Origin of the sequence: Flavobacterium sp. N502540 (assembly GCF_025947365.1) — a bacterium.
GTDB lineage: Bacteria > Bacteroidota > Bacteroidia > Flavobacteriales > Flavobacteriaceae > Flavobacterium.
On the sequence record NZ_CP110012.1, the window covers coordinates 2,018,502 to 2,076,172 of the forward strand.

Genomic DNA, 57,671 nt, shown 5'->3' on the forward strand with positions numbered 1-57,671 from the left:
TTATGGCTTGTCTTTTGAAATTCCGGAGAAAAAAGCGCAATCAATTAATGCCGAATTGGTGTTGGATCTTGTTCTTGCTGACGGGAGTGAGCCTTTGTATCTCGATTTTAAAGAGAAGACTCAAAATATTAAATCAGTTACAGCAAACGGGAAAAATATCCCAATTGTGCATCAAAAAGGGCATATTATAATTCCTGCAGAAGGTTTACTAAAAGGAAAAAATACGATTGTAATTTCTTTTATTGCGGGTGACTTGTCTTTAAACCGAAACGATGATTTCTTGTATACCTTATTGGTTCCCGATCGGGCAAGTACTTTATTCCCGTGTTTGGATCAGCCGGATATTAAAGCGACTTATAAATTGAAGCTAACGGTTCCAAAAGACTGGTCGGTTCTGGCTGGGGCGCATGTAGAGGAGAAGCTTGAAAAAGGTGATTTTACAAGTTATACTTTTGGAGAGTCTGATAAAATGAGTACCTATTTATTTTCTTTTGTAGCTGGAAAATTCAAAAGTGTGACGAAGAAACCGGGTAATCTGGAAATGACGATGCTGTATCGCGAAAATAATGCAGAGAAACTAAAAAGCAGTACTGATACCATCTTTAATCTACACCAGCAATCCTTAGATTTTCTGGAGAAATACACCGGTTACAAATTTCCGTTTCAGAAGCTGGATTTTGCTTCGATTCCGGTTTTTCAGTATGGCGGAATGGAACATGTTGGAGCGATACAATATAAAGAATCAACTTTGTTTCTGGATAATAGTGCCACAGACAGTGAGAAACTCGATCGTGCCAAATTAATTGCACATGAAACTTCACATATGTGGTTTGGAGATTTGGTTACCATGAAATGGTTTGACGATGTCTGGATGAAAGAGGTTTTTGCAAATTTCATGGCCGACAAAATCATGAATCCGATTTTTCCGAAAGTCAACCATAATTTACAGTTTCTAACCGCACACTATCCTAATGCGTATGGAGAAGATCGTTCGTTGGGCACGCATCCAATCAAACAAAACCTTGCCAATCTTAAAAATGCGGGTTCATTGTACGGAACCATTATTTACAACAAAGCACCTATTATGATGCGTCAGTTAGAAGCTTCGATGGGAAAAACAGCTTTTCAGAAAGGGATCGAAAAGTATATTAAAAAGTACGCCAACGACAATGCCGACTGGAACAATTTGGTAGAAATTCTGGATGCCGAAACATCTTTGGATATGAAAAAATGGAGCGAAGTCTGGGTAAATAAATCAGGAAGAGCCATTTTTACAGATAAGATTGCCTACGATGCTCAAAACCGAATTTCGAGCTTTGAAATTACACAGCAGGCAGAAGATCGTTCGGCTAACGTATGGTCTCAGATTTTTGATGTTGGTTTGGTATATCCTAACAGCGTAAAAGTGATCAGTGCTACTATAAAAGATAAAAGTCTGTCACTGAAAGAAGCAATTGGACTCGAAAAACCAATAGCTGTTATTTACAATTATAATGGTTTTGGGTATGGTGTTTTTCCGCTTGACGGGAATAATTTAGATTCTGTTTTAAGTCTAAAGGATGAGGTGGCAAGAGCTTCGACTTACATTAATATTTATGAAAATACCTTAACGGGAAATGTTGCTCCAACAAAAGCTTTCGATTGTTTTGTAAAAGGAATTCAGCAGGAGCAAAACGAATTGGTGCTGAAGATCATTACGAATCAAACCAGTGCTGTTTTTTGGAAATATCTCACGGAAAAACAGCAAAATATAGCACAAAAGCAGCTTGAAGAAGTAGTTTTCGATCGTTTGAAGACCAATTTGCCTAGCAATATCAAGAAAACATTGTTTAATCTGTTCAGTTCGATTGCTTATTCAGATTCAGGAAAAGTAAAGCTATATGCGATTTGGAGTAAAGAAACGGTAATTTCAGGTTTGAAATTAAACGAAGACGATTATACGAACATGGCAATGAATCTGGCAATTTTTAAGCATGAAAAAGCAGATGAGATCTTAAATAAGGCCAAAACTTCGATTAGTAATCCCGACAAGCAAAAACGATTTGAATTTCTGCTTCCTTCATTATCTAAAGACGAAGGGGTGCGCGATGCTTTTGTACAATCTTTAAAAGACGATGCCAACAGAGAAAAAGAAGCATGGGTTTCTGTTGGTTTAGCGAATATAAATCATCCATTACGTCAGGAAAGTGCTCAGAAGTATATTAGATTTTCACTAGATTTGGTTGATGAAATTCAAAGAACGGGAGATATCTTCTTTCCAAAAGACTGGCTGAACAATACCATTGGGAAATATTCGTCGAAATATGCTTTTGATGAGGTACAGCGATTTTTAAAAGAGAATCCTAATTTTAGTCCAATTCTGAAAAGAAAATTAATGCAGGCAACCGACGGTTTGTATCGTGCACAAAATATTAAAAAAGAAACCGAATGAAAATTGAATCGGAAATAGAAAAGGTCTCCAGTTTTCAGCATCTCGAAATGCTGGCGAATCAGGTGGTAGAAGGGTTTATTTCGGGGATGCACAAAAGTCCGTTTCATGGATTTTCGGCCGAATTTGCTGAGCATAAAGTGTATAATGCCGGAGAAAGTACCAAACATATAGACTGGAAGCTATTTGCTAAAACAGATCGTTTATACACCAAACGTTTTGAAGAAGAGACCAATTTGAGGTGTCATATTATTGTCGATAATTCATCGTCTATGCATTATCCGGAACTAAAGTCAAATCAGCCCTTTTACGAAAAGAAAATTGGGTTTTCTGTTCTGGCGTCTGCTGTGTTGATGAATATCCTTAAAAAACAGCGCGATGCCGTTGGTTTGAGCGTGTTCTCGGACAGTTATGAATATTATGCTCCCGAGAAAGGAAGTGATCGCCATCACAGAATGCTGCTCAATAAATTAGAACAGTTACTGGAACAGCCAAAAGGTAAAAAAAGTACCGATACGATTACGTATCTGCATCAGATTGCGGAGAAAATGCATCGTCGTTCGATGATTATTCTTTTTACAGATATGTTTCAGGCCGAAGAGGATGAGAAGCTTTTTAACGCCTTACAGCATCTGAAACACAACAAACATAAAGTAGTACTGTTTCATGTAGTTGACGATCAAACCGAACTAAAGTTTGACTTTGATAACACGCCACGTAAGTTTATTGACCTGGAATCAGGTGAAGAAGTATCGATTTTTGCTGATAACGTAAAAGCAGAATATGAAAAAAGGGTAGAAGGATATTTTAAAAATCTGGCTTTAACCTGTGCAAAGAACCATATTAAGTACGTTCCGGTAAATGTAGGCGACAATTTTGAAAAAATATTGACAACATATTTAGTTGAAAAACAAAACTTTGGGTAGGTAAATTAAAATTTATTTAATTTTTTTTCAAAAAACACTTGCAGAAACGAAATTCTGTACTATCTTTGCAACCGCAATAACGCAGAGGTTTGGTAGTTCAGTTGGTTAGAATACATGCCTGTCACGCATGGGGTCGCGGGTTCGAGTCCCGTCCAGACCGCAATATTGGGAAGAGCCTTTCTTAACGGAAAGGCTTTTTTGCCCAAATACGGTATCTAAGATTAGTTGTGTTGTTTTGCTACGACTTTGTAACTCGTAGCTGGTTTAGTAGTTAGACCAATGAAAAGCTTTCCACTTTTGTGGATGGCTTTTTTGATTTAAGGCTATTCTGATTTTAACCGCAAGGTTCGCTAAGATTTACGCAAAGTCCGCAAAGTTTTTTTTAAGCTTTGTGGATTTTTTGTTTTTATTTGTTTGGTTTAACCGCAAAGGGCGCAAAGTTTTTAAACTTTGCGCCCTTTGTTTTTTTATGAAGAAATTAAATATTGCTATTATACATTAGGAGTTTTCGGTACGCATGTTGGGTAGCCGTAACTTGGGCAATGAGATGGTCCGCTAAAGCAACCTGCACTTGTGTCTGGTGGTGGGCATGTGGGGTCTCCACCATTGATGGATTTTAATTCACTAGCAGTTAATGCTACGGCGCCATTTAGGTTTAATCTTTTTAACATAATTCGTGGTTTTTTGTTTAATTAATTCCCAATCATTTTAAGACACTTGAGATTTGTGTCTGTAATATTGTAGTAAAAGCTTATTCTTACAAATATTGAAAATTTATTTTGATATAAAAATTTTATTTCATGTTATTTTGGTTATAATGTAAAGAAATTGCTAAATTATTGATGAAATAGAATAATTGGGTGAATTAAGCGCTAAGATTGCGTTTCGGATTTGAAACCTATCGAGTTTTAAATTTAATCGCAAAATTTCGTAAGATTAGCGCCCTTTGTGTTTTAACTTTGCACTCTTTTCGGTTTGAAAAAGAAGGAAAGTTCTTCTTTTTGGTTTTATGGGTAAATTTTAAGATATTGGAATTTAATCAATTAAAAATTTCTTGAAATTTATTTGCAAAAAAAGCTTGTAGAATCAAAGATCTGTTGTATTTTTGCACTCGCAATAACGCACGGTTTGGTAGTTCAGTTGGTTAGAATACATGCCTGTCACGCATGGGGTCGCGGGTTCGAGTCCCGTCCAGACCGCTCAAATTTAAAATGCCTTTCTTAACGGAAAGGCATTTTTTTATAACTAAGGACTCATTTATGTTTTACGTTTATATTATTTATTCTAAAACTTTTGATGTGTACTACAAAGGTTTTAGTGAGAATATTTTTCAAAGATTATCGTATCATAATGATAATAAAAGTAAATATACTTCGGGTAAAGGACCATGGGAGTTAGTTTATTCGAATGTGTTTGAAACAAAGAAAGAAGCTTTAGTTGAAGAATTAAGATTGAAAAAGTTAAATAGAAAATCACTTGAAGTTTTAATTAACGAGCAAAAATAAGAAAGGTAAAGTTGGTTGGAACACATGCCTGTCATCTCGTCTAGGGACGAGACGGGTTCGAGTCCCGTCCAGACCGCAATATTGGAAGAAGCCTTTCTTAACGGAAAGGCTTTTTTGTTTTTTGTATTTAACCGCAAAGAGCGCTAAGATTTACGCAAGGTTCGCAAAGTTTTTTTTTAGTCACAGCTTATAAAGATTCTCCTTTGATTTAAATCCTGAGTAATATGTGGATAAATTTAACTATAAAGCTTTGCAAACTTTGTGTTTTTTCCTTTGTGGGCTTTGCGGTTAAACTTTCATGGTTCAGCTTTGGAATTTGATGTTTCAAACAATTGGAATTTAATTTTCTTATATTTAAAGTTCCAAAAACATTGTATAAACTCCAATGGAATATTCCGGTCAGAAATTAGATAAGTATTACATCAAAAAAGTAGATGCCGATAAAAAAAGCATTTACTGTCACCACGATTTGATGGGGGAGTTGTTTGTGCCTACACATAAACACGACAAAGCACAGTTGTTGTATGCTGAAGGAGATGTTGTTTTTGTAACGACCGAAACCAAAACCTATTTTTTACCGGCACGTCATTTTATCTGGATTCCGAGCGGGGTGGAACATAGCATTGAACCGAAGTCGGAAAATGTTACGATGCGAAACCTGTATTTTCCGGTTGAAAAAGACGAAAATGAATTTTACAAGAACGAGGGAATTTATCCGGTCAATAATTTACTCCTTCAAATGATGCTTTTCACGAATCGATGGAATGGCGATCTTGAGAAAGGAACGCCAAACTTTACCATCGCCAAAGCTATAAAAGCGATTCTTCCTCAAATATGTACTACGAATTTGCCTTTGGAATTACCGCAGCCAAAAGACAAGCGACTTGGAAAGATTTTACGTCATATCGAGAATCATCTGGGAGAGACTATTCTGTTTGCCGATGTAGCGCATGAATTCGGATATAGCGAACGCTCTTTGTATCGCTTGTTTCAAAAAGATCTTGGAATGTCCTTCATTCAATATTATACTATTCGAAGAATTTTAAAGGCAATCGAATTGTTATTAGAAAGAAAGCTTTCGGTGAAAGAGGTAGCCGAAGAAGTTGGATATAATAGTGTTCCAACCTTCAGTAACACATTTTTCAAGATTTTAGGACAAAGACCTTCCGATTACTTAAACGGTGAGGAGATTTTGGAGCAAAAGTAAAAATTTTGTTTCACGCCGATTTGACAGATCCCGCAGATTTTTTTTAACTCTTTAATAATCTACTCAATCTGCGGAATCTGCAAGAGGGAAAGATAAAAATCAGCTTCATCGGCTTAAATCCTTTAAAATCTGCGTGAAAAATCACAATCCAAATCTATTTTGTAATAAATTGTTTTCCAGTGTTTTAATATAACGTTTTCGAAAAATCCGATTTTAACATTTGTCCGAAATGAATATGTTTTTGACTTTTTAGAATTATCAGTCAATGAAAAAAATGAAGGAACTTTGCAGTTTAAATTATTTATGTATTCATGTTCCTTAAAACAACAAATTCTACGAACGATTGTTTTCCTAAAATCCTGCTCTTATTTTTACTTGTATTAGCATTTAACGGCATAAAAGCGCAGGAAGTTCATTCGGTTTCACTGAAAGAAGCTTTGAAGCTGGCCAAAGAAAACAACAAAAAAATCCTCAGATCCCAACTTGAGGTTACGCTCTCAGAGCAAAACATCAAAGAAAGAAAAGAACTCCGATTGCCGGATGTACAACTAAGCGGTATGTATTCCAGAATCACTAATATTACCGAATTCAAAGGAAACGGGTTTTTAAACGGAAAAGAAGTTACAAAGGCGATTCCGGAACTCTATGAGGTGAATTCGGCTTTTAAAATGCCAATCTACGCCGGAAATAAAATAAATAACGCCATCAAAATTGCCAATCAGGAGAGTGAAATTGCTAAAATAAAAACAGAAAAGGTCGAAAATGATGTCGAACTCGAAGTGGTGGCAAACTATCTGGCGATTTATAAGATGATGGAGCTGCAAAAGATTTTTGAAGAAAACATCAAAGAAGAGAAAAGCCGATTGAGAGAAGTGCAATCACTTCGAAAACATGGGGCAGTGACTAAAAATGAAGTTATCAGAGCTGAATTACAGCTTTCGGATCGTGAATTAAATGCGCTTACAAATTCCAAAAACATAAAAATTGCGCTTCACGATCTGAAAACTCTAATTCAACTTCCGGAAAACGAAGAAATAGCCATCGATACGGCGGCCAATTTGGATGAAATGAACGGTTTAGATCCGTATGATTTTTATCTGAATAAGGCTTTGAATAATGAGGAGATGCGAATTGCCAGTCAGGAGCTGAATATTAGCAAAACAGAACTGAAGCTGGTTAAAGGAAATTATCTGCCAACGGTTCATTTTTTTGGGAACTATGGTTTTTATTATCCGAACTACAAATTCTTTCCGCCTAATCCATATTTGTACACACTGGGGCAAGTAGGTGTTGAAGCTGCTTTCGATCTTTCTTCTTTGTATAAAAACAAGACCAAAATGGATCAGGCAAATACCAAAATCAAATGGCAGGAAATGCAATCTGAGATTCTGAAAGACGAAATTCAGGATAGGCTTTTTAAAGAGCATACACAGTATCAGGAAATTCTTGAAAAGTTTGTTGTAGTAGATAAAGCTTTGGATTTGGCCGATGAAAATTACCGTATTGTAAAATTGAAATATATGAACCAACTGGTTTTAATAACCGAAATGGTTGATGCCGACAATGCTTTGCTTCAGGCAAAATACAATAAAGTTGCCACACGATTGGATGCGATTTTAAAGCATTACGAACTCTTGCGTACGGCGGGAATGCTTCCGCAGAGTTAGATGTTAGATGTGAAGAGTATAGAGTATAGAGTATAGAGTATAGAGTTTGAGGTTTTAGTTCCGAAGGAACGATTTATATTGTAGCGCCGGATTTCAATCCGGGGAGAATTAAGTTAAAAGAAATAGATTTTATGGTTAAGATTAAAAATGAAACTAGAAGAAACAGAACGTTTCATATTATAATAACAATTATTGCGTGTGTGCTTGTAATTAGCGGTGTTATTTTGGGAATTTGGTTTTATGTTTTCAATAGGAATCATGAGGAAACTAATGACGCTCAGGTCGAGCAATATGTAACGCCAATTATGTCGAGAATTACGGGTTATGTGCAGGAAGTTCGTTTTAATGAGAATCAGTTTGTGCACAAGGGAGATACTTTGGTTGTTATTGATAACAGAGAATATCAATCGAAATTGAATGTGGCTCTTGCCGATGTTCAGAGCGCAAGGCAAAACAGTCTGGTTGCCGAGAAAAATGCGGTAAACACGGCAAGTGCGACAGCTATTAATGAAGCACAATTAGAGGCTGCAAAATCGAATCTTTGGAAAACAAAATTAGAGTACGAAAGGTACAAAGCTTTGGTAAGTGAAGAAGCAGCGACTTCTCAGCAATTAGAAAAAGTGAAGGCAGATTACGAGTCGGCACAAGCACATTTTCAGGAGATGAAAAACAGAATCCATACTTCGGCTTTAAGTACTTCGGTGGCTGAAGCAAATGTGCCAACCACACAAACCAATATCGCTTCGAGACAAGCCACGGCAGATAATGCGGCTTTATTTCTTTCGTATACCATAATTACAGCGCCTTACGATGGCTGGATTGGGAAACGAACTTTACAGCCCGGACAATTGGTAAAAGAAGGTCAGTCCTTGCTTTCGATTGTAAGTAAGGAAAAATGGATTACGGCCAATTTTAAAGAAACGCAATTGCAATATCTAACCGTTGGGCAGAATGTCGAAATCAAAGCCGATGCGGTAAGTGATAAAACATTTATAGGAACAATTGCGTCATTATCGCCCGCGAGCGGGGCAAGATTTTCATTGCTTCCTCCGGATAATGCAACCGGAAACTTCGTGAAAATCGAACAAAGAATTCCGGTTCGAATTCAGTTAAAGGATAACGACAAACAAACCGATTTTTTAAGAGCGGGAATGAATATTACTGTGATTGCAGCACACTAAAATGGAAGATAAAAGTATTTTTAAATCCTGGGTTCCAAAGTGGGCAATCATTATTATTTTGTTTGTCTGCCTTCTGCATTCTATGATTTTATTGGGGGTTTATACGTCAAATGTGACCTATGCGGCAAGTTTTCTCGATATTGAACCCGAAGATCTGCAATTCGCCATGTGTGTTACTTACGGAACGCTGCTCGCGACCATTTTAATCGAAGCGAGGTTTTCGAGCTTTTTCCCTGCCAAAAATTACCTCATGGCGGTCTATTCTTTAATCGGAATTACGATTGTTTCTTCGGCCTATATTACCAATTTTTCGCTCTTTTTAATCCTGCGAATTGCCGAAGGAATCCTGATGGCGCTTCCGGTAATAACGATTCGACAATTGTTGATTGAGCAGTTCAATTCTAAAAGTGCTATCATCATTGGTTTTTCGTTTTATTATGGAGCGTTGTTGTTGTCGACACCTTTTATAATGAATATTGCGGTTTGGTTTCTGGATCATTACGACTGGAAATACATGCTGTATGTCTCGGGCGGATTGCAGGTTTTGAACGTTTTTTTAATCTTAGTTACTTTTCGTGGGCACCGAATCACAAAGAAAATTCCGTTGTATCAAATCGACTGGATGAGTTATTTTTTGGTTTTAACTGCAATTCTTTGCGGTGCTTATTTTTTTGTCTATGCCGAGAAAAAATATTGGTTCGATTCTTCTCAAATGGTGCTAACGCTTATCGTTGCACTGATCTCGGGAGGGCTGTTTATCTTTAAGGAGCTTTTGGTAAAAAGACCCACTTTTAATTTTGAAGTCTTTAAATATGCCAATCTGCGCATTGGTTTTTTATTGTTCTTCCTTTTCTACATCAGCAGGGCAACGCTGAGCCTTTGTCACTCGGCGATGTATTCAATTTGGAATTGGGATCCGTCGCGTGTGGCAGGCGTGCAATACATTAACGGACTAGGAAATGTAATCGGACTTGTTCTGGCGGCTTTTTTTCTGATGAGGTCAGTTTCGACCAAAATCATTTTTATCATTGGCTTTTCGCTTATTGCGTTGTTTCATTTTTGGTTTACGTTTCTTTTTGTGCCCGATGTGGCGTTGTCTGATATTATTATTCCGTATGTTTTACAAGGCATTGGAGTGGGATTTTTATTTGTTCCGTTAATATTGTTTACGACTTCTTCGGTTCCTTCAAAAATGGCGGCTTCTTCTGGAATTGTGGGGGTTTCGGGACGTTTTTGGGGAAGTACCATTGGCTTTTGCGTGATGCAGAATGCGACCGTATTTTTAAACAAAAAACACTTTTTAAAACTCAGTCAGTTTGTAACAGGTGATAACCCCGAAGCACAGCAAACGATTGCCGCAACAACACAAAGTTTTATAGCCAAAGGATATTCGGCAGACAATGCCAATGTTTTAGCCATGAAAAAGATCTTGGGAACCGTTACCAAACAAGCCACTTTGCTGGCCGATATGGAGATTTATACCATTATGGGCTATAGTCTTTTGGTTTTGATCTTCCTCATTGCCTGCAATCAGCATTTAAGACAAACGATGACTTTGGTGAAAAGTAAAATTTGGATTGGTTGAGGGTTTTGAGTTTTGAGTTTTGAGTTTTGAATTGTGAGATGTAAAATGTGAGATGTGAGTTGTGGGTTGTGAGTTTTTTGCGCAAAGTTTCTACGCAATCTTGTCATTTCGACGCAAGGAGAAATCCTCGCAAGGAGCTCCGCAACAGTGCGTGATTATCACGTGAAGATTTCTCGTTCCTCGAAATGACAAGCTGTACGTGAAAAATAATGAATGATACAAATAGCCTCCTGCTTTAGCTGGAGGTTTTTTTGTGAGTTGAAGGAAAAGGCTTTAGCCGAATGATTTCTATTTTAAAGGGAAATCAAGCAATTCTTTAGGTTCAATATCTAAAGCATTGGCGATTTTTACAAGAGTTCTTATGCCTGTATTTATTTCTGCTCTTTCTATTCGGCCTATTTGATTTCTTGGAATATCACAATCGTTAGCTAAATCTTCCTGTGAGATACCTTTTTTTTCACGTAGTTGCTTTATGTGAATGCCAAGATTTATTATAAAAGTTTCTTCTGAAATATCCATATTTCAAAAGTCATAAGATTTATTTTTTGTTTCGACACAAATTTGTGTCAGAATCATTATATTTGAAAAAAAAATAAGATTATGGCCACAGAAAATATTTCAAATGATGTTGAAACTAGATTAAGAGATTTTTTTAAAGATTTTATCGAGCCTAAAGATATGGCGAGAATGTTACGACAGGTAAATTATGCTCTCTCGGTATCTTCCATGCGAGGGTGCAAAACCTTAGAGTCTGAATTACCTTATATTGAGGATGATTTTTATTGGCTGAATAAATTGGCAGAGGTTTTAGATCCTTATTTGGATGTAGAGTGAAGAAAATGTTTCTATTTCGAAGAAAGGAGAGGTTAAAAGCAAATCAGCAAACAAAAAAAAATCCGGAGCGATTTCCGTGATTTTTTTTCATGTTTGCAACTGTCGCTTATTCCGAAATCTCCTTTCGTCAAGATAAATAGTTGTATAATTTGTTAATTTTCGGAATTAGTTACCTTCATGAAATTTATAGATATTAATTTCTTGTATTTTTTGTTGAAACTTTAGCTGGGCTTCATTGTTTATATCAAGTTTGAGATTAAAATTTAAATCACTAATAGGTTCTCCTAGTAATTTTTGATTTTTAGCATTTTCTATTTGATATTTAATTTCGTAGGGATAATTCCATAATTGATCTACAACATTTGTGACCATTTCGGCTAAATGAATTTTTAAATCTGAATATTCCTTTGTAAGATAAGTGCTTTTGACCTCAATCATCCAATTTAATACTTGCTCAAATATTTGGGAATATTTTATAGAAGAATAATATAAGCCTTTTAAATCAGATGATTTTCCTGGTTCGTTAATAAATTTTATTAGGATAGGGAATAGATTTTCAAGATTGTTGATAATGGTCATTATTGAGTTAAGTCGGTTTGATCCCCAAATAGCTAATTCTTCTGCATCTTTAATAAAATGTTTAGGCTCTACTAAAATTGAATATTCAATATCATTTTTTAAGAACTCTTTTTTTTCAATTTCATCAATTAATGTTTGATAAAGAAACTCAAACTCATAAAAATCATTTTTTTCGATTAAAATTTTTAAACACTTTTCGCTGACCTTAAGTTTGAAAAAATCATCAATATTTTTGTCTAAAATACTTTTAATTTTTAAGCTTTCTTTGAATAAATATGATAACTGAATTTTTAATGTTTCGATTATTTCTTTGGATTGTTCAAAAGGAAATACCCAGATGTTTTTTTTGGTTCGGATATCATCTATGAATTCAAATATTTTTGTATTATCAACAATTTTTGTAAAATTACCGTCTTTATTGTCTTTCCAGAAACTTAATGCGTTTAATGCAGTTTTGTCAATAAAGCAAAAGACAGGAATTCCTTTTTGCTTAGCAGTTAAAAATTCTGTGTTTGTGATAGATCTTCCAGAATCTATTACGCTTCCATAACGATTGCCTACAACTAACACTAAAATGTCGGCATTTTCTTTTACATTTTTTATACAATTCTCCACTGCATTTAAGTCAGGTGAAACGGGAAAGCTATTAAATTCAGATAAGATAGGATTATGTCCACTATCTACTATGAAATCATAAATATTTGTTCTTAATTGTGATAGGTCATAGCAGGTAGAGCTAACAAAAATGTTGAGTTTGTTCATTGCTTTAGGTTATTGATTAATAAAATTTTTGGTGCGTAGTCAAAAATAAAAATAGTGAAGCGAAATATTTATTTGTAGTAAATCACTTATCAACAACTTTAATAACAAAATGTAGTAAAAACAAAAAAGCTTCTGATTTCTCAGAAGCTTTTTTTCAGTGCGGATAATAGGACTCGAACCTACACGCCTTGCGGCACCAGATCCTAAGTCTGGCATGTCTACCAATTTCACCATATCCGCGGCTATTGTGGGTGCAAAGATAGACATACTTTCGAATATTCAAAGAAAAAAAATGAAAAATTTCGAAAAAAATATTAATTCTCTTTTTTGTACTTTTGGATTTCTATAAAAATAATTTAAATGGAAAATATTAAGTCCTACGTTCAACAACATAAAGATCGGTTTATCAATGAATTGATCGAATTATTAAAGATTCCGTCGGTAAGTGCCGACACTGCATACTCCCAAGATGTTATTGATACTGCCGAAGCAGTAAAAGAAAGTTTATCGAAAGCAGGCTGCGATTTTGTCGAAACTTGCGACACTCCGGGGTACCCAATTATTTATGGAGAGAAAATAATCGATCCAAATTTACCAACGGTTTTGGTTTACGGACATTATGATGTTCAGCCACCAGATCCATTAGAATTATGGACTTCGCCACCTTTTGAGCCAGTGATCAAAACGACAGAGATTCATCCTGAGGGAGCGATCTTCGCTCGTGGTGCGTGTGACGACAAAGGTCAGATGTATATGCACGTAAAAGCGTTGGAATACATGGTTCAGAACAATGTATTGCCTTGTAACGTAAAATTCATGATCGAAGGGGAAGAAGAAGTAGGTTCGGCAAGTTTAGCGTGGTTTGTAGAACGCAATCAGGAAAAACTGAAAAACGACGTGATATTAATTTCTGATACGGGAATGATTTCGAATCAACAGCCATCGATCACGACAGGTTTAAGAGGTTTGAGTTATGTTGAGGTTGAAGTTACAGGGCCAAACCGCGATTTACATTCCGGTTTATATGGTGGAGCTGTAGCGAATCCAATTAATATTCTGGCCAAAATGATTGCTGCGCTTCACGATGAAGACAATCATATTACGATTCCTGGGTTCTATGATAAAGTACAGGAATTATCTCTTGAAGAAAGAGCCGAAATGGCAAAAGCGCCTTTCAGCTTAGAAAAATATAAAAAAGCCTTAAATCTAAACGATGTTTACGGTGAAAAAGGATATGTAACGAACGAGCGCAACTCTATTCGTCCAACTTTAGATGTAAACGGAATCTGGGGCGGATATACTGGTGAAGGTGCAAAAACGGTTATCGCGAGTAAGGCTTTTGCTAAGATCTCGATGCGCTTGGTTCCGGGTCAGGACTGGGAAGAAATCACGGAGCTTTTCACGAAGCATTTTACAAACATCGCTCCGGCCGGAGTTACGGTAAAAGTAACGCCGCACCACGGAGGTCAGGGTTATGTAACGCCAATTGACAGTATTGGATATCAAGCGGCCAACAAAGCCTATACAGAGACTTTTGGAGTGCCTGCAATTCCGGTTCGTTCAGGAGGTAGTATTCCGATTGTGGCTTTGTTTGAAAAAGAATTAAAAAGTAAAACCATTTTAATGGGCTTCGGTTTAGACAGTGATGCCATTCACTCGCCAAACGAGCATTTCGGAATCTTCAATTACTTAAAAGGAATCGAAACTATTCCGTTGTTTTACAAATATTTTGTAGAGCTTTCTAAATAGTTGTCTAAAAAGGTGCAAAGGGACAAAGGTTCAGAGGCACAAAGTTTTTATATAAATCCGTTCAGAAATGAGCGGATTTTTTTATGGGTGTTTCCGCCGTGGCGGATGGGCTTTCGGTTAAATGGGGAGATATTTCCTCTATTTCTAACGCGTAAAGAGAGGTTTAGAGGTTGAAAGGTTGAAAGGTGCAGAGGTGCAAAGGTTCAGAGGAGCGGGAAAATTGAAGTTTTTTTTGAATAGCCTACAGCTTCAGATGTAGGTTTAGGTTTAGTGGGATTAGATAATTGGCTTTAGCCAAATAAATTCCGGATTTGTATTTTAAAATCTTTGTCTAAAATTCGGCTAAAGCCAATAAATGGCTGTATTTCTCTAACCTCCAGCTAAAGCTGGAGGCAATTCAAATTTTGTCTCTCTGTACCTCTGTGCCTCTGTACCTTTGAGCCTTTGAACCTCCAAAAAGAAAAACCTCAGAACCTTAGTATCTTAGAATCTCAGCACCTTTCAAAAAAAAATCTTGCATATTAAAAAAATAACTCTACATTTGTAGAACAACATCTATAATTGTAGAATAAAAATAGTCAAATGAAGCAACTGGTATTCTTGTTATTTTGTGGAGTAATGCTTTTAGGATGCAAAAGCAAACCGATCAATCAGATTGTTGATAAGAAAAGAGAAGGTACCTGGATTGATAATTACAAGCAGGACAGTACAGTTTATAAATCGTTTGAATATTACAAACACGATCAACCAGTAAAAAAGTGGAAATCATATATCAACGGAAAAATTTATAAAACAGAGAAATATAAAAACGGAATCTGCCTTGTAAAGTATTATTACGAAAACGGAAAAGTACAATCGAAAGGAAAAACAAAAATTGAAACCAATTCGGTAGAAACACACTGGTTTTATTTCGGTGATTGGAAGTTTTATTCGGATAAAGGGAAATTAGGCGAAGTTAAAAAATACGATAACGGTCAGTTGATTTCGGAACGGATGGTGGAGAATAAAGAGTAAAGAATAAAGAGAATAGAGTAAAGAAGAAAGAGTATAGAATTAGTGTAGCACGCAGGAGAAATCATTTTAATCTGTGGCGAAAAAACTCAGCAACTTAGTAACTCAGAACCTTGACACCTTAAACAAATGCAATTATCAAACTCAGAAGAACAATTAATGGAGCATCTCTGGAAGCTTGAAAAGGCTTTTATGAAAGATTTGCTCGAAGCGTATCCGGAGCCAAAACCGGCAACAACAACTGTTGCGACGCTTTTGAAACGAATGATCGACAAAAAATTCGTAGCTTATAATGAATTCGGAAATTCAAGAGAATACTATCCGTTAGTGAAAAAAACAGCTTATTTCTCTAAACATGTCAACGGGTTAATTAGTAATTTTTTTAATAATTCGGCTTCTCAATTTGCTTCGTTTTTTACAACGGAAACCGATTTGTCAACATCGGAATTAGAAGAACTCAGAAAAATAATTGATTCACAGATTCAAAAAAAGAAAAAATGATAAGCTATCTTTTAAAATCGGGAATGCTGCTTTTGATTTTTTATGCAGTATATAAAATGGTATTGGAAAACGAAAAAATGTTTCGTTTTAATCGTGCGTATTTGCTGGTGAGTTTGGTTTTTAGTTTTATAATTCCGCTGCAAATTATCTCGATTGGATCTTTTGTTACAGATAAAATTGGGTTGGTTCAATTGAATGAACTGGTACTCGAGAGAAGTACTGAACGGCTTAATACAATCTCGGCCAATGACTTTTTGTTGGTTTTGATTGTAGTGCTTTATGGTGCTGTGTTTTGTATGTTGATGGCTCGCTTTGTATGGAATCTTATTTCATTTTTTAAGAAAACACAGGGCAATGAGATACAGTTTGTAAATGGACAAAAGATTGTACTGGTTCAGGAAGCGGGCTTGCCGTACTCTTTCTGGAAATCAATTTTTGTTAATAAAACAGAATTTGAAAATGGTAAGATTCCATCAGAATTAATAGTACACGAAAATGCACATTTAAAGCAAAGGCATACCTTGGATGTTCTTTTTATTGAGCTGCTGCAGATTGTTTTTTGGTTCAATCCGTTGCTTTTTCTCTATAAAAAAGCGATTAAACTTAATCATGAATTTCTGGCTGATGAAGCTGTAAATGTGCAGTTTGGAGAGGTTAAAAGCTATCAGCATTTGTTGCTTGATTTTGCTTCCAATAAAAATACGGTTGCTCTGGCGAGCAATATCAATTATTTAATAACTAAAAAACGTTTACTTATGATGACGAAAAAAGAATCTCCAATTAAAATGGTGTTTAAGGTATTTACGGTAGGTGCGATTTATGCCTTGTTATTGTTTGTTTTTAGTACGAACGCGACAGCTCAAAAAAAGTCTGGTAAAGCAGAAGTTAGCGATAAAGATCTTTACGTGCTGGAAGATGTCGAGAAATTGCCTGAATATCCAGGGGGCATGGCAGAGTTTTATAAGTTTATAGGGAAGAATTTCAAAATGCCGGCAGCAGTTGGAAAAAATAAAATTGAAGGAAAAACGTATATGGAATTCACTATTGAAAAAGATGGTAGTCTTTCGGATATTAAAACAATTAAAGATTCAGGTTATGGGATAGGGAATGAGATTATCCGTGTCCTGAAGCTTTCACCAAAATGGACCGCTGCAACGCAAAAAGGAAAAGCGGTTAGGGTGCAGTATAGTCTGCCGATCACGGTACAGGCCGAGAAATAGTTTTTTTTAAAGGTGCAGAGGTTTAAAGGTGCAAAGGGACAAAGGTTTCTTTTGAAGATGAATAGCTTTGTTTCTTTGTCTCTTTGCTTCTTTGAACCTGTTAAGAAAAAAAAATCCGCTTCTGGATTCCAGAAGCGGATAAAATAAAAAACTAAAAAAAAAATTCTAAAAAACAAACAATCCAGATCTTAGAACAAATCTGGATTATATCCAAAATAGGGCATTTTTTGCTCGTTAAAAATAACCCCGTATTCTTCTAACTCGTTTAAAATAGGCAGGTATACTTCTTTTTTTATTGGAAGTTGTACGCCGGGAGTTGTGATTTTTCCATTTAAAATTAACAGCGTTGCCATTGCAACCGGCAACCCCACGGTTTTTGCCATGGCGGTATAAGTTTGGTCGTCGCCAATACAAACCATTTTCGAGTCAATTTGTTTTTTCTTACCATTGAGCTCATAACCAAATTTATGGTACATGACAATCATATCTTTGTCATCTGGTTCTAAAGACCAGCTGTCGGATAATATTTTTTCTAATATCTGTGCCGGAGTGGCATTAGGCAGGTTTACTTTTTTGTTTGGATTAAAAAGATCTAGTTCCAGAAGTTTGTCCCACATAATATCGTCCTGATCAATTTTTAAGATCAGACGGGTTTTGATTTCTGCCGAATCGGTTGGGTGATACGGTAAAAAAGAATTCACGAATTGACGGTAGCTCATGTTCTCGGAATCTTCCATGATATAACTGTCGTCTGTCATGCCCAATTGGACAAACATATTCCATGCTTTCGAAAAACCAACTCTTCTAATGGTTCCGCGGTACAAAGTCAAGACATTGTCTAAACCGTAAACCGATTTGTATTTAAGAGAATCGCGGTTAGAATAAGCTTCAAATTTTCCGTAGCCTTCGACTTCCAGGAATTCGGTGCGTCGAAATAAAGCGCTGTAGGGAATGTATTTATAAGTGCCTTCCTGAATGAATTTTGCAGCACCGCCCTGTCCGGCCAGAACTACATTTCGTGGAGCCCAGGTAAATTTGTAATTCCATAAATTATTGTCAGATTCGGGAGCAACTAAGCCGCCGCAGAACGATTCAAAAAGCAGCATTTTTCCACCTTTGGCTCTGATTTCATCAATGACTTTCATGGCGCTCATGTGATCGATCCCAGGATCAAGCCCGATTTCGTTCATGAAAACCAGATTGTTTTTCTTTGCCTCTTCGTCAAGTGCCTGCATGGCATCACTGATATAAGAAGCGGTAACCAGATGTTTTTTAAATTCAAGACAGTCTTTTGCGATCTCGATATGTAAATGAGCAGGCAGCATCGAGATTACGATAGAAGCTTTTTCGATGGCCGCTTTTCTTTCTTCAGTATCAAAAATGTTTAAAGCAATTGGAGTCGCATTAGGATGTTTTTGTGTCTTTTTTTCGGCTAAGGCCAAAGATAGATCTGCCACAACAAGGTGTAGATTTTCACTTTCTGATTTTGCTAGTAAATATCGTATTAAAGACGACGCAGATCTACCAGCTCCAATGATTAAAATGCTTCTCATATTTTATATTTATAACACAAATATATTAAAATGTTAAATATATAACAATTTTAATTTCAGAAAAATATTAGATGCTTTTTTTTAATGCCAAAAAAATAGAAATTCTTTTTAATGATAAATATTTTTCAAAAGTAAAATGCTTTTTATGTACGATTGAAGTATTTTTGTGTGAGAATCGAAAGTATAGAAAATATGAAAAGAAGAATTGTTTTGGCAGCTGCTTTTATGGGAATGTTAGCGATCATTTTGGGCGCTTTTGGTGCACATTTACTGAAGAAATACTTAGGTGTAGAAGAATTAAACACTTTTGAAGTTGGTGTTCGCTACCAAATGTATCATGCTTTATTTTTACTTTTTCTTTCGACTCAAAAAGATATCGCCGAGAAAACAGTTAAAACGATCTACAATTTGGTCGTTGCAGGAGTGCTGCTTTTTAGCGGATCTATCTATTTGTTAGCTACAAAAAGCCTCACGGTTTTTGATTTTAAAATTATCGTATTCGCAACTCCATTGGGTGGTTTTTTATTAATTATTGCCTGGGCGCTCTTATTTGTTACGATTTTGAGGAGAAAATCATAAAATACCGAATAAAAAATTCTATCTAAAAATTAATCTTTAATTTTGTCTCATAAATAACATATAATCTTGTTTATGTGAGTTTCTATTGTTTTTTGCTTTGATGCATAAATAATATAACAAATTCATTTATAGGGTTATAGAAAAATGAATTAGAGGCATTTATTTTTTGTTTTATTCATTTTAGGAGTTTAAATTTTAACTAATTAGCATAAATAAAAGTGAAATTTAAATTTTTTTAAAGGTTTAATAATAAATTATATAATTTTGCATTCTCTTAAACATCACACACAACTAAAAATTTATGGACAGTCACACAGTTTTCACGCAATCGATTTCGCTGAAAGAATTAGGAATTGAAAATGCAAAGGTTCGATATCAACTATCTGCAGATGAATTACATGCGATCACTTTGCAATCAGGTCAAGGTGTTGAGAACTCCACGGGAGCATTGGCAATTAATACGGGCGAATTTACAGGACGTTCTCCTCAGGATCGTTATATTGTAAAAGATAGTATTACCGGAGATCAGGTTTGGTGGGGAAATGTAAACATTTCTTTTGAACCGGATGCTTTTGAAAGATTATACAATAAGGTAACACAGTATTTATCAAATAAAGAAGTTTTTGTTCGCGATTCTTATGTTTGTTCTGATGCTAATTACAGATTAAATGTTCGTGTTGTTACTGAAACAGCATGGTCTAATTTGTTTTGTTACAATATGTTTTTAAGACCGGAAGAGTCAGAATTGACTAATTTTACTCCGGAATGGACTGTAGTTTGTGCTCCGGGTTTTATGGCAGATCCTGCTGTAGACGGAACGCGTCAGTCTAATTTTGCTATTTTAGATTTTACTAAAAAGATCGCACTTATTGGAGGAACAGGGTATACAGGAGAAATGAAAAAGGGGATTTTCTCTGCATTAAACTTCATCTTGCCGGTTTTCAAAAATACTTTACCAATGCACTGTAGTGCGAATGTTGGTGAAAAAGGAGATACTGCAATTTTCTTCGGATTATCAGGAACAGGAAAAACTACTTTATCAGCAGATCCGCAACGTAAGTTAATCGGAGACGATGAACACGGCTGGACTGCAGAAAATACAGTTTTCAACTTTGAAGGTGGATGTTATGCAAAAGTAATTAACCTTACAGAAGAAAACGAACCAGACATTTTCAGAGCGATCAAAAAAGGAGCGCTTTTAGAAAATGTGGTTTTCAAACCGGGAACAAACGAGGTAGATTATGATGATGTTTCGATCACTCAAAATACACGTGTAAGTTACCCAATTACTCATATCGATAATATTCAGCCAGGTTCTATTGGACATAATCCTAAGAATATATTTTTCTTAACCGCAGATTCTTTCGGAATTTTGCCTCCAATATCAAAACTGACTCCTGGACAGGCTGCTTACTATTTTATCTCAGGATATACAGCTAAAGTTGCCGGAACAGAAGCAGGGGTTACAGAGCCTCAGCCTAATTTCTCAGCTTGTTTTGGAGCACCATTCATGCCGTTACATCCAACACGTTACGCAGAAATGCTAACTAAAAAAATGGAAGAAGCTAACGTAACAGTTTGGTTGATCAATACAGGTTGGACAGGTGGTCCTTACGGAACTGGAAGCCGTATGAAGTTGAAATACACTCGTGCCATGATTACCGCTGCCTTAAACGGAGAATTGGATAACGTAAACTTTAAAAATCATAAAGTATTTGGAATTGCACAGCCTGAAACTTGTCCAAATGTTCCAAATGAAATTTTAGATCCTAGAAATACTTGGGAAGATCCTGAGTTGTACGACAAAAAAGCAGTTGAATTGGCTCAGAAATTTAAAGCTAATTTCGCGAAATTTGAAGAATTTGCTAATGCCGAAATTTTGGCTGGCGCACCGATCATAGAATAAGGAAGATTACTAATTCAAACTAAAAAAAGCTGTTCGTTATGAACAGCTTTTTTGTTTGGTATTCGGTCTCAGTCTTCAGTCTTCAGTTTAGTCTCAGTCTCAGTCTCAGTTTTCAGTCACAGTTAAGAAACTGCGACTGCGACTGCGACTGCTAACTGCGACTGCCAACTTATTTCTTCTCATCAATACGTTTCTGTATCAAATTCCAGGCATAGTAGTGAAAGGTCATCCCGTTGCTCATCGCTACGAAAAGGCCATTTTTAAAGCTTCCGGCTAGATTGATGCTGGTAACATCGGCACCATCACATTCAATAGTCGATGTTGGAATTTCTGCTAAAAGCGGGTAGCTATTCGGATTGCCATTTGCTCCTTCTCTCGGGTACACCATAAAAGTGTTCGCTTGCTGGTTGGAGACCAGAATGTATCCGGTAGAATCTGTTTTCTTGTAAATCGCGATTCCTTCATTATCCCCTTTAAATCCTGTTTTTCCGAAAACGGTCAGCTCTTTGTTGTCATTTAGGGCAGGATCGGCTTTGTATTTTCTGATTCCGAATTGTTCATCACAATACAAAACAGTTCCTAATTCATTATCTACTGCAATAGCCTCGATTTCTTTCTTACCGCTGTAGGCACCAAACTTCCGAACGACTTTTGCTGTAGCAAATTTTCCATTTCCTGTAAGCTCATATTGCCATAAGTAACTTCCCGATGGTCCTGATTTTCTACCTGTAATAGCAAAGATTTTGCCATCCGTTTTTCGGGTGTACAAAGCAATTCCCATTGGATCACGTAATTCTTCACCCTCGAAAACAGCGATTCCACCATTGTCAATTGCTTTTAAATCAGGTAAACTAAAGATTCTTATTTTGTTTGATTCACGTTCTGTAGTAACAGCAATATCAACTTTTTTTCCATCTACGATTAAGCCGTAAGCGATATCAACATTGTTTGGGCGTTTTAGCACTTCAGATTTTGCAATGATTTTTCCTTTTAAATCAAAAGCGTACAAAGCACCGTCTGTATCTTTATCCGTTCCGATAATAATGCTTTTCGAAGAATCTGTTGGGTGCATCCAGATCGCAGGATCATCTGTATCGTGAGGCAGGGCTTCAGTAACAACGGTTGGTTTTACAGCATTTGCAGCTACGGGTGCCAGTTTATCCTCTTTACAAGCGATGAATAAAGTACTTAAAAGTATAAAGGCGAGTATCGTTTTATTTTTCATTATGGATTTCATTTTAATACCATTAGACAGAGCTGTTAAGTTCTGTCTAATGTAAGGATTTTATAATTAGAGGATTACAAGTCAAGTTTCAAACCAAAATTGTATCGGGCCTGATAGTACTCTGCCTGTTTGGTATGTGTTTTAACTCCCTGATAGTAACGCAATGGCTGATTGGTTAAATTATTAGCTTCAGCAAAAAGGCGAAGTTTAGGTGTGATTTTGAAAGATGCATTGGCATCTAAGAAAAATTGTTTGTCATAGTAACTGTCTTTATAAGATTCTGAACCCAATTCATCTAAATAATCCGAAGTGAAATTGGTTGAAACTCTGGCAGAGAAACGTTTATTTTCCCACGATAAAGAACCGTTAAACATATGCGGAGTGGTTCCCGGAAGACTGATATTATTTCTTTCATTACCTTCTTCATCGGCGATTCCTTTTGCTTTAGATTTGGTGTAGGTGTAGTTCAGATAAATACCAAATCCTTTAAGGAATTTCCCCGGAAGGAAATCCAACTGACGCTGAAAAGCGACTTCAAAGCCATAAACATCAACGGTATCTCCGTTTCTGGATTGTAAAAACGACCAGTTTTCACCTGCCGGAATTGGATTTGCTTGGTTTGGGAAATCAGCAGCAAATTTTGAAGCAGTGTATTGGTTGTCGCTATAATTGTAAATGAAATTTTCCAGTTTTTTATAGAAAACGCCTCCTGAAATTAATCCGACAGACTTGAAATAGTTTTCGGCCATGAAATCATAATTGTACGAGTAAGTGGCGTCAAGATCCGGATTTCCGGCTGTAATTTCTTTTTCGGCAGCGATATTGTTTACATACGGAGCCAGAGCATAATAGTCCGGTCTGGCCAAAGCGGTTGTAGCGGCAGCTCTTAAAACTAAATCTTTGGTAGCGTTGTATTGGAATGAGATGCTTGGCAGTAAATTAGTGTAAGAGTTGGTCGTATTGATTTGACTTTCTAATTTTTCTTCATCCAAAACACGGTTTCCGGTATAATCAATATGAGTGTTTTCTACTCGAAAACCTAAAACTATGGAGAGTTTATCGTTAAAATCCTGATCCCATCTTACATAAGCAGCATAAATGTTTTCTTTGGCATTAAAATTTACTGCTAAGAATTCTGATGGATCTGCTTTTTTATTGAATAACGCAGCGTTGTTTAAATCTAAACTTCCTAAGAAATTAGCCGAAGCAAAACTACCCGGAACATATTTACTACCCGGATTAAAGTTTTGACCGTCATAGAGACTGTTTGGAATTTGCGACAGTAAAGCCATATCAGTATTGATTGGTGTGTAGGCAAAGAAATTGTTGTTTCTTTCTTTTTCTTTCAATCGAAGTCGGAGTCCGGTTCTTAATCTACCTTTTTGAGATGGTATTATAGTAAAAGGGAAACGGATATTAATTTTTGCTCCAAATTCACTTTCGCTGGTTTCATTTGTATTTTCGGTAGCCGTTTGGAACTTGAATTTGTCCAGAGACTCTCCGGTCGTTGCGATTAATGGAAATTCGATATCAGATAGATTCTGCGTTAAGTCCAAACCTTTCTGACGGTATTCGATATAACGTTCTTCCGGACGGTATTCTCTGGCTTTTGCATAGTTGGCCGACCAGTCTAAATCGAGTTTAGAGTGGATTAAATGTTCTCCACGAATCGAGTAATTCTGAACACGCTGGTCTTCTAATCGGCTGTTTTTATTACGATTATTGTCAGATCCGCCCTTGGTTTGACGTTTTACACGGCCTTTAAAAGCTGTAATTTGTCCACCATTATAAATGGGCTGAATATCATCGTAAGTAGTTCTGAAACGATTCTCTCTATCGTCTCTCCAGTTGTAAATAGCATTGGCAAAAATGGTGTTATTTTCATCAAATTTGTAATCTAATGCCACAGATCCGCTGCGGCGAATACGCTGTACATCGTATTTTCTAATCTCAGATGCCTGCAAGTATTCATTTCCGAATTTATCTTTTACCCATTCGTTCTCAATATTATCAGATCCGTAATTCACATTGTTATAAGATCCACTGAAAACTGCTCCCAGTTTATTGTCGAGAAAACGATTTCCATAAACCAATCCGGCTGTATAAGAGGCATGTTCACGAATTGGCAGATAACCTCCGGCCAATGTTGCTGAAATTCTCTCTCCATTTGGTGTAGCTCTTGTGATCAGGTTTACAGAACCTCCAATAGCATCTGCATCCATATCGGAAGTTAAGGTTTTATTGACTTCAATTGTCGAAATCATATCAGATGGAATCAAATCCATTTGTACATTTCTATTATCTCCTTCTGCTGATGGAATACGATCTCCATTTAAGGTAACAGAGTTCAGTGAAGGAGCAAGTCCACGGATAATGATGTTACGGGCTTCACCCTGATCGTTTTGCATGGTGATTCCCGGAACACGTTTTAAGGCATCCCCAACGTTGGCATCCGGAAAATGCCCCATTTGGTCAGAAGAGATTACGTTTCCAATGTTTTTGTTGTTTTTTTGTTGGTTCAGGGCTTTTGCCTGACCTTTTAAGATATCTCCGACCACAACTTCGTTCAATTCAGTTCCCGAAGTTTTAAGTGCAAAATCAATTACGTTGTTTTTACCCTGTTCCACTGTAATTTCTTTTGTGAGAGCCGTGTATCCAATATATTTTACCTGTAACTGGTAGGTTCCTGCATTTATGCTAAGCAATTCAAAATGACCATTGTAATCTGTAACAGTATATTTGTTCTCGCCTACAATCTGAATCATTGCTCCCGGTAAAGGAAGTTTGTCATCTGTATCCAGCACTTTTCCTGAAATTATAGCCTTTTGAGCATAACCTGACAAGGCTAAAAACAGAAGTGTAATTACTAAATAAATTTTTTTCATTTGTGTTTTAGTTTGATTTGCTGCGAAACTAGAGCCTGAATGTTATTAAAGGCCTTGAAAAAAATTAACATAGTGTTATGATTCATTATTTACATTAAAAATAGATTAATGTTGAAATAACATTTAAATGAGAAATGTTTTTTAAGAACCCAACTTAAAAGAAATGAACTATTTAACTTAGAATTTAATTTTTTGGCGCTAAATTTGCCCTATCACAGGAGCCCGAAGGGCGGACTGACGAAATAATCATCAATCAAAAATCATCAATCATGTTAAAACAATTTTTTATCCTTTGCTCCGGAGCCGATCGGGATCTGCTCGAAGGCTGTTCAAATGGCGAACAAACCAAATATGTTGGTATTGGCGCCACCGTTTTTTTTACTGCCGTTATGGCTTTTCTGGCCAGTGCTTATGCGCTTTTTACCGTTTTTGACTCTCTTTATCCGGCCTTAGCTTTTGGATTTGTCTGGGGCTTGCTCATCTTTAATCTGGATCGATTTATCGTTTCGACGATTAAAAAAAGAGATCGTTTTATGGATGAATTTATTCAGGCGACTCCCAGAATTATATTGGCCATTATTATAGCAATTGTAATTTCGAAACCTCTGGAAATTAAAATTTTCGAAAAAGAAATCAATACCGTTTTATTGAAAGAAAAAAATGAGATGGAATTGGCGAATAAAAAACAGGTAGGCCATTATTTCAAATCAGATTTAGATAAAAACAAGGCTGAGATTGCCGCTTTGAAAAATGATATTCTGACAAAAGAAAAAGAAGTAAATGCTTTGTACTCTACTTATATCACAGAAGCTGAAGGGACTTCGGGAACGAAGAAACTGGGGAAAGGACCGGTTTATAAAGAAAAACGAGATAAACATGATGCGGCTTTAAAAGAGCTTGCAGTTTTAAAAACTACTAACGAAGCCAAAATTGCCGAGAAAGAAAAAACGGGAAAACAATTACAGGCTGATTTGGATAAAAAAGTCACACAGACACAGCCAATCATTGAAGGCTTTGACGGACTAATGGCGCGCATTAATGCCTTGAATAAGTTGCCTTGGCTTCCTTCATTTTTTATCATGCTGTTGTTTCTGGCAATTGAAACATCTCCAATTATAGCGAAATTATTAGCTCCAAAAGGGGAGTTTGATTTCAAACAGGAAGAAGCCGAAACAGCTATGAAAGCGACTTTGGAACAGAATAAATACCAGCGTGAATTATTGGTAAAAACCAGTGCCCAAATGCACGATAAAGTATATGCTGATATTGCCGGAGACCGAGGCCTTTTTGATTTACAGCGTAAAAATGCAAAAGAGTTACTGGAGCTGCAATCGCATAGTTTTGTGGAGAAACAGAAAGCTACTTTGTAAGCCGTAAAGTCGAAAGTCATAAAGTAAAAAAGCCGGAATAGAATCTCTATTCCGGCTTTTTTGTTTTATACAGACAAAAGCATTAAGGTTTTATTACTTTAGACTTTAAGACTAAATTACATATAGCTTAAAATCTCTTTCTTATAGGTATCATATTCCCCTTGCATGATTAAACCATTGTCAAGCAGTTTTTTATAATTCTGCAGTTTATCAAAAAGTTCTTCTTTGGATAAGTCGCTTAATTTACGTTCTCCTGTAGAAGTTGGAGCGGGTTGAATAGGTTCAAAAGTTTCATAAGGAGTAGCGGCAGCAGGTAAAATTTCGGCAAAACTGGTTACTTCTTCTGTTTCAACTTCTTCTACGTCGTCTTCAAAATCATCTTCAACGATTGGTGTTGCTTCAGTTATTGGAGTCTCAGAAGCAGCAGGATTTTTTAATAAATCCAATTGCTCTTTCGCATAAGTATAAATTTTTCTGGCCTGAGTTTTCGGAATATAATCGATTGAGATGGTCAGATCAGTTTTGGTGCCAAATGAGAATTCAGAACCTAAAATATTTTCTTTTACAAAAGTGCTTGTTATATCATCCCAGGTGTAATCTGTAAAATCCATTGATAAACCTAAGTTTTTAGGTTTGCAGATAATGATACGTTTGTTGGTTAAGATTATGCTATCCGGAAAAACAGTAATTGCAGGTTTTTTTTGAACCGCAATGTACCCGATTTCTTCGTTTTTCATCAATAAATCATTGAGCTTCGAAGTAATTTTTTCAATCGCTTTAGGGTCTTGTTCTTCGTTCAGAAATTTTTTAAATTGTTCTTTCATGATTGATAAGTTGCTAAGTTACATGGTAACTGAGTTGCTAGTTTTTTGGTCTTATGCTGCAAATGTAATGCCTAATTTTCTAATTCGATAATTTCATTCTGAATTTTCTTTGTCAAACTTTTGAAAACCAATTCATACGAATGATCGATCAATTCTTTAAGGAAAGCGGTTGGTAAACTTCCGTTGAGAGCGATCGTATTCCAGTGCACTTTGCTCATATGAAATCCGGGTTTGATTTCTTCATATTCGGCTCTTAGTTCCTGAGCACGCTCGGGATCACATTTTAAGTTAACCGAGGGTTCGTTTTTTTCCCATTGTGATAAGGAGGATAATGCGAACATTTTTCCGCCAACTTTAAAAACCAAAGTGTCCTCGTCAAAAGGGAAGTGCTCGCTAACTCCTTTTTTTGAAAGACAATATTCGTAGTACGTTTCCAGATTCATATTATTTTTTATTTACCAATTTCACCTAAATGTGTATACTTAAAACCTTTTTGATATTTCAAACCATAACCAAAAAAACGATCCATTGCAGCATGGGAGAACAGAATAGTTCCGATAAGTTGGATATATTCTATTTTTAAATAACAACCTAAGATATAAATTATTATTGCAATTCCTTTATGGTGGAAGAGGTTGTAGGATAAAGCACCAATTTTGGAATTAAATGCATAACCCATCATAGAAAAATCAGGAGCCAGAATGAAGACTAAAAACCACCACCACTGATAATTTAAAAGGCTAAATAAATAGATTCCTAGAATAAACATTCCCAGTTCTTCAAGTTTGAGTATTGTTTTCATGATATTTTCTTTTCCATCATTTTTTCGGGATGTTGTAAAGCACTAAAACCAAATTTCTCATATAAAAAGTGAGCATCAGTGGTGGCTAATCTCCAAATCTGAATGTTTTTGAGCTGTGGATCGTTCATCATGTGTTCTATCAAAACAGACGAATATCCTTTGCCACGTTGTTCTTCGGTAATAAAAACATCCATTACATAGCCAAAAACAACATAATCTGTAATGACTCTTGCAAAACCAATTTGTTTGTCATTAAGGTAAATGCCAAAACAAACCGAAGCATCTATCGTTGTTTGCACCTCTTCGATAGTTCTTCCGGCAGCCCAGTAAATGTCCTTCAGGAAATTTTGAATAAACGGAACATCAAGTTTGCTCTTATCTGTTGAGACTGTTATCATTTTAGAGGATCGATTTTATATTTAAGCCTTTACGTTGTAAGATTTGAAATCTTAAATAATATTGGTTTGCTTGGACTTGCATCATTTTCAAACGAAGCAATCTGGAGATTTAGTATATAGGCTCCATCTTCGATTTCATCCGAAACAAAAATCATTTCGGTAATGGTTGCGCTTAATCGTGCGTCGGAATTTAGATTGTGGGTGTCTTTTACATTCCAAAACGCCTTGTGTGCCAGTAATTTTCCCTCATCATGTTCTCTGTCAACACTTGGTAAGTCAATTAATAAATGCTGAATTTCGCTTTCACGGATGAAAATTGCCGCTTCTTCTGATAAATAGGGCGGATTGGTATTGGAATATTTTGTTGATTTTTTATCCTTTTGATTTGGAAGTGTTCTAATAATTAAAGCCTCAATTGTTTTGATGGGCGAAGACGATTCATTTGTCCCATTGAGCGAAGTTGGAGTATGTGTCCCATTGAGCGAAGTCGAAGTATTTGTCACATTGAGCGAAGTCGAAATGTGTTCTTTTGTAATTACTAAATCATCACCCATTTTTTCAGGCTCAACTGTAATCAGTTGGGCAGTAAAGAAAAATTGCTTTAAGCACTGATTGATACTGAAAAAGTCATTCGTAATATGTCCCAAACACTCCGTATGCGTTCCATGCCCGTGAGGGTTGAAGAAAATATTATTGAAATTAGTAGATGATTTCCCTTCAGATACCTTCCCAATCCAATCACCAAAAACGACTGGTTCAATGACCGGTTTTTCGATGTACCAGGCAATCGGGTTGTCGTCTGTATTGGTTAACGGAATTGAAATATCGATGGGTTTTGATAAGTCGATTTGATATTTACCTTCAATAAGTGCTAGCATAATGGAACACGGATTTTACAGATATTCTAACGCGGATTTTTGCGGATTTTTATCAGCGTTGCTTGCATCCGTTTTATCAGCGTTCAATTTTTATTCTTCCAAATTTAAATAAAACAAATCACTTGCTATTCCATCTGTTAAAAATTTTCCTTTTAAAGTTGGTCTAAGAATGTTGTTTTCAATTGAAAGCAAATCATCGGTTAAGAATTTTTGAGATTGTTTTAGTAAATAATTCAAATATTCCGATCCGAATTCGTTTTCAATTCTTTCCAGAGAAACGCCCCAAATGGTTCGTAGCCCGGTCATAATATATTCATTATAACGATCTGAAACAGTCAGAATTTCCGTTTCAATAGGAAGTTCATCATGCTGAATTGCTTTTAGATACAAAGCGTTATTCGCTACATTCCAGCCTCTTTTGTGGCCGTCAAAACTATGAGCCGATGGTCCAATTCCAATGTATTTTTTGCCCAGCCAATATGCCGAATTGTTTTTGGAGAAGTAACCTTCCTTTCCAAAATTGGATAATTCGTAGTGAATAAAACCATTTTTCTGAAGTATATCAACCAGAATCATAAAATGATTGGAAGCTGCTTCGTCTTGTGGTTCTGCAATTTTACCGGTGTCAATTAGTTTTTTTAAAGCTGTTTTGGGCTCCACTGTCAAAGCATAACTCGAAATATGTGGAATCCCGAAGCTTAAAGCGGTTTCGATATTTTGTTTCCACATTTCGTCAGTCAGACCGGGGATTCCGTAAATCAGATCGAGTGAAATATTATCGAAATATTTTGTTGCTTCTTCTAAACATTTTTTGGCTTCCACCGAATTATGAGCACGATTCATCATCTTTAAATCGTCTTCATAAAAAGACTGAATTCCAATGCTTAAACGGTTTATAGGGCTTTTAGATAATTCCAGAATACGCTCAGGAGATAAATCATCGGGATTGGCTTCGAGCGTGATCTCCGGATTCTCTGCAACATTGTAATTCTTGTAAACGGTCTCTATTAAAAAGTTTATCTCATCATTACTTAAAACGGATGGGGTGCCGCCACCAAAATATATAGTCTCTATTTGATTGTCACTTCGAGCAGAGTCCGTAAGGTTCAATTCATTTTTTCGCAGGATAATTTCTTTGGCTAAAGCCAAAACCATCTCGTCTTTCTTTTTCATTGAAGTCGAAAAATGAAAGTCGCAATAGTGACAAGCCTGCTTGCAAAAAGGGATATGGATGTAGATGCCGCTCATTTATAGTATTCAGTGTTCAGATTTTCAGTGTTCAGGTTTTTAACTTTAAAAGATGAGTATTAAGCAGATGAATACTGCTTACTCTTTTTTAACTCCAAATTTTTCAGGATTTAGAAGCATATAGTTAATTAGTTTTCCTATTTCAGTACTCTCAGAGAGGAGTTCTTTGTATAGATCGCTAGAAATATATTTACAGGCAAAAGCAAATTCCAACCAAACTTGTGTTTCTGAATTTTCTCCATCAGAGTCAGTTAACTTGCTGTAAAAGTGCTTAGGATAAATCCTCTTTCGATATGCCTCAGCAATAGTTACAGGAACACTTCGTGAAGAGCGTCTAATTTGATCGGTCAATGAGTATATCTCTTCTTTTGGAAATGATTTTGAAATTTCAAATATTTTCATTGCTAAAGAAAAAGATTTTTTATAAGCTAATAAATCTTGAAATGTCATCCGGTATTATTTATTGTTTAAAAAACTGAACACTAAAAAGTTGATCACTGATCACTTATTTTTTAACTCGTTCTTCATTCTGTTTCACAAAAGCATCCCAACCCGAATAACTTTTACCGGCAATAACTTTACTGGAATTAAAATGATGACAAACGGCAGCCGCAAGACCATCTGTTGAGTCGAGGTTTTTGGGTAATTCTTTTAGTCCAAGAAGCTGCTGGAGCATTTTTGCTACCTGTTCTTTGCTGGCATTTCCGTTTCCGGTAATCGCCATTTTGATCTTTTTGGGTTCGTATTCAGTGATCGGAATCCCTCTCGAGAGTCCCGCTGCCATTGCAACACCCTGTGCACGCCCTAATTTCAGCATCGATTGAACGTTTTTGCCAAAGAAAGGAGCTTCAATTGCAATTTCGTCCGGATGGTGCGTTTCTATTAGTTCGATAGTACGCTCAAATATGATTTTTAATTTTTGGTAATGATTGTCGTATTTGGATAATTGCAGTTCGTTAAGCTGCAGAAATTCCATTTTTTTATTGGTGACTTTAATTAATCCAAAACCCATGATTGTGGTTCCGGGGTCAATACCTAATATGATGCGTTCTTTTGTCAAGTTTTTTTGTTTCAGGTTTGATGTTTCACGTTCAAAGTTTATCATCTTAGATATCCCTTTGTTAGTATTACATTTTGTTCTTTATTCAGTATTTCTATTGATTGACAGATACTGTTGTATAATTTCCAAAACTTATCTTCGAAATCATCTTCTTGTTTTAATATATTTTCGGTTTCAGAATTGTCTTCGTTATTTAAAATTGTACCATGACTTTCATAATAGGATGTCAAAAGAGTTCCGTTATCTGCTAAAACCCATCTGCAAGTGGCAATCCAGGGATCAACGAAAAAATAATAAACTTTTGTATTAAGCTCTTTCGAAAGAAATAATGTCATTTGCTTTGTTTCTTCAAAATCCCAAACATTCCATATTAGATAACTCCATTCATTAATTTGGTCAAATAACATAAATGGTTTTGTGGTTTTGCTTGAACTTTCATCAGATAAAAATGACCAATCGAATTTTTCATCAAATTCTACAACCTTGGTACTGGATGCTTTTAAAACCTCTAATATTGAACTTTTTGTTACGTTTTCTATGCAAAAATGATGATTTACCAGCGAGCTAATTAAATTTCGTTTTTTATTTCCTGATTCTAACATTTCATTTTCCAATTTTCAAATTGCCACATTTTCAAATTGATTACTTTTGTGACATGATTTCAATTCCTCACAAAGCTAAGCAATTCCTTGTTCTTCTAATCAAACTTTTGATTGTAGGTGGTGCATTTTACTTTATTTATAATCAGTTGGCGAACAATGATCAATTGGACTGGCAGAAATTTATTGTATTGTTTCGTAAAAATCAGTCCGTATTAGGAATTGGGTTTATATTACTTTTGAGTGTTTTGAACCGTTATTTCGAAATTCTGAAATGGCAAAATCTGGCTAAGGTAATTCATGAAATTTCTTTGGGAGAAGCGACTAAACAAGTGCTGGCAGCTTTAACAGCCGGAATTTTCACGCCAAACGGAGTGGGAGAGTACGCCGGAAAAGCCTTGTATTATCCGAAATCAGAGGCAAAGAAAGTAATTTTCTTAAACCTGATCTGCAACGGAATCCAGATGATCTTAACGGTGATTTTCGGGATTTTTGGATTGCTGTATTTCAATGTCAAACATGAGATCATTACAACGCAAACAGTTGCTGTTTTATTTGGGGGGTTTGTGTTGCTGTTGGTTGTTTTGTTTTCCGTGAAGAAAATAAAAATTAAAGGATATTCAATAGAGAAATTAATACATAAAATTAACGAAATCCCGAAACCAATTCATCGCAAAAATATTCTTCTAGGGATTTTGCGGTATCTGGTTTTTTCGCATCAGTACTACTTCTTGTTTTTGGCTTTTGATGTCGATTTGCCTTACCTTACGCTAATTGCTACTATTGCTGTAGTTTACTTTTTGGCTTCGTCACTGCCTACTTTTCAGTTTCTGGATTTTGCGGTAAAAGGAAGTGTTGCGATTTATTTCTTTGGAATTTTAGGGGTAAACGAGTGGATTGTAGTTTTTATCAGTACACTGATGTGGTTTCTTAATGTGGTTTTGCCGGTCGTTATAGGTGCTTATTACGTTTTGAATTTTAAAACCAAAACTACAGAATGATTTGGATTTTGTTTACTGTATTAGCTATCTATCTGATTACCATTGGTTTGCTTGTTTATGGTTTTTTTAAAGTAAAAAAGTACCAAAATGCAGATTTGAAACCTCAAACAAGCTTTACAATTATAGTTCCGTTTCGGGATGAAGAAGAGAACTTGCCTAACCTTTTAGAAAGTTTTTCAAAACTGAATTACCCTAATGATTTGTTTGAAGTTATTTTGGTAGATGATAATTCTAAGGAGAAATTTCAAATCTCACATTTTACATTTCAAATTTCGCAAATTGACAATCTTCGGATTTCGAATTCTCCCAAAAAAGATGCTATCTCGACTGCTATGCAATTGGTGAAAACAGATTGGGTTGTTACTACAGATGCCGATTGCCTGGTGCCTGAGAATTGGTTGTTAACCTTCGATAATTACATTCAGCAAAATAAGGTTTCGATGCTGGCAGGAGCGGTAACGTACGAATGTGAGAACTCTTTTTTGCACCATTTTCAGCAATTGGATTTAACGAGTCTGCAAGGTGCTACTATTGGAAGTTTTGGACTTCAAAGAGCTTTTATGTGCAACGGAGCCAATTTTGCTTACACTAAATTGCTGTTTGAAGATTTAAATGGATTTGAAGGGAATAGCAAAATCGCCAGTGGAGATGATGTGTTTTTACTGCAAAAAGCGGTTGGTTTATTTCCTGATGAAGCTCACTATTTAAAATCGACAGACGCAATTGTAAGCACAAAACCAACAGAAGACTGGAAGACCTTATTTTATCAAAGGGTTCGTTGGGCAGCCAAAACAAGTTCCTATCAAAGCAGTTTTGGAAAGCTATTAGGGCTTATTGTTTTCTTAGGAAATTTGAGTTTTGTAATAGGGTTTTGTTCTGTGCTTTTTTCGATGTTGCCTTATTATTGCTTTGTTTTGCTGGCTTTTTCAAAATTTACAATCGATTTTATCTTGCTCTATGCTACGAATTGTTTTTTAGTGAAAGACAAAATAAAAAGTTTGTTCTTAAGTAGTTTGTTGTATCCTTTTTTCAGTTCGGCTGTGGCTTTGTACAGCTTATTTGGTTCTTATGAATGGAAAGGAAGAAAGTTCACGAAATAGAATCTCTCCTGTATAAACGAGAAATACCTATTTTTTTTCTTTTGCCTTGAGAATAACAGGTAAGATAAATTGTGTTTTTACCGGAATTCCACGTTTAAGTGCCGGATTTACTTTAGGGAAATCGACTAGGCGGGCATGTAGAATGCTATCGATTTTAATAGTGTCGTAGGCAACAGAATCTTTAGGAAATTGAGGTTCGAATTTCATTGTTGAGTTTGGAAAAACGGTCACTTTCACTTCGATGGTGTCTAGTTCGGGATAGAGTATGGAAAGGGTGTCAATATCCAGTTTTTCCTGAATAAGTTGTGCCATTACCTCAAAAAAGCATTGTTGACGTTGCTTTTTATCGGTAATTTTTTCGCAATTGGCAACAGATGGAAACTCATCAACTTCTTTCCAGTTAATCGATTTTAGTTCTTTTTGAAGCAACTCTTTTTCAGACGGAACCTTCTTCTCAAAATATTGACAAGAATGGAAAAACAGAATTACAAATAAAAGGAAAAACTTCTTCAAGACTTTGATGTTGGATTGAATAAATAAATTAGAATATAAAAATACAATTATTTTTTTTGAGAAGCTTTGAATTGCAAATAATCTTCATAATTTTCCGACAGCCATTTTTCTTTGTTTTTTGCTGCAACTTCTTTTTCTTCAGGATATAAAGAAGCTAGCCGGTCAGAGAAAGTAGCAATTCGAACAGTGTAATTGTAGTACTCCGTTTTGTTTAATACAATATTTGGATCATTTTTTCGATTAAAATATTCGAAAAATAAAATATTAAAATCTTTCATCGAAAAGTTGAGCACTTTTTTCTTATTACTTTTATAAATACTGTCTTGCAGAAGTCTGTCGTCGATTGAGAGAGTTTTAGTTTGGGCATGCAAATTGCTATTGATGACAAGGATCAAAAAACTACAGGAGATAAATTGCAAAAATTGACGCATTAATTTGTTCCTTTAGAAAGTTTGCAGATCAAATTTACAAAAAAATAGACATGGATTTACTATTGTTGTTGCTTGGATTTATATGCATGATTGTTGGGATTTTTGGTAGTTTTCTGCCTGTATTACCCGGATTGTCATCTTGCTGGGTGGGGTTGTTACTGCTGTACCTGACCAAAGCAGTTGAAAACAATTATTGGGCTTTAGGTATTACACTTTTACTAACGATTGTAATTACGATTCTTGATTATATCATTCCGGCAAAAGGGACTAAAAAATTTGGAGGGAGTTCGTATGGCGTATGGGGAACTAACATTGGTTTAATTGTAGGTATTATTGCTCCTATTCCTTTTGGAGTTATTATTGGGCCTTTTGTAGGGGCTTTCGTTGGAGAATTAATTTATGATTCGACCAATCATCAAAGAGCACTGAAAGCGGCAACAGGATCCGTTTTAGGTTTTTTGGCTTCGAGTTTCGTGAATTTTTTATGCTGCATTATTTTCCTGGGTATTTTTATTAGCATTGTCTGGCAAAATCGCTTATTACTGTTTTAAATAGCGTATTTATCCTTAAGCATTTTCTTATTTTTTCATTTTTTATCAAAAAAAAGGTATTTTTTTTTCAAACCATTTTTGTTTGTTTTGATAACGAATGGGTTATGTTTACTGGAGGTTCGGAATTTTTATGTTTAACAACTGTTTAAGCTACAATTCATCATTTAACTTATTTTTTGGAAATGTTAGAATATTTTATATTTTTATCCTGATAAACGATAAAAAGCCTCACTTCGTCGATTATTTTTAACGGATTTAAATAATTTCAAACAAGTTAAATATGACTCCTAACCTACAAATTGAACTTAGACGTTTTATTTCTTCTAATGTTGTTTCAAAGTTGAACAAGTTTTATTTTGAAAATGATGCACTTTTAATTAAAGGAATTGATGTTTCGATAGGTACGGTTTTAATGGGGTTGTATAACAGGGCGGAGGAGTTGGATTTTTACAAGGGAATTACTTCAATGATGCAGGACGATTCTACTTTCTATCAGGAAGTCGATTTTACATCAGGACGTATTTTATCAGTTGATGATTGTTATCGATTAGAAGGGAATAGTTTGCTGAAAGAAATATTTACCAATAAAAAAGGCAGGATTTCTGAAATGATTTCTAATGAAGTTGGAATCAAAAGTGAAACAGCCCGAGAAATTCTTAATTTTTCTGCCTTATTAGTCGTCTCTTATCTTAAGAATAATATCCAAATATTAGAGAGTTTAAAATTGCTTTTAGAAGATCAAAAAAGAGATATTTTAAACAGTATTCCTCCCGGAATCAAAATTATCCTCGGTTTTTCCTGTTACGAAACGGTAGAAGAAAAAAACCAATCTATAGGAAGATCTATTTTTACTTTATTCGGTCATAACTTTTTCAGCTTCTAAATAAAAAAATCCCGTCTTACAGTGTAAAACAGGATTTATATTTAAATCAATTTGAGTAGTTTCTTATACGTTTTTCAAGTTGATAACTTCTTGGTCAGTTAAAAAACGCCAGTTACCTCTCGGTAAATTCTTTTTAGTTAAACCTGCAAACGATACACGGTCAATACGTAATACATCATAGTCAAAGTTTTCGAAAATAGCACGTACTACTTTTACATTCGAAGAACGTAATTTAAGACCTACTTCACTTTTTGCTTCTTTTTCAATATAACTGATTTCTTCTACGAAAACCCGGTGTCCGTCAAGAACTAAGCCTTTACTTATTTTTTCTAAATCTTCAAATTTCAAGTTTTTATCCAAAGAAACCTGGTAAATTTTAGATGATTTTTGATTTGGTAAAGTAAATTTACGAATCATGTCTGTGTCGTTAGTAAACAGCAATAAACCGGTTGTGTTTTTGTCCATTCTTCCAATCGGAGCAATTTTTGCCGTTGTAGAACCACGAACTAACTCTAAAACATTACGATATTCCTGACCCTCGTCAAGAGCAGTGGTAAAGTTTTTAGGTTTGTTTAATAAGATGTATTCTTTCTTTTCAGGAGTCAAAGTAACACCGTCGAAATTTACAACATCATTTAATTTTACTAAATAACCCATTTCAGTTACCGGAACTCCATTTACTTTAACATTTCCGGACTGAATGTATATATCGGCATCACGACGAGAACAAACACCTGAATTTGAGATGTATTTGTTTAAACGAATTTCGTCTGAAGCTTTTTGTCTTTTTGGAGCCTGATTCTGTTTTTTAATTTTCTGCGCCTTTTCTTCTTCGGCAGCCTTCACAGCAGGTTTCACCTTTTTCGGCCCTTGAGCACGTTTTGCCATAGGAGGTTTTGGCTTGTTAGAGTTTGGTCTTGAGCTATTTGGTCTCGAACCGCCTCTTTTATTATTGCCTTCCTTATTGTTCATAAATTCTGTAATTTGTGCAAAGATAGTTTATTCTTGCTAAATAATCCTAAGTTCATTGTTCTTAGATTGATAGCTGTTGTTTTTTAGAGTTATAAGAGTGTTACAATTGTCTTTTTTTAAGCATTTTGAAAGTTACACTATGGAGATTTTGCACTGTGAAAGCAAAACAAAGGGCAAAAATGAGCTATTACACCGTTAAGATTTTAGTAATAAATTTTTCCCATGCCATAAGACGGCTGGATTAATTAATACGATGCAAAATACTCCCGAAACAATCAGGAATTTTAAAATATTGTGTAATAGTAAAAATTGTTCCTTAGAGTTTGATTTCCATAAATAAATCAGGAAAAACAGCAATATGCCAAAACAGACATAAAAGTAAATGTCCATATAACCCACATCGTAAATGTTGATTAAAATATAAACCGGAACCACTGTCAGGATCGTTAAAACTGTAATGATTTGTTTGGAAACCGTTTCGTTGTAAAGTATTGGGATTGTCCTGTAATTGTTAGCTAAATCACCTTTAAGATTCTCCAGATCTTTTATCATTTCCCGGATGAGCAACAATAAAAACAAGAAAACCGCATGAGATGAAATAACCATGAAATGACTCATGTGATTCTCGATTTCTTCAAATGAAATTTTATTATAGAAATATAACAGAATAGCAAAGAATGGAACTACTGCCAGGAAGGCCGCACAGAGATTACCAACAATAGGATATTTTTTTATTTTATGAGAGTAGAACCAAATGAGGAAAATGTATGCCGAAAAGAATAGAAAAGCACGCCAGGAAACAATCAGCGCCATTAAGGCCGCAATGAAGTTGAGTGTAAAATAAACAGATAGTTTTGTTTTTTGGCTGACTAATCTGTCTAACATTGATTTGTTAGGTCTGTTGATTAAATCTTTTTGACTGTCGTAGAAATTATTGATAATATAACCCGAAGCAATAGTGATTGCGGAAGCAAAAACGATTAAAAATAAATTGAAATCCAGCAAAATATCCAGTGCTCTTTTTTCCGGTGCCAGTATAAAAATAGAGGATAAGTATTGAGCCAAAACAATAATCGGGATGTTATAGCCTCTCACTACGGAGAACAAACTAACAATTTTCATTACTAAAAGTTTGTGCTGTCTGCTTAACATTTTTTGAGTTTGGTTTCAGGTTTTAATTCTAGACTTGTTTTTAGGTTCTCCTTCTGCAAAACATAGACAGACTCCCGGTGAATTTGTAGCATCAGGAGTCGAAAAGGAAAAGTTGTGATCCGGTTGCAGAGCAGATAAAGACAATGACAGCAACCTCTTCAATAACCAATGCTAAAAACTTTACTTTCGTGTAGTGAACAGTGATTTTGTGAACAATATTAAATCCTTTTTCTAAAAGTGTCGCTAATAAAATTAAAGGTGTTAAAAATAGAATTCCTCCTGAAAAAGCCGCTTTGTTAATCTTTAAAATACTATTCATAAGTTTAAACTTTTAAGGCCTATTTAAAGAAAGCGGGTTTTAAAAGACAGGATTTAGAATTGATAAACGACTTCTAATTTATAATCTTTTAAAGATGCTTTGGCACGTTCCAAATCCTCGGTAAAGCCCAGAATATAACCGCCTCCTCCGGAACCGCAAAGTTTCAGATAGTAGTCATTCGTGTCAATTCCGTTTTGCCAGATCCCATGAAATTGTTCCGGAATCATTGGTTTGAAGTTGTTTAAAACGACTTTTGATAGCTTTTTAGTATTAGTAAACAACGATTTCATGTCACCATGTAAAAAGTTTTCTACACAAGCATCGGTATATTTTACAAACTGATTTTTAAGCATAGTACGGAAGCCTTTGTCTTTCAGGCTTTCCATGAAAATGTTAACCATCGGAGCAGTTTCGCCTACAATTCCTGAATCTAACAAAAATACAGCCCCTTTTCCATCAAAACTCTGAGTTGGAATTCCGGTTGCTTCAATGTTATCTTTCGAATTGATTAAAATAGGAATGCTTAAGTAACTGTTTAAAGGATCTAAACCAGAGCTTTTTCCATGGAAGAAACTTTCCATTTGAGCGAAAATATTCTTTAATTGTAATAGCTTTTCGCGAGTCAGATTTTCTAAAACGGTTATTTTATGAGTAGCGTATTTATCGTAAATTGCGGCAACAAGTGCACCACTGCTTCCTACTCCGTATCCTTGTGGAATACTGGAATCGAAATACATTCCGGTTTCTACATCATTCTTTAAAGCCATCAAATCGAAAGCAACCAAATCCGGCTGTTCTGTCTGTAAAGTTTCAAGATAAGCTGCAAAACGTTTTAAGCTTGCGTTGGATGCCATTGCTTCTGCCGAAGGCTCTTCGGTTTTTTTCAAAGCACCGTTGTAAAAATTATAAGGAATAGAAAGTCCTTTAGAGTCACGGATGATTCCGTACTCTCCAAAGAGTAATATTTTTGAGTAAAATAAGGGTCCTTTCATGTTTATATTATGTCTTTTTTTATTTTATTTGGGTCTTGTCTGGTGTCAAAAAAAGCAATTATCTCAATTCTTTTATTGTTGAATTTATAGAATAATGTTGATTGTTTTGTAATCACACATTTATGTACTTTTTTATTGTGCTCAGATTTTGGAAATGCTTCAGGGTTAACTTGAAGAATTTTTACCGTTTGATATAGTTTAATTGCAAATTTTTTCCGAATTCTCTCTGACCATTTTACTTCTAAATATTCTAGAAGATTTTCAATAGCTGATTGAGCGAGGTCTGAAATTATAATTTGCCTCATTCTTTCAAATGTGTTTCTTCATCATCGTTTCAAAATCGGAAAATTCACCTTTTTCAATTTGTTCTTCTCCTAATTTAATAACTGCTTTTTGAGCATCTGTCAAATCATCCCACCAATCTTTTTTCTTTTTGGTCAACAATTCAATGACCGCCTTAATGATTGAAGGATCATTTGTTTCTTGAAGCATATTGATTGCTTCGCGTTTTTCTAATTGAATGTCCATAATCAAAATTTTAATTAAAGATACGCAAAATTACAATGCAATTGCACCATCTCCAATTTCGTCGCAAATGTACTGACCATTCTGACAAAATACAACTAATTCGTCCTGAATAAATTGTAGTACTTTATCGCTAACGTTTTCGGGATAGAGGACATGAACATTTGCTCCGGCATCAAGAGTAAAGCAAACCGGAATCTGAGTCTCATTTCGGAACTTCCAGATGGCATTAATGATTTGCAAGGTGTTCGGTTTCATTAAAATATAGTAGGGCATAGAAGTCATCATCATGGCATGTAATGTCAATGCTTCACTTTCGACTACTTTTATAAATTCGTTCAGATTACCGCTTTCAAAAATGGTAATTAACTGATCCAGATTTTCATGCGCCTGAGCAAAACGTCTTTCAGCGTAGGGATGATTGTGCATTAAATCATGTCCAACAGTACTGGAAACTTGTTTTTCACCTTTATCAACCAGTAAAATGGTATCCTGATAGTTGTTGAAATTTTCGTGAACGGTAGAAGGGAATTCAACACCATACAAATCAGAACTTCCTTTAATATTTGCCTGATTTCCCCAAGCTACCAGATTTCCTTTTACACTTCTGCAGGCACTTCCGGATCCCAAACGGGCTAAAAAAGAAGCTTTTTGGTAAAAGTAATCTTCAGTCATTTCAGGATTTAATACTTTCTCTAAACTCATAAAATTCATTGCCAAAGCTGCCATTCCTGAAGCGGAGGAAGCAATCCCTGAACTGTGTGGAAAGGTATTTTGAGTATCAATAGTAAAATGATACTCTTTCAGAAAAGGTAAATAGATTTCAATTCGTTCCAGAAACTTTTGAATTTTTGGCTTGAAGTCTTCCTTTGGTTTTCCTTCAAAAAGTAAATCAAAGGAGAAATTACTTGCAGGAGAAGTTTCTCTCTTTGCAAAAGCAAGTTTAGTGATCGTTTTACAATTTTTAAGCGTAAAACTTACTGAAGGATTTGCCGGAATCTGATTGTCTTTTTTCCCCCAGTATTTTACTAACGCAATATTGCTGGGTGCGCTCCATTCAAAATTTCCGTTTTCGATGGATGAAGTATAGGTATTAGGAATAAAATCAGCTGCTGTAAACATGAACTATAAAATTTTGGCAAAGATAGTTTTTAAAATATTGCGTCATATAAGTTCTGTTGGAAAATGTAAGTCAAGTGCCCACTAATAACAAACTGAAGGGGAATTATAGGATTTACGCCTTCTTTTTGATTATTTTTGGAAAAAAATCATAGTAAAATGAACAAGGCAGCCAAAATTGCAATTGCATTAGTTATTTGTTTAATGGTAGGGTATTCTGCAAGTATAGTGACAAGACCAAGTGTTGAAACATGGTATCCTACTCTTATAAAACCTCCTTTTAATCCGCCTAATTGGATTTTTATGCCAGTTTGGACATTGCTTTATATTTTTATGGCGGTTGCAGCGGGACTGGTTTGGGATAAAATAAAAGAGCAGAAAGAGACGGTGAAAATGGCTTTAGGTTTCTTCATCATTCAGCTGACGTTAAACGCGATCTGGTCTTACTTGTTCTTCGAATTAAAGAACCCAATGCTAGCCCTAATTGAAATTGTACTTTTATGGCTGATGATTTATGAAACCTATTTGAAATTCATTAAAATCAATAAAATTGCCGGATATTTATTGATTCCGTATATGGTTTGGGTAGCATTTGCTGCAGTTTTAAATGCCAGTATCTGGTGGTTGAATTGATAAGGTTTGATTTCAGGATTTTTTATGATTGAAGCTTTGAGAATACTAAAGTCTGGATGTTGAATTTGTGTATTATTAATTGATACGATCGGTTTTTAGTTTCTTAAATTCTTCATTTTTGGCAAATAAAAAATCCATTGTGGATAAGATATTGTTGTTTTTTAAAAGAGTTTCAGATGTTGGGTCGGCATCACAAAATTCAATAAAGAGATCTTTCTCTTCTGGTTTCAGGTGTAAATCTTTGATGAAAAAATCATTTGGAATTGATGTTGCCAGCAGCTTTTTAAAATTAGTTTTGGGAGCTTTATTTTTGATCGGCTCATCGTCTTTGTTCCGGAACAAATTGTATAAACCTTTTCCAATTCTTGCAAAATCGATACCGTTTGTAATAGTTCCGTTGTAAACACCGGTGTATTTTTGTAAAGAGCCAGCATCTTTTGCCAATTTTATATCGTCTGCTTCTTGTTGAGAGATTTTTACCGGATCAAATTTGATATTGGTAATCACTACCTCATTTAATTCTTCCGGTTTTATAACCATATTAATTACGATGTTGTTCTGATTGATGTTTTCCTGTGTTATTTTTAGTCGGGTAAAAAAGTAGTCTTTTGAAAAAAACAATAAGCTATCCTTACTTCTAACGAGAATAGAAAATTCTCCCAAATGATTAGTTGTTGTGCTTGTTTTAGCTGTTTTGTTTATGACTTCGACTTTATTAAGTGGATTGTTATTGGATATTACTTTTCCGTGAAGTAATTTTTCTGATTGTGAAACAGACAGCTGATAGGTGAAAAAAGAAATTGTAGTGAGTAATTTTACTTTCATTTAGTGGTAATTAGTTGAAAGTAAAATTATTAGAATAGTCTTAATGAAATCTTAGTGAAGATGTAAAGTCTTGTTAATTAATTTGGGTCATAATTTATTCTGATTAATAAATTATGACCCAAATTAACTGTATAAAAAAAGAAAAGTGCTATTCTATGGTAATTTTTTGAAAAGACCATTCTTTGTTTAAACCTGCTCCTGTGGCTTTTGTTATAACAAATAAATTGTTCCCTGAAGAGTCACTAAATGCAAAATAGGGTTCAGGATCGTAGAACTTTCCAACACCATTATTACTAATTATCATATATTTTTCTAATTCTATTTTCTTTTTATAAGTAAGATTACTAGAATTGTATACGTATATAAATGGAGCTTTTTTAGGTGTCCAGGAATCTCCGGTCGTTAAAATTAAATATAGATTATTTTTAGCTGATGAATGATCTAGCCATTCTATATTTGAATTTGAATCGGTATTTATTTTTCCATTGTATATCATGTCCTGGTTCCTGATTTCTGATGTTTTTAGGACTGTCTTACCTCGTGTAAATATTCTGGTTCCATCTTCAGAAAACCATAGATTTCCATTCATTGGATAATCTCCGTGGTATGGAGAGTCATACACATATTGAGCAATGCCATTTTGAATGCTGTATTTTTCAATATCAGAAGGAGTTAAACCATTGTTTGCACCATAAATGTAATTGGTGAATGGTTGTAGTCTTGCTTTAGTGCCTGCGTATATTTGATTACCGGTGTGCAGGTTTTCGTTGTTATTTGGTATATTCAAATTCACACATCTAATTTGCGCCCGTTGATCCCGTTCAGGAAAAACGTAGGCCCACTTATTACTTGTGAGTACAATATCAATCGCATAACATGATATATCGTAAGTATTTATTACAGATTTAGTATTTAAATCGATATACGTAATATGTGCGTCATGTCCAACGGCTGCAGTTTTCCCGTCTTGGGAAATGGAGATACATGTTGGGACGTATAATAAAGGAATACTTTGAGTTGTTCCGGAGGCCGAGGTTAAGATGTTAACCGCCGCAGGACTTGCGGAAACATAAACCAATTGATTAGTAGATTTGGAAAATTCGGCATCAACAACATCAGTTTGCAAAAACGTTTTTTGCTCTATAAAATTATTGACACTCACAACAATAGAGTCCTTCTTGTTGTTAATGTTTAAATATAATTTAGAAAACACTTTACCACTAACCAGATTTTTTCTATCTACAGAAATAGCTACCTCACTGTGATTATTAGCAGTAATATTACCTGTGTTTGAAGAAAGTGTAATATAACTTTTTGAACTGGTAATGCTATAATTGATCGTCGTTTTACCGTCATTATTGATTGATAGTATCAGTTTGTCATTTACTGTATTGAAGTTTAAAGAGTCAGGTATTGAATAGGAAATATTTTCGTTTTCAATATCTTTAGGGTTCTCTTTTGAATCATTGCTTGAACAGCTAAAAAGGGTAAATGTTAGAATTATAAGAGTTATGATTTTTTTCATTAAGATAAAATATTTAATTGCTTTTGACGGTAAAAGCTTCTTTAAAAAATGCAAATATAAATAAGAATATAATAGTACGGAAAAGCTTTACTGAACTTTTAGTTTTTGAATTCCCCACTCATTATCTAAATCAGATTGAACGGCTTTTGTGATGACAAATAGATTATCTCCGGTCGAATCACTAAATACAAACTGAGGTTCTGCATCGTAATAAGTTACAGTATTTTTATTGACTTTGGAAAATTTTTCTAACTCTAATTTACTTTTAAAAGTGAGATTTGAATCATTATAGACATAGATATACGGAGATTTGACCTGCGAATAATAATTTCCATTCGAAAGAATTAAGTATAAATTATTTTTAGCCGCTGAATGATCCAGCCACTCTACATTTGAATTTAAATCTGCTTCGATTTTACCGTTAAATACCATGTCCTGGCTATTTAGTTCGGAAGTTTTTAAAACAGATCGGTTGCTGGAAAATAATCTATTACCATCTTCTGAAAACCAAATACTTTTTATTAAGACGTAGCCACCTTCTTCGTATTTTGATTCAAAATTATTATCGATATTTCCATTTTGAATATTGAACCTTTCTATTATAGCCCTTGAGGTTGAATTTTGTGCATAAATATATTTTCCTGAAGGATGAAGCCTTCCTTTTGTTCCGGCGTATATTTGATTGTAAATATTTATTGGTTCTTCATTGTCTTGCAACAAATTCATATTAATACTTCTTACATAGGTCCACTGATCTTTTTTAGGAAAAACGTATGCCCATTTATCATTCCCAAGTACAATATCAAGAGCATCACAAGAAATGTCATAAGTATTAATGATTGATTTAGTGGCTAGGTTTATATATGTTATATGACCATCATGACCCACTACTGCCGTTTTTGCATCTAAAGAAACAGATAGACAGGTCGGTTTATGTATCAATGGAATACTTTCGGTAGTTTCTGAATTAGTATTGAAGATATTAATTTGAGATGGATTTGATGAAATATAAACGATTTGATCACTTTTTTTTGAGTACTCAGCATCAATGACGTCTGTCTTTAAAACTATTTTATCTTCTTTAAGTTCGTTATCATTTTCGCAGCTAAATAGAGTTAAGAATACAGCAGTTAAAAGTAGAATTTTCTTCATGTTAAGGATATGCAATTAGTTTGTAATGTGTGAGTATAATCTGTTTTTTAAACAAGCGTAAATAAAAATTTAAATGCCATTTGCCAAAATAAACCCGCTTGTCCAGGCATTTTGAAAATTAAACCCGCCTGTAATGGCATCTATGTTTACAATTTCACCTGCAAAATAGAGGTTTTCATGTAGTTTGCTTTCCATGGTTTTGAAGTTGATTTCTTTTAAATCGATTCCTCCTGCGGTAACAAATTCTTCTTTAAAAGTGCTCTTTCCGTTGACCTGAAATGTTGCTTTTGTAAGTTGTGAAGCGAGCTGTTGCAATTGATTTTTAGATAAATCGGCCCATTTGGTTTCGGTGTCAATGCCCGAAGCCAGAACCAGGCTTTCCCACAAACGATTCGGAAAATCGAAAGGTGATTTTTTTGAAACGGCTTTCTTCGCATGTTCCTGTTTTAGCTCTTTCAGTATTTTTTCAGCATCTTCGGTGTCAACATCATTTAACCAATTGACGAAAATAGTAAACTGATAATTTTTATCGAATAGGGTACGGGCTCCCCAGGCCGAAAGTTTCAGAATGGCCGGGCCGCTCATTCCCCAATGTGTGATTAACAAAGGTCCGGTCGACTCGAGTTTGGTATCTTTTACGGTTACAGTGACTTGTGCTGCAACACCGGGTAATTCTTTTATTCGGGGATCTTTGATATTGAAAGTGAATAATGAGGGAACCGGGCTTACAATTGCATGCCCTTGGTTTTGCAACATTTCCCAGATTTTAGGATTGCTTCCGGTGGCCATTACTAATTTTTCGGCAGCGAAATTTTCATTTTGAGTATCAATTTTCCAACAATCTTCTTTTTTAAAAATCGATTGTACGCTTTGTCCCGTGAGTACCTTTATGCCTAGTTTTTCGGTTGCTCTTAAGAAACAATCGATAATGGTTTGTGAGGAATTGGAAACAGGAAACATTCTGCCATCTTCTTCGATTTTTAACTCGACACCATGCTTTTCGAACCATTCGATCGTGTCACCTGAGCAAAACTGATGAAAAGGACCGCGAAGTTCTTTTTCGCCACGCGGATAAAATTTAACCAATTCATTCGGTTCAAAACAGGCATGCGTTACGTTACATCTTCCGCCGCCTGAAACACGAACTTTAGAAAGTACTTCTTTTCCGCGTTCTAAAATGGCAATTTTTAGTTTAGGATTTTTCTCTGCAATATTAATCGCTGTGAAAAAACCTGCAGCACCTCCGCCAACGATGATTATGTCGAAATTTTGAGTCATATTTTTTTATTTGCCACAAATTCACAATTTTTTATTCTCAGAGATAAGAAAAAATACTTCGTGAATTTGGGGCTATTTTAAACTTATATTTTGTCCGGACAGTCAGAAATGATTCCGTCTATATTATAATTCTTTACTTTTTGAATGTCTTCTTCCGTATTAACGGTCCATGGGAAAACGAGAAATCCTTTTTCCTGCATTTGGCTTACATTTTCTAAATCCAGCAGGTGATAATCAGGATGAATGGCTTTCGCTTTTATGGTTTTGGCGAAAGCTAGAGCAGTATCAAGATCTTCTTCTGTTAAAACACCAATAGGAATTTTTGGATTTAAATAGGATGTTTCCTGCAGCATATTCCAATCGAAACTTGAAACTATAAAATGATTGTAGTTCCAGTTTTTTTCTGAGATATATTGTTCAATTAATGCGACAACTTTTTTTGGGGTTCCTAAACCTTTTAATTCGACATTAATGAAACATTTTTTGTCAACCAGATCAAAAACTTCGTTTAAAGTTGGAATTTCATATTGCCCGGCAATCAAAAATGATTTTAGTTCGGCTAAGGTATATTGAGTGATCTCGCCCATTCCGTTGGCCATTTTGTCAATGGTTTCATCGTGCATTACAATTATATGTCCATCAGCGCTTAAGTGAACATCAAGTTCAATTCCGTCAGCATTGAGATCTAACGCTTTCTGAAATGCTTTTAAAGTGTTCTCAGGTTCGTAAGCTTTTGCGCCTCTGTGTGCTATTTTTAGCATTTTGCAGTATTTTTTCTAACCGCAAAGGTCGCAAAGTTTTACGCAAGGTTAGCAAGGAATTTATTAAAAATTAAATAGCCACGAATTCACGAATTATTTTTTATAATCTTTGAAAATAAAAATTCGTGAATTTGTGGCAAAAAAACTTTGTGAATCTTTACGTTTCTCTGGGGTAAAATCGTTATTCTTTTTCCAGTAAAACGATATCGAAATCGCTATCAATAATTACTTTTCCGTTAATTACTTCAACTTTCAGGCTGGAGTAAGCGTCTTTTAATTTTGTTCCGTTTAGGAAGATTTCGCCAACAGTTAGCTCTTTTTTTCCTTTGGGTAAATCTAACCCAATTACAACTTTATCATTATAAGTATCTTTTGTGAAAGTTCTCGAAAAAATATAAGGTTGTGCGCTAATCTGATGGTGAATTCCTGCACCCACAGCGGGATGATTTCTTCTAAACTGTCCTAATTTTTGCCAGTGTAAAAGTGTTTTTTGAGTTTCAGGACTGTTTTGAATATCGTCCCAATTCATGTTAGAACGCAAAGTGGCATCGCCCTGAGTTCCTTCAATCACCAGAGAGCGATTGGATTCATCACCATAATAAACCTGAGACATTCCGGGGGAGAGTAGCAGTTTGGTTCCCGCTTCAATACTTTTTACACGATAGGCATCAAAAGGCTGACCATCGTCATGCGAGGACATATAATTCAAAACCGAATATCCTTTTAAATCATTTTGAAGATGATTGGAATATTTCGAAAATAAATTTTCATAATTGTTCTGAGCGGCATTCCACTTGAATTCGAAGTTAATCATACTGTTGAAACCGTTTTGGAAATAATTCACTTTACGGTCTCCAAAATCATAATCTTGACCACCACTTATTCCATATCCGTAAACTTCGGCAATCGTATAAAAAGGGTTTTGGTCCAAGACTTCCTGAGGATGGTTCTTTTTCCAACTATCGAAAGCATAGTCACATTCTTTTTTAAAATCGGCCCAGACACTTTCTTCGGTATGTTTTACAGTATCTCCTCTGTAACCGTCAATGCCAAATTCTGAAATATAATCTGTCAGCCATTTTATGATGTAATATTTGGGACTTCTTGGATATCCTGTCCTTTTGAAGAATTCATCCAGTGTGGCGATTTCTTTTTCATAACGGCCTTCTTTTTTCCACTTTTCGATTAAAAGCGATGGTAATTCAACATTCTGAGTGCTTTCTGTTTTTACATCCGGAAGGTTGTCAACTAAAGTGCACATGGTTGTATTTTCAAATGATTTGTAATCACAAACCACTCCTGTTCGCACCCAGTCTGAAGGCCAAACGGGATCTTCGGGAGTTACAGGACCTGTATGGTTGATAACACCGTCCAGAATAATGCGGATGCCTTTTGCATGAGCTTTTTTGACTAAATTGGCTAAGTCCTCCTTAGTTCCGAAATTAGGATCCAAAGCCGTCCAGTCTTTTGCCCAATAGCCATGAAAGCCATAACTAAGACCTGTTCCTTCGTCAACTCCGTCGTGTATTTGTTCTACGATTGGAGTTAACCAGATCGCATTGATTCCCAATTGAGTGAAATAACCGCTTTCGATTTTTTGGGTAATTCCGATGATATCACCGCCTTCAAAACCACGTAATTTTCCGGGAGTTTTAGTTCGGTTGAAGTTAACGTCATTAGAAGTATCTCCGTTATAAAAGCGATCGGTAAGTAAGAAATAAACATTGGCTCCTTCCCAAATGAAGGGTGTTTTTGAAGTATCGTTATTCATTGTAACTGATTTTGAGCCAGAACAACTCATTATTAAGGATACTAAAGGTAAAAAAAGGAAAATGTATTTTTTCATTATTTAGGATTTTTTTAGACATGGATTATGTTGAAAAAAATAGCCACGAATTCACTTTGCGGTTAAGCTTTTATTCCAATTCTAAAACCAGTGCTGACTTAGGTTCTAAAGTAATTTCAGAAGACAAATCGAATGTTTTTCCGGTGATCACATCTTTACCTGTTTTAAAAGTTTTGATGTTTTCTTTAAAACGGTTTGTTTTTACAACTTGCTCTTTTGCGTTATTATTGAACACGACCATTACGGTTTTAGCATCTGTATATCTGAAATAGACATATGTATTGTTTTCCGGAATGTAATGTGTCATTTTTCCGAAATGAACAGCTTCGTTTGATTTTCTCCAGTGGAATAATTTAGAGGTAAAATCAAAGTAAGCAGCCTGTTCAGCTGTTCTGCCTTCTTTGATGAAAGCATTGTTTTTGTCGCCAGCCCATCCGCCAGGGAAATCCTGACGAATGTCGGCATCGCCTTTGCTTTTGTCGCCGCCCATTCCAATTTCGGAACCGTAATATACTTGCGGAATTCCACGAATTGTAGCCAATAAAGTCATTGTTAGTTTGTATTTTGCTAAATCATATTTAAAATTATGATTGATACGGTCGGTGTCGTGATTTTCGGCAAAAACTAAAATATTATTGGTGTTTGGATACAAATAATCCATTGCGAAATTGTTGTAGAATTTAATCATTCCATTATCCCAGCTTGGTTCATTTTCGTTGAAAGCTGAACTAATCTGACTTTGAAGTGTAAAATCCATCACACTTGGTAAATTGGAATTGTAATTTTCGATTGCTCCAATTTTACTGTCTTTTTGCCAATAAGCTAAATTTGCCTGATTGTGCATCCAGATTTCTCCAACGATATTGAAATTAGGATATTCGTTCGTAACTGCTTTTGCCCAATTGGCCATTGCGGTTTGATCAGAGTAGTTGTAAGTGTCAACTCTGAATCCGTCAAGATTGGCATATTCAATCCACCAGATCGCATTTTGGGTCAGGTATTTGGCAACCAAAGGATTTCTTAAGTTCAAGTCGGGCATTGAAGGCACAAACCAGCCGTCAACACAAACTTCCTGATCTATTTTTGAAGCATGAATATCGGTAATTACTTCACGACGGTGGTGCGTTTGCGTAAAAGTCTCAAATTGATTGAACCATGTTTTGGTCGGAATATCTTTCATCATCCAATGGGTAATTCCCCAGTGGTTGGTCACATAATCCATAACCAGTTTCATGTTTTTTTTATGCATTTCTGCCGACAGACGAACATAATCTTCATTCGTTCCGTAACGCGGATCGATTTTGTAAACGTCTGATTGTGCATAAGTATGGTAGGAGTGCTGTTTGTCGTTGTCTTCGCAAAGGGGTGTATTCCAAATAGTGGTTGCCCCAAGAGAGGAGATATAATCGAGGTTTTTAATGATTCCCTCGATGTCTCCACCGTGACGGCCACTTGGATCCTGACGGTTCCCTTTTTCGGTTAATGCGGTATTACTGTCGTTCTTTGGATTTCCGTTGGCAAAACGATCCGGCATGATGAGGTACATTACATCCGATGCGTCATAGCTTTTTCGATCTGCCGAATTGGCTCTTCTTTCTTTAAGCGTGTATTTTTGAGTAAAGGCAACTTTGTTTTTGATTTTGAAGGAGAAAACCAATTCAGAAGCTTTTACATCTTTAGTATCAATGGTTACAAAAAGATAATTTGGGTTTTCAGTTTTTTCGACATTTTTGATCGTCACATTATTAGATACAGAAGTCTCGTATTGTGAAATGTCTTTTCCGTAGAACATAATCTGCAATTCGGGATTTTTCATCCCTGCATACCAAAAAGGAGGTTCTGTTTTTTGGATTTGCGCTTTCGCGGAAGCGGAAAACAGCAAAATTATCAGAACTAATTTATAGATAAGTGATGTTTTTTTGTTTTTCATAGTAATAGGTAGTTATTCTCATTGTTAGTTGAACAATTTTCAATGTCCGTTCAAGTGATTTTCAGTGTCCGTTCGAGCGGAGTCGAGAACTTCGGCCACATCTCGACTTCGCTCGATGTGACAACTAGCTCGATGTGACAACTAGCCCGATGTAACAAAAAGATGTTGATAAAAAAAAAGACAAGTAATTCTGGGGGAAATCACTTGTCTTTAAAAATTACTTCGTTTCGATAATGCTGATCGCATAACCGCCGCCAGGAGCAGACAACTGAGATAATTTTGATTTATTGGTCACCGCTATTTTTTTGATGGTGTAAGCTTGCGGATTGGTTTTGTAATGGGCATCTTTTGCATCAGCGTAGATGGTAGCCGTATATTTCTTGCCTTTTTCAAGGAAACTGAAATCGATGGTTGAGGTACGGGCAGTTTCTCCGTTTACGTTCCCAACGAACCAGTTGTTGGTTCCTTTTGCTTTACGGGCAACAGTAATAAAATCGCCTGGTTCAGCCTCGATGTATTTACTTTCAGACCAGTCTACAGCAACATCTTTAATGAATTGAAAAGCATCCGGAAAACGGTTGTAGTTCTCAGGAGTATCAGCAGCCATTTGCAATGGGCTGTACATGGTAACATACAAAGCCAATTGATTTGCCAATGTGCTGTTTACGTGTGATTTGTTGTCCGGATTCATTTTACTGATATCCATTTCGAAGATTCCCGGAGTGTAATCCATTGGACCTCCAATTAAACGGGTGAATGGTAAAACCGTTACGTGGTTTGGTTTAGAACCTCCGAAAGCCTGGTATTCAGTTCCTCTCGCTGCTTCGTTTCCAATTAAGTTCGGATACGTTCTGCAAATTCCGGTTGGACGAACGGCTTCGTGAGCGTTCACCATAATTTTATAATCGGCTGCTTTTTCGATAGCGTATTGATAGTGGTTTACAATCCACTGATCGTAATGATTTTCACCACGAGGTAAAATGTCTCCAACATAACCGCTTTTTACGGCGTCATACCCATTGTCTTTCATGAATTGGTAAGCTTTGTCGATATGGCGCTCGTAGTTACGAACTGAACCTGACGTTTCATGGTGCATGATGATTTTTACACCTTTTGATTTTGCATATTCATGTAAACCTTTCACGTCAAAATCCGGGTAAGGCGTTACGAAATCAAAAACATAATCTTTAGAGTGTCCAAACCAGTCTTCCCAGCCTTCGTTCCATCCTTCAACCAAAACAGCGTCAAAACCATTTGCAGCAGCAAAATCAATGTACTTTTTTACATTAGCATTATTCGCTCCGTGTGTTCCGTTTGGTTTTGCTTTCGAGAAATCAGAAACACCTAATTGTACGGTTGGAAAATCATTGGTGTAAGACCAAGAACTTTTTCCTGTAATCATCTCCCACCAAACCCCAATATATTTTACAGGTTTAATCCATGAAGTATCATCAATTTTTGACGGATCGTTTAAGTTTAAAGTCATTTTTGAAGCCAAGATCTCTCTCGCATCATCGCTTACCATAATCGTTCTCCAAGGCGAATGACTTGGTGCCTGCATGTATCCTTTATCACCTTTTGCATCTGGAGTTAACCAAGACTCAAAAATCATGTTTTTATCATCTAGATTCAGGTGCATACAAGAATAGTTGATCAAAGCTGCTTCGTGTAAGTTGATGTAAATACCATCAGCAGTTTTTAGCATCAAAGACGTCTGAACTCCTGTTGGAGAAAAAGATTTCTGAGATACGTTGGCAGTATATGCTTTTTGAGATAAACCTCTGATTTCAGATAATTTCGATTTGGTATAATCGTATTCCTGAGTGTCGTAATCTCCCGGAATCCAGAATGCAGTGTGGTCACCCGCCATTGCAAATTGTGTTCTCTCTTCTTTGATTACAAAATAGGTAAGATTTTTTTGCGTTGGGAACTCATATCGGAATCCTAATCCGTCATCAAACAAACGGAAACGAATTACTATTTGACGGTCAGTTCCTTTTTGGTTTAAAGTTACAGCCAGTTCATTGTAATGATTTCTGATCTGATCTACTTCTCCCCAAACCGGTTTCCAGTTTTCGTCAAAAGTGCTTGTTTTGCTGTCAACAACTGTAAAGTCATTCAGTAAAGATTTTTTATCATCTTTAAGTTCAAGACCTAATTTACTGGTTTTTACAATGTCTTTATTTTTGTATTTCAGATTGTAAACCGGAGTTCCGTCATTTTGAAGCGAAAACTCCATTACGAACTTTCCTTCGGGTGATTTTAATTGTTGTGCTTTTACTATTGAGCTGAAAGCAAACAGGATTAAACTTGCGAAAAATAAGTTTTTCATGTTGTTAAGTTTTTAAGTGTGTTGTATTAATTGGTTTGAAACAATTTTTCTGCGGTTACCGGATTTCCATTAACTACAAGGGTTAAATCCTGATCACCGTCTACTGTAAAAGTTGTTCCATTATGATTTACAGCTACTTTTAAAATTTGATTTCTGAAATTAATTTTAAAAGAATAACCGTTCCATTCTTTTGGGATTTTTGGCGAAAAATGAAGCTGATCGTTTTTCACACGCATTCCGCCAAAACCTTCTACGATACTCATCCATGTTCCGGCCATTGAGGTAATATGACAGCCTTCTTCAACTTCTTTGTTATAATCATCGAGATCCAAACGAGAGGTTCTTAAATAGAAGGTATAAGCCATGTCCATTTTGTCTAAAACAGCAGCCTGAATAGAGTGAACACAAGGCGACAGCGAGCTTTCATGAACCGTAAAAGATTCGTAAAACTCAAAATTACGTTTTAATTCTTCTTTAGAAAAATGATCTTCGAAGAAATAAAAACACTGCAAAACATCGGCTTGTTTGATGTAAGGTGAACGCAATACACGATCCCAGGACCATTTTTGATTGATAGGACGCTGAGAACGGTCTAAGTCTTTTACAGGAACTAATTCCTTGTCTAAGAAACCATCTTGCTGCAAATAAATTCCTAATTCATCTGAAGTTGGGAAATACATGTTGCCGGCGACTTTTTTCCATTCCTGAATTTCAGCTGGAGAAAGATCTACTTTTTCTATAATTCGTTGGTGATCTGCAGGATATTCGGCAGCCACTTTGTTAATTTGTTTTTCAGCATAATCAATACACCATTTTGCAATATAATTGGTGTAGAAATTATTGTTGATATTATTCTCGTATTCATTCGGACCTGTAACGCCCAGAATCACATATTGATTTTTGGCCTTAGAGAAAGAAGCTCTTTGGTGCCAGAAACGTGCAATCCCGATAAGTACTTCTAAACCTTTTTCAGGAATATAAGAGTAGTCTCCGGTAAAACGGTGGTAGTTGTAAATCGCAAAAGCGATAGCACCGTTTCTGTGGATTTCCTCGTGTGTGATTTCCCATTCGTTGTGGCACTCTTCACCGTTCATGGTTACCATTGGGTACAAAGCAGCACCGTTTTTAAAGCCTAAATTGTCTTTGGCATTTTCAATTGCTTTGTCCAATTGGTTGAAACGGTAGGTCAACAAATTGCGGGCAACCTGCTGATCTTTAGTGGCCATGTAAAACGGAATGCAATAAGCTTCAGTGTCCCAATAGGTAGATCCACCGTATTTTTCTCCGGTGAAACCTTTAGGTCCGATATTCAAACGGCTGTCTTTTCCTAAGTAAGTCTGATTTAACTGAAAAATATTAAAACGGATTCCCTGTTGTGCTTTTACGTCTCCATCAATGGTAATGTCTGACATTTCCCAGATTTTACTCCAGGCATTGATTTGATTCTGAAGTAAAGTATCGTAACCCAGAGCAACGGCAGTTTTAATGCATTTTTCGGCAGCAGTTAAGGTATTCTCGTGATTTAAAGAAACGGTATAACCACCAATTTTTTGAATAGATGAGGTTTGCCCTTTTGCGATAATGGTACCGTAAGTAAACTGAACTTTATCGACAGTTGAATCGATTGTTGAAGGCGAAATGTTTACGTTTTCTCCGTTTGCAAAAATCGTATTGTGCATAAAAGTGGTTACTTTAAAATGCGTTTTAAAAGTCTGCGCCGTTACAAAAGCTTCATTTGTTCCTTTTTTAACTTCGAGAGGCTCCCAGAATTTTTCGTCCCAGTTGGCATCTTCATTGGTAACTCCTGCATCTATATAAGGTTTGTAAACAATTTTGGCATCCTTGTTCAAAGGAGTGATTTCGTACTTAATGATTCCGGTTTCATCCAGATCCAAAGAAAGGAAACGACGAATGTTTACGGCAATTTCGGTTCCGTTTTTTAAGGTCGCCTCAAAAGAACGATTGTACCAGCCTTCTTTCATATTCAATTCTCTGCGAAAATTTTTCACAGCAGTACAATGGTTTAAATCCAGGTTTTCTTCGTTGATTTGAATGTCAATTCCAATCCAGTTTGGAGCGTTTAATACTTTGGCGAAGTATTTAGGGTATCCGTTTTTCCACCAGCCTACTTTTGTTTTGTCCGGATAATAGATTCCGGCAATGTAGCTTCCCTGAAAAGTCTCACCCGAATAGGTTTCTTCAAAATTGGCACGTTGTCCCATAGCACCATTTCCGATGCTAAAAAGACTTTCTGATGATTTTACTCTCTCAGCGTCAAAGCCTTCTTCGATGATGGACCAATTGTCTGGTTTAATGTAATCTTGATTCATTTTTTTTTCTTAATTAGATAATTCGCCAATTAGATAATTAGATATTCTGTCAATTAGGGAATTGGATCTTTTTTTGACTGTAATATTTAATTTGGATCTTTCTAATGGTTAATTAATTACTGTTTTAATTTTTGATTGATGATTTTTTTAAATTTGATTATGTGTCAATTGGATGATTTCTTTACTATTTTCGAATTGACAAATTATCTTATTTCCTAATTAACGATTCGATGAAAGGAGTATCCATTGAGGTAAAATCCTCAAAGATATAATGAGCCTCATGTAGAATTGTTTTTGAACCGATTCCGATACTGGTCATTTTTCCAATATTAGCGGCCTGAACTCCGGCAACTGAATCTTCAAAAACAAAAGAATTTTCAGGGCTAATCTGTAACAATTGAGCCGCTTTTAAGAAAACTTCAGGGTCCGGTTTGGCATTGGTAACGTCGTTTCCGTCTACAATCACATCGAAGTACGAAAGTATTCCGGTTTTCTCCAGAATCGGGCGTGCATTTTTACTGGCAGAACCCAATGCAATTCCCTGATTTTGTTCTTTTAAAAATTGAAGAATTTTAAAAACTCCGGGAAGAATTTCGCTTTCATCCATGTCAACCAAATAAGACAAGTAGTCTTCGTTTTTTTGAATGAGCCATTTGTCTTTGTCTTCCTGAGAAGCGGGAACGTTTCCTAATTCTAGGATTATGTCTAACGAACGCACGCGGCTTACTCCTTTAAGTAATTCGTTGTGTTCGTGTGTAAAATTTATATTTAAGGCCTTTGCAATCTTTTGCCAGGCTAAAAAGTGGTATTTAGCGGTATCAACGATCACTCCGTCAAGATCGAAGATGAATGCTTTTTTATTATTCATGAATTTCAATTTTAGTTCTGCTATTTACTCTAAGAGTAAGTAATCCGGCAAATATCATAGATACACCTCCGATAATTAAGGCGTAGATAGGTTCGTTGTGAAAGAATTGTTTGATGACAAATCCTAAGATCGTGGCAGCTACAATTTGCGG

General features: G+C 35.6%; 54 protein-coding genes and 3 tRNA genes (2 of these 57 cut by a window edge). 22 read left to right on the forward strand and 35 right to left on the reverse strand.

From position 1 onward, the window contains the following. The 9 genes from OLM58_RS08905 to OLM58_RS08945 all read left to right on the forward strand — a co-directional run. On the forward strand, positions 1-2,431 hold the 3' portion of the coding sequence (locus OLM58_RS08905) for a M1 family metallopeptidase (RefSeq protein ID WP_264532008.1). 146 nt of this gene lie to the left of the window's left edge; the window shows 2,431 of its 2,577 coding nt (coding positions 147-2,577); its start codon lies off the left edge, out of view; its stop codon occupies positions 2,429-2,431. Next, the gene (locus OLM58_RS08910) at positions 2,428-3,354 is read left to right on the forward strand and encodes a DUF58 domain-containing protein (protein WP_017494711.1); all 927 of its coding nucleotides are present in this window, start codon (positions 2,428-2,430) and stop codon (positions 3,352-3,354) included. The genes OLM58_RS08905 and OLM58_RS08910 overlap by 4 nt, the downstream gene beginning before the upstream one ends. A gap of 86 nt (positions 3,355-3,440) precedes the next feature. Next, positions 3,441-3,514: transfer RNA gene (locus tag OLM58_RS08915), tRNA-Asp, on the forward strand. A gap of 965 nt (positions 3,515-4,479) precedes the next feature. After that, positions 4,480-4,553 (forward strand) — tRNA-Asp (locus tag OLM58_RS08920). Between the two features lie 60 nt (positions 4,554-4,613). After that, complete coding sequence (locus OLM58_RS08925) at positions 4,614-4,859, forward strand: GIY-YIG nuclease family protein (protein WP_264532009.1); 246 nt, start codon at positions 4,614-4,616, stop codon at positions 4,857-4,859. Between the two features lie 385 nt (positions 4,860-5,244). After that, entirely contained in the window at positions 5,245-6,066 is an 822-nt protein-coding gene (locus OLM58_RS08930; RefSeq protein WP_264532010.1) for a helix-turn-helix transcriptional regulator, read from the forward strand. Between the two features lie 311 nt (positions 6,067-6,377). Further along, positions 6,378-7,733, forward strand: coding sequence for a TolC family protein (locus OLM58_RS08935; RefSeq protein ID WP_264532011.1), 1,356 nt, complete (start codon positions 6,378-6,380; stop codon positions 7,731-7,733). Positions 7,734-7,864: 131 nt separating this feature from the next. Next, positions 7,865-8,914 (forward strand): HlyD family secretion protein, encoded by a 1,050-nt coding sequence (locus OLM58_RS08940; RefSeq protein ID WP_264532012.1) that lies wholly within the window; start codon positions 7,865-7,867, stop codon positions 8,912-8,914. A gap of 1 nt (position 8,915) precedes the next feature. Continuing rightward, entirely contained in the window at positions 8,916-10,499 is a 1,584-nt protein-coding gene (locus OLM58_RS08945; protein WP_264532013.1) for an MFS transporter, read from the forward strand. A gap of 288 nt (positions 10,500-10,787) precedes the next feature. On the opposite strand, the gene OLM58_RS08950 is transcribed toward OLM58_RS08945, so the two are convergent. Beyond that, the gene (locus tag OLM58_RS08950) at positions 10,788-11,018 is read right to left on the reverse strand and encodes a helix-turn-helix domain-containing protein (RefSeq protein ID WP_264532014.1); all 231 of its coding nucleotides are present in this window, start codon (positions 11,016-11,018) and stop codon (positions 10,788-10,790) included. An 81-nt stretch (positions 11,019-11,099) separates the two neighbouring features. On the opposite strand from OLM58_RS08950, the gene OLM58_RS08955 reads away from it, so the two are divergent. Next, on the forward strand, positions 11,100-11,333 hold the full coding sequence (locus OLM58_RS08955) for a hypothetical protein (RefSeq protein ID WP_264532015.1): 234 nt from the start codon (positions 11,100-11,102) through the stop codon (positions 11,331-11,333). Between the two features lie 165 nt (positions 11,334-11,498). Here the strand turns inward: OLM58_RS08955 and OLM58_RS08960 are convergent, their stop codons facing one another. Beyond that, the gene (locus OLM58_RS08960; RefSeq protein WP_264532016.1) at positions 11,499-12,674 is read right to left on the reverse strand and encodes a DUF4062 domain-containing protein; all 1,176 of its coding nucleotides are present in this window, start codon (positions 12,672-12,674) and stop codon (positions 11,499-11,501) included. Between the two features lie 158 nt (positions 12,675-12,832). Beyond that, positions 12,833-12,914: transfer RNA gene (locus OLM58_RS08965), tRNA-Leu, on the reverse strand. 120 nt (positions 12,915-13,034) lie between these two features. Here OLM58_RS08965 and OLM58_RS08970 point away from each other — a divergent pair. The 4 genes from OLM58_RS08970 (at position 13,035) to OLM58_RS08985 (ending at position 17,155) form a co-directional block, all read left to right on the forward strand. Continuing rightward, positions 13,035-14,423: a dipeptidase gene (locus tag OLM58_RS08970; protein ID WP_017494733.1), complete on the forward strand. Its 1,389-nt coding sequence runs from the start codon at positions 13,035-13,037 to the stop codon at positions 14,421-14,423. Positions 14,424-15,005: 582 nt separating this feature from the next. Next, complete coding sequence (locus tag OLM58_RS08975) at positions 15,006-15,437, forward strand: hypothetical protein (protein ID WP_264532017.1); 432 nt, start codon at positions 15,006-15,008, stop codon at positions 15,435-15,437. Positions 15,438-15,563: 126 nt separating this feature from the next. After that, entirely contained in the window at positions 15,564-15,935 is a 372-nt protein-coding gene (locus tag OLM58_RS08980; protein WP_017494735.1) for a BlaI/MecI/CopY family transcriptional regulator, read from the forward strand. Next, complete coding sequence (locus OLM58_RS08985; RefSeq protein ID WP_264532018.1) at positions 15,932-17,155, forward strand: M56 family metallopeptidase; 1,224 nt, start codon at positions 15,932-15,934, stop codon at positions 17,153-17,155. The genes OLM58_RS08980 and OLM58_RS08985 overlap by 4 nt, the downstream gene beginning before the upstream one ends. Positions 17,156-17,343: 188 nt before the next feature. On the opposite strand, the gene OLM58_RS08990 is transcribed toward OLM58_RS08985, so the two are convergent. Then, positions 17,344-18,708 carry a saccharopine dehydrogenase family protein gene (locus tag OLM58_RS08990; protein WP_264532019.1) on the reverse strand — a complete coding sequence of 455 codons (1,365 nt, stop codon included), beginning with the start codon at positions 18,706-18,708 and terminating at the stop codon, positions 17,344-17,346. 192 nt (positions 18,709-18,900) lie between these two features. On the opposite strand from OLM58_RS08990, the gene OLM58_RS08995 reads away from it, so the two are divergent. Both OLM58_RS08995 and pckA read left to right on the forward strand, forming a co-directional pair. Next, positions 18,901-19,287: a DUF423 domain-containing protein gene (locus OLM58_RS08995; protein WP_264532020.1), complete on the forward strand. Its 387-nt coding sequence runs from the start codon at positions 18,901-18,903 to the stop codon at positions 19,285-19,287. A 301-nt stretch (positions 19,288-19,588) separates the two neighbouring features. Then, positions 19,589-21,193, forward strand: a complete 1,605-nt coding sequence (gene pckA, locus OLM58_RS09000; RefSeq protein ID WP_017494739.1) for a phosphoenolpyruvate carboxykinase (ATP) — start codon at positions 19,589-19,591, stop codon at positions 21,191-21,193. A gap of 169 nt (positions 21,194-21,362) precedes the next feature. On the opposite strand, the gene OLM58_RS09005 is transcribed toward pckA, so the two are convergent. Next, positions 21,363-22,418 (reverse strand): phytase, encoded by a 1,056-nt coding sequence (locus OLM58_RS09005; protein WP_264532021.1) that lies wholly within the window; start codon positions 22,416-22,418, stop codon positions 21,363-21,365. A gap of 74 nt (positions 22,419-22,492) precedes the next feature. Beyond that, a complete protein-coding gene (locus tag OLM58_RS09010) occupies positions 22,493-25,303 on the reverse strand; it encodes a TonB-dependent receptor (RefSeq protein WP_264532022.1) in 2,811 nt (936 codons plus the stop codon). Between the two features lie 269 nt (positions 25,304-25,572). Here OLM58_RS09010 and OLM58_RS09015 point away from each other — a divergent pair, with 269 nt between their 5' ends. Further along, complete coding sequence (locus OLM58_RS09015) at positions 25,573-26,673, forward strand: DUF4407 domain-containing protein (RefSeq protein WP_264532023.1); 1,101 nt, start codon at positions 25,573-25,575, stop codon at positions 26,671-26,673. Positions 26,674-26,789: 116 nt separating this feature from the next. Here the strand turns inward: OLM58_RS09015 and OLM58_RS09020 are convergent, their stop codons facing one another. The 9 genes from OLM58_RS09020 to OLM58_RS09060 all read right to left on the reverse strand — a co-directional run bounded on the left by OLM58_RS09020 (position 26,790) and on the right by OLM58_RS09060 (position 32,485). Then, positions 26,790-27,497, reverse strand: coding sequence for a PH domain-containing protein (locus OLM58_RS09020; RefSeq protein ID WP_089076786.1), 708 nt, complete (start codon positions 27,495-27,497; stop codon positions 26,790-26,792). Positions 27,498-27,568: 71 nt separating this feature from the next. Further along, on the reverse strand, positions 27,569-27,940 hold the full coding sequence (locus OLM58_RS09025) for an MmcQ/YjbR family DNA-binding protein (protein ID WP_017494743.1): 372 nt from the start codon (positions 27,938-27,940) through the stop codon (positions 27,569-27,571). A gap of 8 nt (positions 27,941-27,948) precedes the next feature. After that, positions 27,949-28,299 (reverse strand): DUF4260 domain-containing protein, encoded by a 351-nt coding sequence (locus OLM58_RS09030; protein ID WP_264532024.1) that lies wholly within the window; start codon positions 28,297-28,299, stop codon positions 27,949-27,951. Then, positions 28,296-28,697: a GNAT family N-acetyltransferase gene (locus OLM58_RS09035; RefSeq protein ID WP_017494745.1), complete on the reverse strand. Its 402-nt coding sequence runs from the start codon at positions 28,695-28,697 to the stop codon at positions 28,296-28,298. The genes OLM58_RS09030 and OLM58_RS09035 overlap by 4 nt, the downstream gene beginning before the upstream one ends. A 29-nt stretch (positions 28,698-28,726) precedes the next feature. Beyond that, positions 28,727-29,575 carry a cyclase family protein gene (locus OLM58_RS09040; RefSeq protein WP_264532025.1) on the reverse strand — a complete coding sequence of 283 codons (849 nt, stop codon included), beginning with the start codon at positions 29,573-29,575 and terminating at the stop codon, positions 28,727-28,729. Positions 29,576-29,665: 90 nt separating this feature from the next. Further along, positions 29,666-30,823 (reverse strand): radical SAM family heme chaperone HemW, encoded by a 1,158-nt coding sequence (gene hemW / locus OLM58_RS09045; protein WP_264532026.1) that lies wholly within the window; start codon positions 30,821-30,823, stop codon positions 29,666-29,668. Positions 30,824-30,901: 78 nt separating this feature from the next. Then, positions 30,902-31,273: a four helix bundle protein gene (locus OLM58_RS09050; protein WP_070906016.1), complete on the reverse strand. Its 372-nt coding sequence runs from the start codon at positions 31,271-31,273 to the stop codon at positions 30,902-30,904. A 55-nt stretch (positions 31,274-31,328) separates the two neighbouring features. Further along, the gene (gene ruvC / locus OLM58_RS09055; RefSeq protein WP_264532435.1) at positions 31,329-31,883 is read right to left on the reverse strand and encodes a crossover junction endodeoxyribonuclease RuvC; all 555 of its coding nucleotides are present in this window, start codon (positions 31,881-31,883) and stop codon (positions 31,329-31,331) included. 41 nt (positions 31,884-31,924) lie between these two features. Continuing rightward, positions 31,925-32,485 carry a hypothetical protein gene (locus OLM58_RS09060; protein ID WP_264532027.1) on the reverse strand — a complete coding sequence of 187 codons (561 nt, stop codon included), beginning with the start codon at positions 32,483-32,485 and terminating at the stop codon, positions 31,925-31,927. Positions 32,486-32,538: 53 nt separating this feature from the next. Between OLM58_RS09060 and OLM58_RS09065 the strand changes: the two genes are divergently transcribed. Both OLM58_RS09065 and OLM58_RS09070 read left to right on the forward strand, forming a co-directional pair. Continuing rightward, entirely contained in the window at positions 32,539-33,483 is a 945-nt protein-coding gene (locus OLM58_RS09065) for a lysylphosphatidylglycerol synthase domain-containing protein (RefSeq protein WP_264532028.1), read from the forward strand. Continuing rightward, positions 33,480-34,583 carry a glycosyltransferase family 2 protein gene (locus OLM58_RS09070; RefSeq protein ID WP_264532029.1) on the forward strand — a complete coding sequence of 368 codons (1,104 nt, stop codon included), beginning with the start codon at positions 33,480-33,482 and terminating at the stop codon, positions 34,581-34,583. The genes OLM58_RS09065 and OLM58_RS09070 overlap by 4 nt, the downstream gene beginning before the upstream one ends. A 27-nt stretch (positions 34,584-34,610) precedes the next feature. Here the strand turns inward: OLM58_RS09070 and OLM58_RS09075 are convergent, their stop codons facing one another. Both OLM58_RS09075 and OLM58_RS09080 read right to left on the reverse strand, forming a co-directional pair. Next, entirely contained in the window at positions 34,611-35,096 is a 486-nt protein-coding gene (locus OLM58_RS09075; protein WP_017494752.1) for a hypothetical protein, read from the reverse strand. A 47-nt stretch (positions 35,097-35,143) separates the two neighbouring features. Further along, the gene (locus OLM58_RS09080) at positions 35,144-35,527 is read right to left on the reverse strand and encodes a hypothetical protein (protein WP_264532030.1); all 384 of its coding nucleotides are present in this window, start codon (positions 35,525-35,527) and stop codon (positions 35,144-35,146) included. Positions 35,528-35,577: 50 nt separating this feature from the next. Between OLM58_RS09080 and OLM58_RS09085 the strand changes: the two genes are divergently transcribed. Together OLM58_RS09085 and OLM58_RS09090 are read left to right on the forward strand one after the other, a co-directional pair. Further along, complete coding sequence (locus OLM58_RS09085; protein ID WP_264532031.1) at positions 35,578-36,078, forward strand: DUF456 domain-containing protein; 501 nt, start codon at positions 35,578-35,580, stop codon at positions 36,076-36,078. A gap of 280 nt (positions 36,079-36,358) precedes the next feature. Next, a complete protein-coding gene (locus OLM58_RS09090; RefSeq protein WP_264532032.1) occupies positions 36,359-36,961 on the forward strand; it encodes a DUF937 domain-containing protein in 603 nt (200 codons plus the stop codon). Between the two features lie 63 nt (positions 36,962-37,024). Here the strand turns inward: OLM58_RS09090 and OLM58_RS09095 are convergent, their stop codons facing one another. From OLM58_RS09095 to OLM58_RS09125, 7 genes are all read right to left on the reverse strand, one after another. Further along, entirely contained in the window at positions 37,025-37,933 is a 909-nt protein-coding gene (locus tag OLM58_RS09095) for a pseudouridine synthase (protein WP_017494756.1), read from the reverse strand. A 195-nt stretch (positions 37,934-38,128) separates the two neighbouring features. Continuing rightward, a complete protein-coding gene (locus OLM58_RS09100; protein WP_017494757.1) occupies positions 38,129-39,085 on the reverse strand; it encodes a geranylgeranylglycerol-phosphate geranylgeranyltransferase in 957 nt (318 codons plus the stop codon). Positions 39,086-39,176: 91 nt separating this feature from the next. Beyond that, positions 39,177-39,404: a hypothetical protein gene (locus tag OLM58_RS09105; RefSeq protein ID WP_264532033.1), complete on the reverse strand. Its 228-nt coding sequence runs from the start codon at positions 39,402-39,404 to the stop codon at positions 39,177-39,179. 53 nt (positions 39,405-39,457) lie between these two features. Then, positions 39,458-40,396, reverse strand: a complete 939-nt coding sequence (locus OLM58_RS09110) for a mevalonate kinase (protein WP_264532034.1) — start codon at positions 40,394-40,396, stop codon at positions 39,458-39,460. A 2-nt stretch (positions 40,397-40,398) separates the two neighbouring features. After that, positions 40,399-40,701: a type II toxin-antitoxin system RelE/ParE family toxin gene (locus tag OLM58_RS09115; protein WP_264532035.1), complete on the reverse strand. Its 303-nt coding sequence runs from the start codon at positions 40,699-40,701 to the stop codon at positions 40,399-40,401. Between the two features lie 4 nt (positions 40,702-40,705). Then, positions 40,706-40,924 (reverse strand): hypothetical protein, encoded by a 219-nt coding sequence (locus OLM58_RS09120; protein ID WP_264532036.1) that lies wholly within the window; start codon positions 40,922-40,924, stop codon positions 40,706-40,708. Between the two features lie 30 nt (positions 40,925-40,954). Beyond that, a complete protein-coding gene (locus OLM58_RS09125; RefSeq protein ID WP_264532037.1) occupies positions 40,955-42,043 on the reverse strand; it encodes a diphosphomevalonate/mevalonate 3,5-bisphosphate decarboxylase family protein in 1,089 nt (362 codons plus the stop codon). A gap of 156 nt (positions 42,044-42,199) precedes the next feature. On the opposite strand from OLM58_RS09125, the gene OLM58_RS09130 reads away from it, so the two are divergent. Next, the gene (locus OLM58_RS09130) at positions 42,200-42,673 is read left to right on the forward strand and encodes a TspO/MBR family protein (protein ID WP_264532038.1); all 474 of its coding nucleotides are present in this window, start codon (positions 42,200-42,202) and stop codon (positions 42,671-42,673) included. 75 nt (positions 42,674-42,748) lie between these two features. Here the strand turns inward: OLM58_RS09130 and OLM58_RS09135 are convergent, their stop codons facing one another. The 11 genes from OLM58_RS09135 to OLM58_RS09185 form a co-directional block, all read right to left on the reverse strand. Further along, the gene (locus OLM58_RS09135; RefSeq protein WP_264532039.1) at positions 42,749-43,498 is read right to left on the reverse strand and encodes a hypothetical protein; all 750 of its coding nucleotides are present in this window, start codon (positions 43,496-43,498) and stop codon (positions 42,749-42,751) included. 148 nt (positions 43,499-43,646) lie between these two features. Further along, on the reverse strand, positions 43,647-45,023 hold the full coding sequence (locus OLM58_RS09140; RefSeq protein WP_264532040.1) for a BACON domain-containing protein: 1,377 nt from the start codon (positions 45,021-45,023) through the stop codon (positions 43,647-43,649). 87 nt (positions 45,024-45,110) lie between these two features. After that, positions 45,111-46,175 (reverse strand): hypothetical protein, encoded by a 1,065-nt coding sequence (locus OLM58_RS09145; RefSeq protein WP_264532041.1) that lies wholly within the window; start codon positions 46,173-46,175, stop codon positions 45,111-45,113. 69 nt (positions 46,176-46,244) lie between these two features. After that, entirely contained in the window at positions 46,245-47,453 is a 1,209-nt protein-coding gene (locus OLM58_RS09150) for an NAD(P)/FAD-dependent oxidoreductase (RefSeq protein WP_264532042.1), read from the reverse strand. Between the two features lie 83 nt (positions 47,454-47,536). Beyond that, complete coding sequence (locus tag OLM58_RS09155) at positions 47,537-48,214, reverse strand: glycerophosphodiester phosphodiesterase (RefSeq protein WP_264532043.1); 678 nt, start codon at positions 48,212-48,214, stop codon at positions 47,537-47,539. Between the two features lie 181 nt (positions 48,215-48,395). Further along, the gene (locus tag OLM58_RS09160) at positions 48,396-50,060 is read right to left on the reverse strand and encodes an alpha-amylase family glycosyl hydrolase (protein ID WP_264532044.1); all 1,665 of its coding nucleotides are present in this window, start codon (positions 50,058-50,060) and stop codon (positions 48,396-48,398) included. Between the two features lie 70 nt (positions 50,061-50,130). Beyond that, positions 50,131-51,990, reverse strand: a complete 1,860-nt coding sequence (locus OLM58_RS09165) for a glycoside hydrolase family 13 protein (protein WP_264532045.1) — start codon at positions 51,988-51,990, stop codon at positions 50,131-50,133. A 217-nt stretch (positions 51,991-52,207) separates the two neighbouring features. Next, on the reverse strand, positions 52,208-54,322 hold the full coding sequence (locus OLM58_RS09170; RefSeq protein ID WP_264532046.1) for a glycoside hydrolase family 97 protein: 2,115 nt from the start codon (positions 54,320-54,322) through the stop codon (positions 52,208-52,210). A gap of 26 nt (positions 54,323-54,348) precedes the next feature. Continuing rightward, the gene (locus tag OLM58_RS09175; RefSeq protein ID WP_264532047.1) at positions 54,349-56,652 is read right to left on the reverse strand and encodes a glycoside hydrolase family 65 protein; all 2,304 of its coding nucleotides are present in this window, start codon (positions 56,650-56,652) and stop codon (positions 54,349-54,351) included. A 208-nt stretch (positions 56,653-56,860) separates the two neighbouring features. After that, positions 56,861-57,520, reverse strand: a complete 660-nt coding sequence (gene pgmB / locus OLM58_RS09180) for a beta-phosphoglucomutase (RefSeq protein WP_264532048.1) — start codon at positions 57,518-57,520, stop codon at positions 56,861-56,863. Next, positions 57,513-57,671: the end of an MFS transporter gene (locus OLM58_RS09185; RefSeq protein ID WP_264532049.1), read on the reverse strand. Its footprint extends 1,362 nt past the window's final position; only the last 159 of its 1,521 coding nucleotides appear in the window; its start codon lies beyond the right edge, outside the window; it ends in the stop codon at positions 57,513-57,515. Before OLM58_RS09185 ends, pgmB begins: the two co-directional genes overlap by 8 nt.

Excerpts from the sequence above, each read along its gene's own strand:
- OLM58_RS08910 (WP_017494711.1), top strand. The coding sequence starts at position 2,428 with ATGAAAATTGAATCGGAAATAGAAAAGGTCTCCAGTTTTCAGCATCTC.
- OLM58_RS08925 (WP_264532009.1), top strand. The coding sequence starts at position 4,614 with ATGTTTTACGTTTATATTATTTATTCTAAAACTTTTGATGTGTACTAC.
- OLM58_RS08930 (WP_264532010.1), top strand. The coding sequence starts at position 5,245 with ATGGAATATTCCGGTCAGAAATTAGATAAGTATTACATCAAAAAAGTA.
- OLM58_RS08935 (WP_264532011.1), top strand. The coding sequence starts at position 6,378 with ATGTTCCTTAAAACAACAAATTCTACGAACGATTGTTTTCCTAAAATC.
- OLM58_RS08940 (WP_264532012.1), top strand. The coding sequence starts at position 7,865 with ATGGTTAAGATTAAAAATGAAACTAGAAGAAACAGAACGTTTCATATT.
- OLM58_RS08945 (WP_264532013.1), top strand. The coding sequence starts at position 8,916 with ATGGAAGATAAAAGTATTTTTAAATCCTGGGTTCCAAAGTGGGCAATC.
- OLM58_RS08950 (WP_264532014.1), bottom strand. The coding sequence starts at position 11,018 with ATGGATATTTCAGAAGAAACTTTTATAATAAATCTTGGCATTCACATA.
- OLM58_RS08955 (WP_264532015.1), top strand. The coding sequence starts at position 11,100 with ATGGCCACAGAAAATATTTCAAATGATGTTGAAACTAGATTAAGAGAT.
- OLM58_RS08960 (WP_264532016.1), bottom strand. The coding sequence starts at position 12,674 with ATGAACAAACTCAACATTTTTGTTAGCTCTACCTGCTATGACCTATCA.
- OLM58_RS08970 (WP_017494733.1), top strand. The coding sequence starts at position 13,035 with ATGGAAAATATTAAGTCCTACGTTCAACAACATAAAGATCGGTTTATC.
- OLM58_RS08975 (WP_264532017.1), top strand. The coding sequence starts at position 15,006 with ATGAAGCAACTGGTATTCTTGTTATTTTGTGGAGTAATGCTTTTAGGA.
- OLM58_RS08980 (WP_017494735.1), top strand. The coding sequence starts at position 15,564 with ATGCAATTATCAAACTCAGAAGAACAATTAATGGAGCATCTCTGGAAG.
- OLM58_RS08985 (WP_264532018.1), top strand. The coding sequence starts at position 15,932 with ATGATAAGCTATCTTTTAAAATCGGGAATGCTGCTTTTGATTTTTTAT.
- OLM58_RS08990 (WP_264532019.1), bottom strand. The coding sequence starts at position 18,708 with ATGAGAAGCATTTTAATCATTGGAGCTGGTAGATCTGCGTCGTCTTTA.
- OLM58_RS08995 (WP_264532020.1), top strand. The coding sequence starts at position 18,901 with ATGAAAAGAAGAATTGTTTTGGCAGCTGCTTTTATGGGAATGTTAGCG.
- pckA (WP_017494739.1), top strand. The coding sequence starts at position 19,589 with ATGGACAGTCACACAGTTTTCACGCAATCGATTTCGCTGAAAGAATTA.
- OLM58_RS09005 (WP_264532021.1), bottom strand. The coding sequence starts at position 22,418 with ATGAAAAATAAAACGATACTCGCCTTTATACTTTTAAGTACTTTATTC.
- OLM58_RS09010 (WP_264532022.1), bottom strand. The coding sequence starts at position 25,303 with ATGAAAAAAATTTATTTAGTAATTACACTTCTGTTTTTAGCCTTGTCA.
- OLM58_RS09015 (WP_264532023.1), top strand. The coding sequence starts at position 25,573 with ATGTTAAAACAATTTTTTATCCTTTGCTCCGGAGCCGATCGGGATCTG.
- OLM58_RS09020 (WP_089076786.1), bottom strand. The coding sequence starts at position 27,497 with ATGAAAGAACAATTTAAAAAATTTCTGAACGAAGAACAAGACCCTAAA.
- OLM58_RS09025 (WP_017494743.1), bottom strand. The coding sequence starts at position 27,940 with ATGAATCTGGAAACGTACTACGAATATTGTCTTTCAAAAAAAGGAGTT.
- OLM58_RS09030 (WP_264532024.1), bottom strand. The coding sequence starts at position 28,299 with ATGAAAACAATACTCAAACTTGAAGAACTGGGAATGTTTATTCTAGGA.
- OLM58_RS09035 (WP_017494745.1), bottom strand. The coding sequence starts at position 28,697 with ATGATAACAGTCTCAACAGATAAGAGCAAACTTGATGTTCCGTTTATT.
- OLM58_RS09040 (WP_264532025.1), bottom strand. The coding sequence starts at position 29,575 with ATGCTAGCACTTATTGAAGGTAAATATCAAATCGACTTATCAAAACCC.
- hemW (WP_264532026.1), bottom strand. The coding sequence starts at position 30,823 with ATGAGCGGCATCTACATCCATATCCCTTTTTGCAAGCAGGCTTGTCAC.
- OLM58_RS09050 (WP_070906016.1), bottom strand. The coding sequence starts at position 31,273 with ATGACATTTCAAGATTTATTAGCTTATAAAAAATCTTTTTCTTTAGCA.
- OLM58_RS09060 (WP_264532027.1), bottom strand. The coding sequence starts at position 32,485 with ATGTTAGAATCAGGAAATAAAAAACGAAATTTAATTAGCTCGCTGGTA.
- OLM58_RS09065 (WP_264532028.1), top strand. The coding sequence starts at position 32,539 with ATGATTTCAATTCCTCACAAAGCTAAGCAATTCCTTGTTCTTCTAATC.
- OLM58_RS09070 (WP_264532029.1), top strand. The coding sequence starts at position 33,480 with ATGATTTGGATTTTGTTTACTGTATTAGCTATCTATCTGATTACCATT.
- OLM58_RS09080 (WP_264532030.1), bottom strand. The coding sequence starts at position 35,527 with ATGCGTCAATTTTTGCAATTTATCTCCTGTAGTTTTTTGATCCTTGTC.
- OLM58_RS09085 (WP_264532031.1), top strand. The coding sequence starts at position 35,578 with ATGGATTTACTATTGTTGTTGCTTGGATTTATATGCATGATTGTTGGG.
- OLM58_RS09090 (WP_264532032.1), top strand. The coding sequence starts at position 36,359 with ATGACTCCTAACCTACAAATTGAACTTAGACGTTTTATTTCTTCTAAT.
- OLM58_RS09095 (WP_017494756.1), bottom strand. The coding sequence starts at position 37,933 with ATGAACAATAAGGAAGGCAATAATAAAAGAGGCGGTTCGAGACCAAAT.
- OLM58_RS09100 (WP_017494757.1), bottom strand. The coding sequence starts at position 39,085 with ATGTTAAGCAGACAGCACAAACTTTTAGTAATGAAAATTGTTAGTTTG.
- OLM58_RS09105 (WP_264532033.1), bottom strand. The coding sequence starts at position 39,404 with ATGAATAGTATTTTAAAGATTAACAAAGCGGCTTTTTCAGGAGGAATT.
- OLM58_RS09110 (WP_264532034.1), bottom strand. The coding sequence starts at position 40,396 with ATGAAAGGACCCTTATTTTACTCAAAAATATTACTCTTTGGAGAGTAC.
- OLM58_RS09115 (WP_264532035.1), bottom strand. The coding sequence starts at position 40,701 with ATGAGGCAAATTATAATTTCAGACCTCGCTCAATCAGCTATTGAAAAT.
- OLM58_RS09120 (WP_264532036.1), bottom strand. The coding sequence starts at position 40,924 with ATGGACATTCAATTAGAAAAACGCGAAGCAATCAATATGCTTCAAGAA.
- OLM58_RS09125 (WP_264532037.1), bottom strand. The coding sequence starts at position 42,043 with ATGTTTACAGCAGCTGATTTTATTCCTAATACCTATACTTCATCCATC.
- OLM58_RS09130 (WP_264532038.1), top strand. The coding sequence starts at position 42,200 with ATGAACAAGGCAGCCAAAATTGCAATTGCATTAGTTATTTGTTTAATG.
- OLM58_RS09135 (WP_264532039.1), bottom strand. The coding sequence starts at position 43,498 with ATGAAAGTAAAATTACTCACTACAATTTCTTTTTTCACCTATCAGCTG.
- OLM58_RS09140 (WP_264532040.1), bottom strand. The coding sequence starts at position 45,023 with ATGAAAAAAATCATAACTCTTATAATTCTAACATTTACCCTTTTTAGC.
- OLM58_RS09145 (WP_264532041.1), bottom strand. The coding sequence starts at position 46,175 with ATGAAGAAAATTCTACTTTTAACTGCTGTATTCTTAACTCTATTTAGC.
- OLM58_RS09150 (WP_264532042.1), bottom strand. The coding sequence starts at position 47,453 with ATGACTCAAAATTTCGACATAATCATCGTTGGCGGAGGTGCTGCAGGT.
- OLM58_RS09155 (WP_264532043.1), bottom strand. The coding sequence starts at position 48,214 with ATGCTAAAAATAGCACACAGAGGCGCAAAAGCTTACGAACCTGAGAAC.
- OLM58_RS09160 (WP_264532044.1), bottom strand. The coding sequence starts at position 50,060 with ATGAAAAAATACATTTTCCTTTTTTTACCTTTAGTATCCTTAATAATG.
- OLM58_RS09165 (WP_264532045.1), bottom strand. The coding sequence starts at position 51,990 with ATGAAAAACAAAAAAACATCACTTATCTATAAATTAGTTCTGATAATT.
- OLM58_RS09170 (WP_264532046.1), bottom strand. The coding sequence starts at position 54,322 with ATGAAAAACTTATTTTTCGCAAGTTTAATCCTGTTTGCTTTCAGCTCA.
- OLM58_RS09175 (WP_264532047.1), bottom strand. The coding sequence starts at position 56,652 with ATGAATCAAGATTACATTAAACCAGACAATTGGTCCATCATCGAAGAA.
- pgmB (WP_264532048.1), bottom strand. The coding sequence starts at position 57,520 with ATGAATAATAAAAAAGCATTCATCTTCGATCTTGACGGAGTGATCGTT.